The following is a 57,083-nucleotide window of genomic DNA, read 5'->3' as shown; positions in this document are numbered from 1 at the left end:
GGAACGCGGTGCAGGATGCCGTCGATGAGATATTCCGGGGTGATGCCTTGGGCCGACGCCTGGAATTTGAGGATGATGCGGTGCCGGAGAACACGCTTGGCGACGGCCTTGACATCGTCGGGAACCGCGTATGGTCGGCCCTCCAGCAGCGCGTGTGCGCACGCCGCGCGGCAGAGGGCGATGGTGGCGCGCGGGCTGGCGCCGAACTGGATGAGGTCGGCGAGTTGGGGTTCCAGGTAGTTCTTGGGATGCCGGGTCGCGTTCACGATGTAGCTCGCGTACCTGACGATCGAGCGGTCGATGAACACCCGCTTGAACATGGCCTGCAGCCAGAGCACCCGCTGCGTATCGAGCTGACCGTTCCCGGATTCCGGATGCGCGTCGAACACCCCGCCGGCGATCCGGGCGACGACTTCCTCTTCCTCCTCGGGCGTCGGATACGTGAGGATGTCCTTGAGCATGAAGCGGTCCATCTGCGCTTCGGAGAGCTGATAGGTGCCTTCTTGGTCGATCGGGTTCTGCGTCGCGAGCACCAGGAACGGGTTTGGCAGAGGGTAAACCGTTCCACCGATGGTGGTCTGGCGTTCCTCCATCGCCTCCAGCATTGCGCTCTGGGTTTTCGCCGACGACCGGTTGATCTCGTCGAGCAACACGATGTTGGCGTGCACCGGACCGAACGAGACCTTGAACTCACCGTTCTTCTGGTCCCAGATCTGACCGCCGGTGATATCGCTGGGTAGCAGGTCAGGTGTGCATTGGATGCGTTGGAACCGGGCGGCCAGGCTTTCCGCGAGGGTCTTGGCCGCCGTCGTCTTGGCCAGCCCAGGAACGCTTTCCAGCAGGACGTGCCCGGAAGCGATGAGCCCGATCAACAGCGACTGCTGCAGAGTTTTCTGGCCGACGATCTTGGCCGAGAGCGCGTTCTGCAGGTAGTGGACCGTCCCGCCGACGCGTTGGAGATCCTCATGGGACAGCTGAGGTCCGGACAACTGCATGCGTAATCCCCCGTCGAAGCGCGCCGTGTGTCGGATTGAGCGTAGCAACGGTCGGCGCAGCCCAGGTGCACCAATTTTCCGGCCGCGGATGGGGCAGATTAGGCACCGAATGTGCGCTCAGATCGCGTCCGGGAGCGAATTCACGATCTGAGCGCACCCTCGGGTTTCAGGGTCTACCGCCGGAACAGCTTGTTACCCAACCAGACAATCGGGTCGTACTTGCGATCGGCGACCCGTTCCTTCATCGGGATCAGCGCGTTGTCGGTGATCTTGATGTTTTCCGGGCACACCTCGGTGCAGCACTTGGTGATGTTGCAGTAGCCCAGGCCGAACTCGTCTTGGGCCATGTCCTTACGGTCCAGGACGTCGAGCGGGTGCATGTCCAGCTCCGCGATCCGCATATGGAACCGTGGGCCGGCGAACGCCTCCTTGTTCTCCTCGTGGTCACGCACCACGTGGCAGACGTTCTGGCACAGGAAGCACTCGATGCACTTGCGGAACTCCTGGCTGCGTTCGACGTCCTCCTGCTGCATCCGGTACTCGCCGGGCTGCAGATCTTTGGGTGGCGTGAACGACGGTATCTGGCGGGCCTTTTCGTAGTTGAAGGACACGTCGGTGACCAGGTCGCGCATCACCGGGAAAGTCCGCAACGGCGTCACAGTGACGGTTTCGGACGGGTCGAAGGTCGACATCCGGGTCATGCACATCAGCCGCGGACGGCCGTTGATCTCCGCCGAGCAGGACCCGCACTTACCGGCCTTGCAGTTCCAGCGCACCGCCAGGTCCGGTGTCTGGGTGGCCTGCAGCCGGTGGATGATGTCGAGCACCACCTCGCCGTCGTTCACCTCGACGGTGTAGTCCTGCAACCCGCCGCCGGTGTCATCGCCGCGCCAGACGCGCAGGTTCGCGTTGTAGGCACTCATGCTCAGCCCTTCCGATCCGGGTGTTCGGCCAATTCTTGTGCGGTGTAGTACTTTTCGAGTTCGGACAGCTCGAACGTGGCCAGCAGGTCCTCCCGCATGGGTAGCTGCGACTCGGGCGTCACGGTCACGTCCGGCACCACCTGGTCTTCCCCTGTCGCGCGGCACACCAGCAGGGTGTTACGCCAGTTGGGATCCATGTCCGGGTAGTCATCGCGGGTGTGCCCGCCGCGACTTTCGGTGCGGGCCAGTGCGGCTTTGGCCACGCATTCGCTGACCAGCAGCATGTTGCGCATGTCGATGGCCAGGTGCCAGCCAGGGTTGAAGACGCGACCGCCCTCGACGCTGACGTTGTGCACGCGGGTCCGCAGCTCGGCCAGTTTGGTCAGGGCTTCCTGGATCTCCTCTTCCTTGCGGATGATGCCGACCAGGTCGTTCATGCACTGCTGCAACTCAGCGTGCAGCGTGTACGGGTTCTCCGGATGCGCGTGAGATTCGAACGGCGCCAAAGCCAACTCGGTGGCCTCGATGATCGCGGCCTCTGACACCTTCGGCCGCTCCGGGAGCGCGGCCACATAGTCGGCCGCACCGAGCCCGGCGCGCCGGCCGAAGACCAACAGATCCGAAAGGGAGTTCCCGCCAAGACGATTCGAACCGTGCATGCCGCCGGAGCACTCGCCCGCGGCGAACAATCCGGGCGTGGCCGCGCCACCGGTGTCGGGATCGACCTCGATACCGCCCATCACGTAGTGGCAGGTGGGACCCACTTCCATCTCGTCCTTGGTGATGTCGACCTCGGCCAGCTCCATGAACTGGTGGTACATCGACGGCAACCGGCGCTTGATCTCCTCGGTGGGCATGCGCGAGGCGATGTCGAGGTACACGCCGCCGTGCGGTGAGCCGCGGCCGGCCTTCACCTCGGAGTTGATGGCGCGGGCCACCTCGTCGCGGGGGAGCAGGTCAGGGGTGCGCCGGGCCGAGTCGTTGTCCTTGAGCCACTGGTCGGCTTCCTCCTCGGTCTCGGCGTACTGGCCCTTGAACACCGCGGGGATGTAGTCGAACATGAACCGCTTGCCCTCGGAGTTCTTGAGCACCCCGCCGTCGCCGCGGACACCCTCGGTGACCAGGATGCCCTTGACCGAGAGCGGCCAGACCATGCCGGTCGGATGGAACTGGATGAACTCCATGTTGATCAGGCCCGACCCGGCGCGCAGCGCCAGGGCGTGGCCGTCGCCGGTGTACTCCCACGAGTTGGACGACACCTTGAACGACTTGCCGATCCCGCCGGTGGCCAGGACGATCGCCGGTGCCTCGAACAACACGAAGTTGCCGGTCTCGCGGTAGTAGCCGAACGCGCCGGCGATCCGATCCCCGTCCTTGATGAGCTCGGTGATCGAGCACTCGTGGAAGACCTTGATCCGGGCCTCGTAATCGCCGAGTTCGGCCTTGTCCTCCTGCTGCAACGAGACGATTTTCTGCTGCAGCGTGCGGATGATCTCCAGGCCGGTGCGGTCACCGACATGTGCCAGTCGCGGGTAGGTGTGCCCGCCGAAGTTGCGCTGGCTGATCCGGCCGTCCTTGGTCCGGTCGAACAGTGCCCCATAGGTTTCCAGCTCCCAGACCCGGTCCGGAGCTTCCTGCGCGTGCAGTTCGGCCATGCGCCAGTTGTTGAGGAACTTGCCGCCGCGCATGGTGTCACCGAAGTGCACCTGCCAGGAGTCCTTGGTGTTGACGTTGCGCATGGCGGCCGCACAGCCGCCCTCGGCCATCACGGTGTGGGCCTTGCCGAACAACGACTTGGTCACCACCGCAACCCGCAGACCGCGTTCGCGTGCCTCGATCACTGCGCGCAGACCTGCTCCACCGGCACCGATCACGACTACGTCGTAGGAGTGCCGTTCCAGCTCACCCATTGATTCCACTCGCCTTCTCGCGTGTACGTACTTGTCGGCCAAAGAAACTCGGTCTGACCGAGTCAGCCAATGAACCTGAGATCAGAGATGGTGCCGCTGGCCACCAACATGATGTAGAAGTCGGTGAGGACCAGGGTGCCCAGCGTGATCCAGGCGAAAAGCATGTGGCGGGTGTTGAGTTTGCTCACCTGTGTCCACATCCAGTAGCGCACAGGGTGTTTCGAGAAGTGCTTCAGCCGGCCGCCGGTGACGTGGCGGCATGAGTGGCAGGACACCGTGTAGACCCACAGCAGGATGACGTTGCCGACCAGAATGACGTTGCCCAGGCCGAATCCGAAGCCCGATGGCGAATGGAACGCCACGATCGCGTCGTAGGTGTTGAGCAGTGAGATGAGCACCGCGGCGTAGAAGAAGTACCGGTGCAGATTCTGCATGATCAGCGGAAGGCGGGTCTCCCCGGTGTATTTCGCGTGCGGCTCGGCCACCGCACAGGCGGTCGGTGACTGCCAGACCGACCGGTAGTACGCCTTGCGGTAGTAGTAGCAGGTCAGCCGGAAGGCCAGCAGGAACGGCAGTGAGATGAACGCCATCGGGATGAACCAGGGCAGCTCGCCTACCCACTGACCGAGGTGGCTCGATCCGGGCGCGCACGCCGTGCTGATGCACGGTGAATAGAAGGGCGTCAGGTAGTGGTAGTCCTCTACCCAGTACGCGCTTCCCCAGAACGCCCGGACCGTCGCGTAGATGACGAACGCCGCGAGCCCCAGATTGGTCAATAGTGGTGCCTGCCACCACCGGTCGGTCCGTAGGGTGCGTTGAGGGATCTCCGCTCGGGTGGGCGAGAAGACCCCGGTCGCGCGACGGTCAGCGGTGGGTGCGCTCACGGTTCCCTTTCTGAGGTTCAGTTGTTCGTCGGGCGTCAAACGCCCACGAGCTCAGCGGTATCCGCCGAGACCCTCGTCGGCGACGTCCTGCCAGAACTCGCGTCCGTATTGGGTGTCGGGGATGCCGATCTTCTCGCGGGCCGGTTGTTGGCGTGTCACGCCGTGACGCATCTCCAACTCTTCGGCGTCGATGTCCAACCGGTCGATATCGTTGAGGATCCGCTCGGCGTCGTTCATCACGCGGCGCATGGCGGGGGAATCCCCGTACTTCGACGCCAACGTGGTGACACAGCGACGCATGTCGCCGATCAGATTGTGCAGTTCAGAGAACTCGGTGGTGGTGGACAAGTGACCTCCTCGGGCTGAAGGTGTCAGGGCTCACAGTACGACACCCAATGCTAGCCACATCACGATCCCGACGTGATGCGCATCACGTCCGCGGCGGGCCCGTGGACCGCTCGCAGTCGCCGGCCCGGACCCGGGTCGTAGGCTTGCTCTCGCCGGCTTCCCATCTGGCCGAATGACACCTGAGCAGCACATCTGAGCACCCGGAGGATCAATGAGTGAGACCACGTTGCAGCAGCGCGCGGCGGCGTTGCTGGCGTTGCACCAACCCGGCAACCCCGTCGTGTTGCCCACGGTGTGGGATGCCTGGTCAGCTCGGCTGGCGGTCGGCGAGGGCTTCTCCGCACTCTCCGTGGGCAGCCATCCGCTGGCCGATTCCATCGGCAAGGCGGACGGCGAGGTGATGTCGTTCGACGATCTGCTCACCCGGGTGCGGCAAATCACCGACGCGGTCGACGTGCCGGTGTCGGTGGACATCGAGTCCGGTTACGGCGAGCGGCCGGAGCGGCTGATCGAAGGGCTGCTCGGCGTCGGCGCTGTCGGGCTCAACATCGAGGACACGGTGCACCGGGAAGGAAAGCGGCTGCGCAGCTCGGCAGAGCACGCCGAACTGGTGCGGCAGCTGCGGGAGGCAGCGGATGCCGCCGGCGTGCATGTGGTGATCAACGCGCGTACCGACCTGTTCCTGCGTAACGACGGAGACGATGCCGATCGCCTTGATCGGGCGATCGCCCGGCTGTCCGAAGCGGCCGCTGCCGGTGCCGACTCGCTGTTCCCTCCCGGCCTACGCGACCCGGAAGCATTGGCGCGCTTGGCTTCTGAGGTGCCGCTGCCGGTCAGTGTGACCGTTCCTCCGGATACCGCCGACCTCGCCGAGCTGACGGCGGCCGGCGTCGGGCGCATCACCTTCGGCCCGTTCCTGCTGGCCGTGCTGGGCGAGCGGGCCAAAGAGGTGCTCGGCCGCTGGCGGTAGCCGCGGGCGATTTGTGCGAACTGCCGCTTCTCGACCTGCGATTTGTGCCAATAATGACGCACTGATACGTCGAGCAGGGGTGCATGCGATGGACTGGCGCATTAGACGCACGGTGACGTTGGCGGCGGCGGGTGGGGTGGTGCTCGGCGGGGTGGGTGCTCCGCCGGCATCGGCGACGACCATGGTGCCGTTGTCGAATCACATCCGGAACTGCGATTTCGCCGAAGGTCTGTTCCTGGACGGTATGGGCTCGGGCAGCGGTGGCGGATTCGCTCACATCGGCGGCGATGGTTCGCAGGCGAGTGCCCAGGTGACCATGCAGTCGGCGCGGCCGGACACCGACTACCGGGTGCGGCTGATTCAGATGCCGCGATCGGCGGTCGCCACCTGCAGTGCCGGTGATCCCGGGGTGTCCAGCGGCGTCTTGCACACCGATGCCAGCGGCTCGGGCACCGTCACCGTCTCCGGACCGGTGGTCGACGGTGCCGGCCAGGCCTGGGTGGTGGTGGAGGGGCCGCCGGCTCCCGGGCGCATCCGTAGTGACGTGTACAGCTCGGATTTCCTCGCGAGTATCTGATTGGCGCGAAAGCTGTTGGAGTCCAAGGGGTTCTGTCGGCTTTCGGGGTGTCACCGCAGGCGGATGCGGACGGCCAGGGCGGCACAGCCGATAACGACGGCGCCGCCGAGCACCGTGGTCCAGGTGAGTCTCTCGCGCAGTAACAGTGCGGCCCAGGCGATGGTCATCACCGGCTGAACCAACTGGACTTGGCTGACCTGCGTCATCGGTCCGATGGCCAGGCCGCGATACCAGGCGAAAAACCCCAGATACATGCTGACCGCGGCCAGGTAACCGAACGCGGCCCACTGCACCGGCGTGGCGTGCGGCGGTTGCTGTGCCACGTCGAGCACCGTCAGGGCCAGCATCACCGGCGCCGCGATCACCAACGCCCAGGACACCGTCTGCCAGGCGCCCAGCTCCCGGGCCAGTAACCCGCCCTCGGCATATCCGACCGCGGCCGCCAGCACGGCGCCGAACAGCAGTAGGTCAGCCCAGCTCAGATGGCCGAGTCCGGAGCCGTGCAGCATCGCGAAGACCACGGCGGCGAGCGCTCCGGCCGCGGCCATGGCCCAGAAGGCGACCGGAGGGCGCTCGTGGCCGCGAAGCACTGCGCACACCGCGGTGGCGGCCGGCAGCAGTGCGACCACGATGGCGCCGTGGCTGGCGGGAACGACGGTGAGTGCGTAGGAGGTCAGTAGCGGAAAGCCCGCGACGACTCCTGCCGCCACGACGGACAGCCGCGCCCATTGCCGGACCGAGGGCGGGGCTTGCCGGGTGAGCGCCAGCGCGGCCCCTGCGATGGCAGCGGCGACGACGGCCCGTCCGGCGCCGATGAACAGCGGGGACAGTCCGCCGATGGCAACCTTGGTGAACACGATGGTGAACGAGAACGCGGTGACGCCCAGCAGTCCCCACCATAACCCGGAGCCGGATAGCGCAGACGCCTTTCGCTGAGTAGCGCTACTCTCTCTCAACATGGATAACGATAGCACTGAGCGCATCGTGTCCGGTCTGCGGAAGTGGATCACTACGGCACCGCCGGGCGCGCAGTTGCCGTCCAACCGGGCCCTGGTGGCCGAGTATGCGGCCAGCCCGGTGACGGTCGCCAAGGCCATGCGCGCGCTGCGCAACCTGGGGTTGGTGGAGAGCAGGCCCGGGGTCGGCACGTTCGTGCGGGCCGTGCGCAGTGCGCGCTTGCCCGATTACGGCTGGCAGACCGCCGCTCTGGGATCCCCGCAGGCACGCATCCCGGCACTGTCGACGCCGCTGCGCGGTGTCGCGCCGGACATCATCGCGCTGCACTCGGGTTATCCCGTCCGCGAACTTCTGCCGCAGCGACTGGTCCGTACTGCTCTTGCGCGGGCGGCCCGTGGCGACGCGGCGTTGAGTCCGGCTGCCGTGGCCGGACAACCGGACCTGCAGGCCTGGTTTGCTCAGGAGTTGGCGGAGGCGTTCGGAGCCGGCGTGACGCCGCCGACAGCGCGCGAGGTGATCGTGCTGCCGGGCAGCCAGAGTGGTCTCAGCTCTATCTTTCGCGCCCTGGTCGGGTTCGGCCGGCCGATGCTGATCGAGTCGCCCAGCTACTGGGGAGCCATCCTGGCGGCGGCCCAGTGCGGTGTGCGGTTGGTGCCCGTACCGAGTGGGCCGCGGGGCCCCGAACCCGAGGAGTTGTCGCGCGCGTTCGCGCAAACCGGTGCCAGGGTGTTCTACGCCCAGCCCAACTACGCCAACCCGACTGGCGCCCAATGGGATCCAGAGCTGGCAAGCCAGGTGCTCGAGGTGGTGCGCGGCCATGGTGCCTTCCTGGTCGAGGACGATTGGGCGCACGACTTCGGCATCGACAGCACCGCCACGCCGGTCGTGGCCTCCGACGACGCCGGGCACGTGATCTATCTGAGGTCGCTGACCAAAAGTGTGTCGCCGTCGATCCGGGTGGCGGCGATGGTCGCCCGAGGCCCGGCCCGCGACCGGCTGCTGGCCGACCGGGGAGCCGAGGCGATGTATGTCAGCGGGTTGCTGCAGGCCGCCGCCCTCGACGTGGTCACCCAACCAGCCTGGCGAACCCACCTACGGGACCTGCGCCAGCAGTTGCGGGCCCGCCGTGACCAGTTGATCGCCGCGCTGGCCGAGCACGCTCCCGGCGCCCAGTTGCAGCACGTGCCGCGCGGCGGGCTGCATCTGTGGCTGCGGCTGCCCGATGCGGTCAACCTGGCCCGGCTGGTGCGTGAATGCGAAGCTGAGTCGGTACTGGTCGCCGCGGGCAATGAGTGGTTTCCGGCTGAACCGGCGGGACCGTATCTGCGGCTGAACTTTTCCGGCCCGGATCCGCAACGTTTCGCCGAGGCCGCGCACGTCATCGGTCAGGCGCTGGCCCGTCAGCTGGGTTAGCCGGACCTCACGCCTGGGCTTCCTCACATGTGCGCCGCGGGGGCCGTGAGCACACCGTGACGGGCGGTTCACACAGGGCGACAATTCGGCAACTTCGGGTTCCTAACCTCGCCGTATGTCGTCAACACAGAACGTCGTGGTCGTCGGACACGGCATGGTGGGCCACCGCTTCGTCGAGGCGTTGCGGTCGCGTGACGCCGCAGGCACCTGGCGGGTGACCGTCCTGTCCGAGGAAGCTGACGCCGCTTACGACCGGGTCGGCCTGACCGGGTACACCGAGCACTGGGACCGGGCCAAACTGGCGCTGCCCGGCAACGACTATGCCGGTGACGACCGGGTGGACCTGCGCCTGGGATGTGCGGTCGACGAGATCGACCGCGAAGCCCGCACGGTGCGCACCGTCGCCGGCGAGACCTTCGCCTACGACGCGCTGGTGCTGGCCACCGGGTCGTACGCGTTCGTGCCGCCGGTACCGGGGCGGGACCTGCCGGGCGTGCACGTCTACCGCACGCTGGACGACCTCGACGCGATCCGTGCCAGCGCCCAGAGTGCGTTGGCGTCCAAGTCGCCGGTCGGCGTGGTGATCGGCGGTGGCCTACTGGGCCTGGAAGCGGCCAACGCGCTGCGACAGTTCGGCCTGCGCACGCATGTGCTGGAGATGTCGCCGCACCTGATGTCGGCCCAGCTCGACGAAGCCGGGGGCACGCTGCTGAACCGGATGATGCGGGGCCTGGGTATCGAGGTGCACACCGCGGTAGGTACGGACAGTATCCAGCCGGTGCAGCGGCACAAGCCGCTGCGCAAGTCCGACATCGACGATTCGATGCGGATCTCACTGAACGACGGCAGCACGATCGATGCCGGCCTGGTCGTCTTCGCCGCCGGTGTGCGCCCGCGCGACGAGTTGGCCCGGGCCGCGGGCCTGGACATGGCGCAGCGGGGTGGCGTTCTCACCGATCTGTCTTGTGTCACAAGTGATCCCAGCATCTATGCGATCGGTGAGGTGGCCGCCATCGAAGGGCGTTGCTACGGCCTGGTCGCGCCGGGTTACACGACCGCTGAGGTGGTAGCCGACCGACTGCTCGGCGGTGAGGCCGAATTCCCGGGCGCGGACATGTCGACCAAGCTCAAGCTGCTCGGCGTCGACGTCGCCAGTTTCGGTGATGCCAAAGGTGTTACGCCGAACTGCCTGGAGGTCGTGGTCAACGACCCGGTCAAGCAGACCTACGCCAAGCTGGTGCTCTCCGATGACGCCAAGACGCTGCTCGGCGGCATCCTGGTCGGTGACGCTTCCGCGTACGGGGTGTTGCGGCCCATGGTCGCCAGCGAGCTCCCGGGCGATCCGCTGGCGTTGATCGCTCCCGTTGGTGACAGCGACGCGCCCGCACTGGGCGTTGCCGCGTTGCCGGACATCGCACAGATCTGCTCGTGCAACAACGTCACCAAGGGTGATCTGAAGGAAGCCATCTGCGGCGGCTGCGACGACGTGCCCAGCCTGAAGAAATGCACGCTGGCCGGTACCTCGTGCGGCTCCTGCGTGCCGCTGCTCAAGCAGCTCCTCGAGGCCGAAGGCGTCGAGCAGTCCAAGGCCCTGTGTGAGCACTTCAGCCAGTCGCGTGCCGAGCTCTTCGAGATCATCAGCGCCACCGAGATCCGCACCTTCTCCGGCTTGATCGAGAAGTTCGGCACCGGAAAAGGTTGCGACATCTGTAAACCCACCGTCGCATCGATCCTGGCTTCGACCAGTTCCGACCACGTGCTCGACGGTGAGCAGGCCTCGCTGCAGGACTCCAACGACCACTTCCTGGCCAATATCCAGAAGAACGGCAGCTACTCGGTGGTGCCGCGGTCGCCCGGCGGTGAGATCACTCCGGAACAGTTGATCCTGATCGGTGAGATCGCAAGGGATTTCGACCTGTACACCAAGATCACCGGAGGACAGCGCATCGACATGTTCGGCGCGCGGGTTGAGCAGTTGCCGCAGATCTGGGCGCGCCTGGTCGAGGGCGGCATGGAATCCGGGCACGCCTACGGCAAGTCGCTGCGAACCGTCAAGAGTTGTGTCGGTAGCACGTGGTGCCGTTACGGCCAACAGGATTCGGTCAACATGGCCGTGGAGATCGAGAAGCGGTACCGAGGGCTGCGCTCACCGCACAAGATCAAGATGGCGGTCTCGGGATGCGCCCGGGAATGCGCGGAGGCGCAGAGCAAGGACGTCGGCGTCATCGCCACCGAGCAGGGCTGGAACCTGTATGTGTGCGGCAACGGCGGCATGTCTCCACGGCACGCCCAGTTGCTGGCCGGCGATCTCGATGACGAGACCCTGATCCGCTACATCGATCGGTTCCTGATGTTCTACATCCGCACCGCCGACCGTCTGCAGCGCACGGCACCGTGGCTGGAGGCCCTCGACGGTGGGCTCGATCACCTCCGCGAGGTCGTGTGCAACGACTCCCTCGGCCTGGCGGCCGAATTCGAGGCGGCCATGGAACGCCACGTCGCCGGCTACGCCTGTGAGTGGAAGGGCGTGCTGGACGACCCGGAGAAGCTGTCGCGTTTCGTGTCGTTCGTCAATGCGCCCGACGTCGACGACCCGACCATCACCTTCACCGAGCGCGCCGGCCGCAAGGTGCCGACCAGTTTGGGCATGCCGTCGATCATCCAGGAGGCGAAATGACACTGCTCGACGATCACAAGGACATTCACGCCTCGACGCCGTGGGAATGGACGACGGCGTGCCGCTATGACTTCCTGATGCCGTGCCGCGGCGTGGCGGTGCTGCTGCCCGATGGCTCGCAGGCGGCTCTGTTCCGCCTCGATGACGGCTCGTTGCATGCGGTGGGCAACATCGACCCGTTCTCCGGCGCGGCGGTGATCTCCCGCGGCATCGTCGGTGACCGGGCCGGCCGGGCGACTGTGCAGTCGCCGATCAAGAAGCAGGCTTTCGCGCTCGACGACGGCAGTTGCCTCGATGACGACGCGGTGTCGATCCCGGTCTACCGGACCCGCGTCACACCGGGCGGGTTCGTTCAGATCTCCGCCTGATCCGCCGTCCGGCTCCAGTGGGCGTCGCGTCCCTGGAGCTTGCGGCGCTGCACGGCGCCGCGGCGTTCGAGCACCGTGAGATTGCGGTACACGGACTCGATCACGACCGGTGCGCGGAAGTGCTGGTGCATGTCGTCACGTAGCTGGGCAGTGGTCATCGGCCCGGACGTGCGTTCCAGAGTGTTCAGCAGGTGTTCACGCAGACGTTCGGCCGGGACCCGGTTACCGGGCCGCACTGCCGAGCGCGTCGTCTCGACGGGCTGCGCCCGTCGGTGTGGTCACCTGCACGTTTGTCTCTACTCCCGCCGAATCGTCCGATGGTCGCGATAACGATAGCTGAGTTTTTGGGTCCGATCTGACGCCACGGCCCGCCGGCAAACAGTCGTCGGCTGGTTACTTCGGCAAATACCTGGCCAACGCCGGTTTCGCGGCGAAATTTGCCAGAATTGCACGGTCGGGAACCTTCTCAAAGCTGTGGCGGGCGTCTCTCTGGCTAACTAGAATAGTTCGCTGGAGTGTGTTTAGACTCCCTCTCAAGGAAGCGTCGTCAGAGGGGCTGACAAGGGATGTTTGCGCGTTCGGTAGTGAATTTGGTGGGGGCGGCAGCGATGCTGGGCGCACTCGGGGCAATGTTGATGCCCCTGGCCTTGAACGCCGTGGATCGCAGCGGTCAACCCATCCCATGCGGTAGCGGAGCGCGGCCGGATTACAGCGTCGCCGCTCAGCAGGACCAGCTCAACCTGGACCAGCACACGTTGGCCGGTCCGGGATTCATGGCCAGCGATTACGTCGAGCAATGTTCGGCGATGGTCGATACCCGGCGTTCGGCGTTCTTCTCGGTGGCCGGCGCCGGTGGTGTGCTTCTGTTGGCGGGTTCTGCCGGGCCGCTGATCGCCCGGTCAATCCGATCACGCCGCAGCCGGCAGGCTCAGCACTCCGGCCCGGCGGAACCGGTTCGCAATCAGCCGCACCATGCCGGGGTGGGTGCCCAGGGGTTCACTCACGATGTCGGCGCCGGATTCACGCAACCGGTCCTGGAAAAGCCCGTCGGCGAGCAGGTAGGACGCCACAGCTATGCGGCCATGGCCGCGGCTGCGCTGCGCGGCGACGGCTTCGGCAACGCTGGGCGCACCGGTCGCGGCGAAGGCCATTTCTACGCGATCGCCGGTCACCGCTGACAGCAGTGCCGCAGTGCGGCGAAGGTCGGACTGAGCGCCTCTGTCGGACGTTCCGGCTGCCGCCAGGATCACCGAATCACCCGGGCGCCAGCCCGATTCGGTGAGCCGATCCGCGAGGACCCGGACCGTTCCCGGGCAGGGGCCCAGTGGCTGTGTGACTGTGACGGCGGGATGCCCACTGGCCGCCACATGGTGGGGCACGTCGACGCGGACGTGATACCCGGCGGCCAGGAAGGCCGGCACCACCACCGCCGGACAGTCGGTGGGCAACGATGCGAGCACCTCGCTCGGAGTCGGTCCCACCACGTCGACGAAGGAGACGTGCACGGGCCGGCCCAGCAGGTCGGACACCCGCGCGGCGAGCTCGCCGATCATCGCCACGCCGCCGGGCTTGCGGGTTCCGTGGGCGGCCAGGACGAGGCTCATTGCGCCGTGACCATCTCGCTGTCGTCGACGGCGAGCCGGTAGCCGCGCTTGACGACCGTCGACACGATGTTCTTGTCCCCCAATGCGGTACGAAGCCTCAGCACCGCGGTCTCCACGGCATGGGTGTCGGTGCCGGTACCGGGCAGCGCGCTCAGCAGGTCGAACCGGGAAACCACCGCGCCCGGACGGTGCGCCAGCGCGCGGATGGTGGCCATCCCGGCCGGGGACAGAGACTTGACCACGCCGTCGACCAGAACGCACGTGCCCCGGATCTCGAGCGTGTGCCCGGCGACCCGAACGGTCCGCGCCTGCAGCAGTGGCAGTTCGTCGGTGATGTGACGGGCCAAGGCGCCCAACCGCATCCGCTCGGGGGCCGAGGTCGGTACCCCGAGCCGGACCAGCGGCCGCGCGGTGACCGGGCCGACGCACATGGCGTGGACATCGGTACGCAGGGCCGCCAGCACGCGGTCGGCGATGTCCATTTCGGTGGCACGCATCAACACCGAGGCCACTGCCATGGCCGAAGTGAAACTGACTGCGTCGAACCGTCGTTCGGCGATTCCGGCGACCATCTGGTCGAACTCGCCGTCCCGCGGCGCCGGGTGCCAGCGGTACACCCGGATCGGCACCACCTCGGCTCCCGCGGCGCGCAGCTCGTCGAGAAACTCGGGGAACGGATCCCACTCGTCGGTCGCCCCGTGCAGCTGCACCGCGATGCGTTGCCCCGCGACGCCCTGCTCGATGAGGTAGCGCAACACTTCCCGGGAGGATTCCGATTCCGGTGACCATTCCTCGGGTAGGCCCGCGGCCCGCAACGCTCCCGTGGCCTTCGGGCCACGGGAGACGATGCGGGCGTTGCTCAGGGCGTCGGTGAGCTCGGCGGCCAGGCCCCAGCCGTCCGCTGCGGCGAACCAGCCGCGAAAGCCGATCCCGGTGGTCGCCACCACGATGTCCGGTGGGACGTCGATCAGCGACGCGGTGTGGGTCCGCAGCTGGTCGTCGTCGGGCAGCGGAACCATCGTGATGGCGGCCGCACTGGTCACCGTGGCGCCGCGTCTGGTCAGCAGCGCGCTGAGCTCATCAGCACGTCGGGCGGAGGTCACCGCCACACGAAAACCGGTGAGCGGTGCCCAGTCGGGCTCGTTCATAGGTCCAGTAGAGGCATCGCGTGTTTCCAAGTGATTACCCGGCCATTGCCGAGGCGTGTCGGTCTACCGGGGTCGATGTGACCGCCGTCGCAGCCGGGCGCCGGACGTAACGGAACCAGGTGCATGCCGAGGCCAGCACGTAGAAGGCGAGGAAGATGCAGAACGCCGCGGTGGCCGATCCGCTGGACAGGTAGGACTGGCGCAGCGCCATGTTGATGCCGAATCCGCCCAACGCGCCGATGGCGCCGGCGAAGCCGATCAGTGCGCCGGCCATCGACCGCGACCAGTGCTGGCGGTCTTCCTCGCTCATGTCCAGAGAGTGGCTGCGGGCCTCGAAGATGGACGGGATCATCTTGTAGACCGAGCCGTTGCCGAGACCGCTGAGCAGGAACAGGGCGACGAATCCGATGACGTAGCCGCCCATCATCAGGCTGTTGGCGGCAGCGGCGGTGTGATCGTCGATCATGCTGATCGCCACCAGTTGGCCGGCCGCGAGGATCATGCCGCCGAACACCGCGAGGGTGACGCGGCCGCCGCCGATCCGGTCGGCGAGCTTTCCGCCGTACACGCGGGACACCGAGCCCAGCAGCGGACCGATGAACGCGATCTGCGCGGCGTGCAGCGAGGCCTGTGCCGCGGTCTGGCCGCCTGCGGCGAAGTTGATCTGCAGAACTTGGCCGAAGGCGAACGAGAACCCGATGAACGACCCGAACGTGCCGATGTAGAGCAGTGAGATCACCCAGGTATCGCGTTCTGCCAGAATCGATTTCATCGCGCCCAGGTCGATCTTGTGTTGTTCGAGATTGTCCATGTACAGCGCGGCGCCGATGCCGGCCACCGCCAAGGCCACGAGGTAGACGGCGCACACCCAATACGGGGCACGGTTACCCGCGGTGGCGATCACCAGCAGGCCGACCAGCTGGATCATCGGAACACCGATGTTGCCGCCGCCGGCGTTGAGGCCGAGCGCCCAGCCTTTGAGTCGTTGCGGGTAGAAGGCGTTGATGTTGGTCATCGACGAGGCGAAGTTGCCACCGCCGAAGCCGGCCAGCGCCGCACAGATCAGGTACGGCCACAGTGGCAGGCCCGGATTGGCGAGCAGCACCATCGTTCCCACCGTCGGGATCAACAGCACGAAGGCGGAGAACACCGTCCAGTTGCGCCCGCCGAACGTGGCGGTGGCCAGGGTGTAGGGGATGCGCAGGCAGGCACCCACCAGGGTGGCGGTGGCGCCCAGCAGGAACTTGTCGCCGGCGGAGAAGCCGTACACGGCCTCGGGCATGAACAGCACCATGACCGACCAGATCGACCAGACGGAGAAGCCGACATGCTCGGCGAACACCGACCAGATCAGGTTCCGTCGCGCGATGTACTTGTTTCCGGCCTCCCAGGCCACGGTGTCCTCGGGATCCCAATTGGTGATGCGATTGGACTTCAGCAGAGTGGGCATGGCGCAAAAGTAGGAAGCGTTTGTTGCAGAGGTGCTCCTGGCGATGACCCGGCCGTGAAATTCCGCTCACCCGCTCACACACTCGGGTGTGAGCCTGTGCTTTCTGGTGGTTTACCAGACGTCTCCGTCGCGCCAGTCGCAGGTGATCGGCGCGGTGGCGTCGAGATCCATGCCGGCGGGCAGGGCGACCGGCAGCACGAACACCGAATCGTCGTCCTCTGGTGTGCGGCTGACGCCGGTGGGGGACAGCGCCGAGGTCGGGCCCTGCCAGGGCACCCACCCTCGGGAGAGGTACATCTGCCGGGCCGGGTCGCCGCCCGAACTCAGCGCACCGAGTTGGTAGGCGCCGCGCAGCACCTGCTCGACGGCGTCCATCACGGCAGTGGCCAGGCCTTGGCCACGCCAATCCTCGCGCACCGCCACGGCTTCCACGTAACCGCAGCGCAGCGCGGTGTCGCGGTAGAGGATCCGCCGCTGGACCACGGCCGCGTGGGCGATCAGGGCGCCGTGATGGCAGATGTAGGCGTGCATACCCCCGAGGGCGTGCTCCCAGTCTGCTGCGGTGAAGTCACCGTCGAACGCCTCGGTGACCATGCGGCGCGCGCCCTCGCGGGTCTCGTGGTCGAGATCGGAGGTGTGGACCAGACGCGCGGTGTGCAGGATCCCGCCTCGGACTGGCGGCGCGCTGACATCCTGGAAGGGCACACCCTTGTTCTACCAGCGGTGTGCGCCGGTGTCTCTACGTTTGTGGGCTCGTCCGGGCGTCAACCCTGGAACGGCCGGCGAGGGTGCGCCCAGTGCAGTCGGACGGTCTGACCCGGCCGGACCTGGCCCAGCTTGTCGATGTCCTCGTCGGTCACCACGCCGATCACCGGGTAGCCGCCCGTGACCGGGTGGTCGGGCCCGAGGATCACCGGAAAACCGTTGGGCGGTATCTGAATTGCCCCGCGGGTGGCGCCTTCACTGGGCAGCTGTCGGTCGGGCCAGCGGTAGTCCAGCGGCATGCCGACCAGACGCATCCCGACCCGGTCGCTGTGGGTGGTCACCAGCCAGTTGGTGCGGATCAGCACGTCGGGGTCGACGAACCAGTCGTCGCGCGGGCCGGGCACCACGTTGAGTTCCAGCACGTCATCGCTGATCGAGGCGACCGGTGCCTGGTCCGTCTCGGGCAGGTCCGCGGTGTGCTCACCGACAGGCAGGACGTCGCCGGGGCGCAGCGGGGCCGGGCCGATGGCTGACATCACGTCGTAGCTCCGTGAACCCAGGACGGGTTCGACGGCGATGCCGCCACGTACCGCGAGATAGCTGCGCAACCCTGAGTGCGGCGCTCCGAGCGAAATCACCTCGCCGTCACGCACGTGGTGAATACTGTTGGTGCCGAAGGGAATTCCATTGACCGACGGGTCGGTGTCAGCGCCGGTGACCGCGACGGTGACGTCACCGCCGACCACCCGCGCCGAGAATCCGCCGAACATCACCTCGACGGTGGCATGCTCGCCGGGGTTGGCGACCAGTCGGTTGGCCAGCGTGTGGGACCGCCGGTCGGCGGCGCCCGATCGGGTGACGCCGAGGTGGGCCATGCCGGGGCGGCCGAGATCCTCGACCAGGGCCAGCGGCCCGGTGCGCAGCACTTCCAATGTGGTCATGGTGTCCTCCTCGCCGTCTAGCCGATGGCCCGGAACTGCACCCAGGTACCCGGGGTGAGCAGCGCGGGTTTGTCACGATGAACGTCGAATAGCACCGCGTCGGTGCGCCCGATCAGCTGCCAGCCGCCGGGCGACTGCCGCGGGTAGATGCCGCTGAACTCGCCGGCCAGTGCCACTGCCCCGGGCGGGACGGTGGTGCGGGGCTCGGCCCGGCGTGGCACCCGGAGCCGTTCGTCACCGCCGACGAGGTAGGCGAACCCGGGAGCGAAGCCCATGAATCCGACCTGCCACGGGGTGCCGGTGTGCGCCGCGATCACCTGTTCGGGGGTCAGCCCGGTGAGGGTCGCGACGTCGTCCAGGTCGGCGCCGTCGTAGACCACGTCGATGGTCACGTCCGGCTGGCCTGTCGGACGGACCGGTGCGGACCCGGGCTGCAGCCGCAGCTTGCTGAGCCGCTGCCGGGTGGGCGCCTGGTAGCGCGGGTCGGCCAGCTTGATCAGGATCGTGCGCGACGCGGGGACGATATCGAGCACACCTAGCAATTGGGCCGCCGTGAGCGTAGCGGTCCACGCCAAAACATCGGCAGTGCTGTCGAACTCGAGCAGCAGAGCCTGATCGCCATAGTCGCGGGCGGTGCCTGGGCTCAGGCTCGGTCCCGCGTCCATCACCTCTGATGTCACACTCATGACCTGAAGCTACCCGTCGGTAGCTAAGAAAGCTCCGGCTCTATGAACCTTGCCAGAGGTGCCTTATCGAAGCCTCACACGGCGAGCTGATACGTGGGCTCGCGGCGCTTGATCGAAGCGATCACGCGGTAGGTGACCGGCAGCATGATCACCTCGACCGCGGTCTTGTAGACCCAGCCCAGCGCGGTGTAGGTGACGAAGTCGCCGAAGGTGCTGATGCCGATCGCGCCGGCCGCGATGGCGCAGAAGACCAGCGTGTCCCCGAGTTGGCCGGCGAACGTGGAGCCAATGAGCCGGGCCCACAGGTGCTTTTCCTTGGTCCGTTCTTTGATGGCGACCACGACCCAGGCGTTGATGGTCTGCCCGACGATGAAGCCGGCCAGGCCCGCCACGATCAACTGGGTGTAGGCACCGACGACGTTCTCGAAGTGCTCCTGGTTGGTGTAGAAGTCCGCTGCGGGCAGGTAGATCGTGACCCAGAATGCCAGTGCGGCAAGGGCATTCATCGAGAATCCGAGGAAGATGGCGCGCCGGGCGGCCTTGAATCCGTACACCTCGGAGAGCACGTCGCCGATCACATAGGTGAGCGGGAAGACGATGAAGCCGCCGTCGGTGATGATCGGCCCGAACGCGACCCCCTTGGTGGCGGTGACATTGGAGATGATCACCAGTGCGGTGAAGATCGCGACGAGCACCGGATAGTAGGCCGAGCCCACGATGGCGGTGCCGCGGTGCTCGGGGTTCTGCTGGGTGCTTGTCACCCGGTCATCTTGTCAGGTCAGTGCCTGGTCGAGCAGGGGCGGCAGCTGGTCGGCCACCACGGGGTAGGACAGTGGCGACGCGAAGGCGATGGCGCCGGCCAGGTCTTTGGGGGTGAAGACGTGCCGCTTGCGGGTGGTCGCCCGCAGCTCGGCGATCGCCGGGTCGGCCAGCAGGGCGTCGCGCTCCTGGTCGCTTTCGGTGGTCCAGATCAGGACATCGGCGGCGTCGAGTACTGAGGCGATGTCCGCGCGCGGGATCAGTGCGGGTGTCTGCGGTACGGCGAAGCCCATCTGGGTGAGGAACTCGGTGCGCCACCCGGTCTGTGCCTGCACACTGTCGCGGAACAACGTGCCGCTCAGCAGCATGGCCTTCTTGCCGGCGAAACGCGGGTTGTTGGTGGCCACTGCCTTGAACTTGTCGTCCACCCCGGTGATCAACCCTGCCATCGCGTCCTTCTGGAACAGGGCCTGGCCGATCAGGGTGGCCTGGTCGCGCCACGGTTCGAAGAACGCGTCGGGCCCGGACTGTGCGATGGTCGGGGCGATCTCGGAGAGCTTGGCGTAGGTGTCGGCGTCGAGCCCGGCGTTGGCGGCCACGATCAGGTCCGGCGTGAGCTCCTTGATCTGGTCGACCTGGATGCCGTCGGTCAGGTTGAGCACGGTGGGCTGGGCGCCGCCGAGTCTCGGTTGCGCCCAGGGCCACACCGCGTACGGCTCGCCCCCGAACCACTCCGTGGTGGCGACCGGAACGACACCGAGGGCCAGCAGGTCGTCCTGTTCGGTGAACCCGGCGCTGACCACCCTCTTCGGCGGACCCGGAATGTTGGTGTCGCCGAAGAGGTGGCGGACGGTCACCGAACCGTCTTTCCTGACTTCGCCAGGCTTTTGCGTGCTACATGCGGCGACCAGGGCCATCGTTGCGGTGACCGTGAAAAACCCTCGCCGTGACCAGGTTGTCGGCACTTAGCCAGGGTAACGGCTAGCTCCCGCCGAAGCTGCCGAACAAACCGCCGAACAACAGCGAGGCCAACCCCAAGGCCACCACGATGTTGACGACGGTCGCGGCCGCGAACAGCACGATGGGCCGCCAACCGGCTTCCTTGAGACCGCGAAGGGAGAACTCCAGCCCGATGGCCACGAACGCAAAGATCAGGAACCAGGTCCGTAGGTCGTTGACGGTGGCGATCGCGGTTTTGCCGTCGGCCGCGAACTGGAGATACAGCGTGCCGATCACCGACGCGGCGAGGAAGCCGAGCACGAATTTGGGGAAGCGGTCCCAGAATTCGCGCAGGGACGGGCGTGCCACCGCCGGGTCGGGTGTGTCGGACTGGCGCTCGACCTTCAGGGCGAAGTACGCGGTGAGGGCGATGGCGACGATGCCGATCAGCGCGTTCTGCGTGGTTTTGACGATCGTGGCGATCTGCAGGGCGTTCTCCCCGGCGATCGTGCCCGCGGCGGCCACGGCCGCGGTGGTGTCGATGTTGCCTCCGATCCACGCGCCGGCGACCGCATCGGACAGCCCGAACACGTCGGCCAGCCACGGCAGCAGGAAGATCGAGGGCAGGGCGAACACGATGACCAGCGACGCGGCATAGGCCAGTTGCTCCTTGCGGGCCTGGACCGCGCCCGCCGCCGCGATGGCCGCACTCACCCCGCAGATGGAGACTGCCGAAGCCAGCAGTGCACGAAGCTTGTCGTCGAGGCCGAGCCGCCCGCCCAGCCACCAGGTGAACCCGAATACGACCGAAATCAGCAGCAGGGCTTGGATGATCGCCGGTCCTGCAGCGGTGGCGAGCACCTTCAGGTTGATCGATGCCCCCAGTAGGACCAAACCGGTCTTGATGAAGAATTCGGTGCGAAACCCCTGGGACAGCGCGTCTCGCAACGCGAACCGGGCCAGTATCGCGTTGCCGATCAGCCCGAGAGCGATTGCGTAGACCGGGAATTCGACCGATTTCGCGACCTTGGCCAACGCGGTTCCAGCGGCCCAGTGGGGAACCTGGGTCTCCAGGAAGCGGGTTGCCGCACCCAGCGCGATGACCACGAGTACACCGGCGACGGCATAACCGATCTTGGCCGAGCGCTGCTCGGAGCGTTCTTCGGTGCTGGTCATGGAATCACGCTGCCGGGGATCGCACCGACGAGCACGAGGGTGAGTAGGGTGAGGCCGACGATCACGGCCAGCCAGTCTTCGTTCACGCGCGTGAGGCTAGGCCGGGCCGAATCCGGCGGGGAGCCTTGCGATCTATGCGAATGCAACCGGTTACGAACGACGTGCGTTCTGGAAGAGGACCGGTTATTGTCGATCCCGCATATAGGGCGTCCTCGGGATTTATTCTCGGCTCACGGGGACCTACTGAGGAGTGGTCATGCGGAGCATGTGGCGTCCAGCATTACTCGGCCTGGCCGGATTGACCGTGCCGATCGCCATCGCCGTTGCACCGCCCGCCGCCGCTGATTGCGTCGACGCCGGTGGTTCCACGGTGTGTGCGCAGGGCAACGTGCGCGGTGGCGGGCCGACGCCCCCGAAGGCGGGTCCCTACTATCCGTATCCCTGTGCCAACGACTGGTACTGCGGCGATTGGGGCTTGGAGATCAATCTCGATCCCGGTCGCCCCGACAACGGCGGCGGTGGTGGCGGTGGTGGTTGGCGCCCCGGGCGTCCGTGAGCCGTAGTGCAGTTATCCGAGTCGACTTAGGAGCCACGATGTTCTCCCGTGTGATCGCCGCAAGTGCAATCAGCTTGTCGCTCTTGGCTATTGGTGCACCTGTCGCTGCGGCAGAAGAGCCGAACTGCACTGCTGCCGACCTGGCCGGCGTGATGGCCGGCGTCCGCGCGTCCACCTCGGCCTATCTGTTCACTCATCCCGACGTCAACGCGTTCTTCACCAGTCTCAAGGGACAGTCGAACGAGCAGATGGCCGATTCGGTGCGGGTCTATCTTGAGGACAAACCCCAGATCAAAGCCGAGCTGACGGGCATTCGTCAGCCGGCGATCGATTTCCGTAACCGCTGCGGCGGTTAGCCGGCTACGGCTGAGCCAGCCCGCGTAGCAGCACCGCCAGTCCGTACTCGAACGCATCGTCGGCTCGCGCAGGCCGGGGTGCGCCGGTGGCGAGCGCGGCGGTCAGCTCGGGGCCGACGGCGGCGCCGGATTCCCATGGTTGGTCCGGTGCGGTGAGGTCGAGGGCCGATCCCAGCACGTAGTTGTCGACCAAGGTGATGATCCGCAGCGTGTCGGTGGGGCTGAACCCGGCCCGGTGCAGGGTCACCGCCAGCGCGTTGTACATCGTGAGGGCCTGGCTGCTGTTGACGGCATGGGCGGTGAGCAGCGGAATCAGCCGCGGGTAGCGGGCGAAGCTATTGCGGTAGGAGCGCATGATGTCGGCCAGGATGTCGGCCCATGGCCGGTCGGCGTCGAGGTCGGGCAGTGCCACCTCCGACATCGCCCGTTCGCGGAGCAGTTCGACGATCTGCTCGCGCCCGGACACGTGGTTGTACAGCGATGACGGGCTGACCTTGAGTCTGCGGGCGAGTTCCGGGATGGTGAATCCACCCGTCGTGTTGACGAGATCCATTGCCGCACTGGCAATCCGGTCCATTGACAGGATCGGTATCGATGGACGCCCCATGACTGTCTCCCCCTAAATTTCGTCTCACCGCTTTACAACTGGTGGCCTGCATCACACAATAAACGAATTCCATTCGCTTTAGGAGCCGCATGACCACTCTCTTCCACGGCGGCGTCGTCTGGACGCCGACGACGACCACCGATGCGCTGCTGATCGCCGATGGGGTTGTGCAGGCCGTGGGCGCCGAAGCGTTGGCATCGGCGGCCGACCGGAAGGTCGACCTCGAAGGCGGATTCCTGATGCCGTCATTCGGTGACGGCCATGCCCACCCGCTGTTCGGCGGTTTGGAAGCCACCGGCCCCCAGGTTCGGCCCTGCCGATCGGTTGACGAGATCGTGTCGGCGGTGAAGGAGTACGCCGACGCGAACCCCGACCAGGAGTGGATCGTCGGTGCCTCGTACGACGGCAGCCTCGCGCCGGACGGTTTGTTCGACGCCCGCTGGCTCGACGCCGCGGTCCCGGACCGGCCCGTGGTGTTGCGCGCCTGGGACTATCACACGCTCTGGGTCAACTCGGTGGCGCTGCAACGCGCCGGGATCACCGCGGACACCCCGGAACCCGTGCTCGGTGAGATTCCGCGTCGGGCGGATGGCTCACCGCTGGGCACGCTGCGGGAATGGGGTGCGACCGATCTGATGACCGCGGTCATGCCGGCGCGTGACGAGGCGGTCCGCGTCGCGGCGCTGGGCACGGCTGCCGATTACTACCTGGCCCGCGGTGTGACCTGGGTTCAGGACGCGTGGGTCGAGCCGACCGAGCTGGACACCTACCTTGCGGCCGCTCGGCAAGGCGCCCTGCGGATGCGGTTCAACCTGGCGTTCTATGCCGATCCGCGCCACTTCGACACACAGGTAACCCAATACGCCGCCGCCCGGGATCGCGTGCACGCCGCGGGTTCGCCGCTGCTGACCGCGAACACGGTGAAGTTCTTCGCCGACGGCGTGGTCGAGAACGAGACCGGGGCGCTGCTGGAGCCCTACTGCTCGGGTCTGCACTCACACGGTATGCAGCTGTGGCAGGGCAACGCGCTGGCCGAGGCGGCCAAACAAGTCGACGACCTGGGCCTGCAGATCCACATCCACGCCATCGGTGACGCCGCGGTCCGCCAGGCCCTGGACGCCATCGAATACGTTGTGCGGCACAATGGTCCGCGGGATCGCCGGCCTGTGATCGCGCACGCACAGTTGGTGGACGACGCCGATCTGGGCCGGTTCGCCGAACTCGGGGTCATCCCGAACATGCAGCCGCTGTGGGCGCAGCTGGACGCCTTGATGACGGTGCTCACGATCCCCCGGCTCGGAGCGCAGCGGGCCGATCGGCAGTACCGGATGCGCACACTGGAGAGCTCCGGTGCGGCACTGGCGTTCGGTTCGGACTGGCCCGTGTCCTCGGGTGCGCCACTGGACGGTATCGCCGTGGCCGTCTCGCGATGCACGTCTGAAGGACAGCCTGCGGGTGGCTGGACGCCGCACGAGGTCCTTCCGATCGAGCACGCCCTGTCGTCCTACACCACGGCCGTGGCGTATCAGGCGTTCGCGGAAGACAATTGGGGCAGCTTCGCGCCCGGCGTGAGTGCTGATCTGGTGTGGCTGGACCGGGACCCACGGTATGTCGCAGCGTCGGAGCTTCCGGCGGTGACGGTGCGCGCCACCTATCTACAGGGCACGCAGGTCTATTCGGCCGCGGAATGAGAGGAACTGGCATGTCCGATGTGGCTGAAGTGACCGAGGGGCGGCTGCGCCGTGCCCTGGGGCTGCCATCGTTGGTGCTGTTCGGTCTGGTCTACATGGTGCCGCTCACGGTGTTCACCACCTACGGCATCGTCACCCAGACCACCGGTGGCCGATTGTCGGTCGCGTATCTGGTGACGCTGGCCGCGATGGTGTTCACCGCCCGGTCCTATGCCGCGATGGCGGTTGCTTTTCCGGTCGCGGGCTCGGCGTACACGTACACCCAGAAGTCGTTCGGTGCCCCGGTCGGATTCCTGGCCGGATGGTCCTTGCTGCTGGATTACCTGTTCCTGCCGATGATCAACTATTTGGTGATCGGGATCTACCTGAACGCCGCGCTGCCGGCGATCCCGGCCTGGGTCTTCATCGTCGTGTCCATCGCCGCGGTGACGGTGCTCAATGTCGTCGGCATCGTGTCGGTGGCCAGGGCGAACTTCGTCATCATCGCGGTACAGGCGATCTTCATCGTCACGTTCCTGGTGTTGGCTTGCTCCAAGGTTTTCAGCCTGGGCAACCTCGACCTGATGGCGCCGATCCACGGGGACGGCAGTGAGACCGGGTTCAGCCCGGTGCTGGCCGGTGCGGCCATCCTGTGCCTGTCGTTTTTGGGGTTCGACGCGGTGTCGACGTTGTCCGAGGAGGCCAAGGATCCCAAACGGTCTGTGCCGCAGGCAATCATGATCGCCACACTGGTGTCGGGTGCGATCTTTGTCGTGCTGTCCTATCTCGGCCAGTTGGTGTTTCCGTCCAATCAGTTCGCCGACGTCGAGTCCGGGTCCCTGGACCTGATGCTGACCGCGGGCGGGCAATTCCTGCAGACCTTCTTCACCGCGGCCTATGTGGCCGGCGCGCTCGGCTCGGCTATCACTTCGCAGGCCTCGGTGGCCCGAATCCTGTATGCGATGGGCCGCGACGGGGTCTTACCCCGGCAGTTCTTCGGCCACGTCGCGGCGCGGTTCGCCACTCCGGTGTATGCGATCCTGGCGGTGTCGGTGGTGTCGCTGCTGGCCATCGTGATCTCGCTGACCACGCTGGCTTCACTCATCAGTTTCGGTGCGCTGGTGGCGTTCTCGGTCGTCAACCTCTCGGTGATCAAGCACTACTTCGTCGACCAGGGGAAGCGGCAAGGCATCGAGGTGATCCGCAACCTGGTGCTGCCGCTGATCGGCTTCCTGCTGACCGTGTGGTTGTGGACGAGTTTGTCCGGGTTCACCTTGATCGTCGGGTTGTGTTGGCTGGCAGTGGGATTCGTGTGGCTGGCCGGGGTTACCCGCGGTTTCCAGCAGCCGACACCGGTGCTGGACATGAAGGAGTAAACCCGGCCGGCCTCTACGGGTCAGGCCACGCTGATGGTGACGTCGATGTTGCCGCGGGTTGCCTTCGAGTACGGGCAGACCTGGTGTGCGTCATCGGCGATGGCTTGGGCGGTCTCGCGATCGACCCCGGGGATGGTGACGTTGAGCCGGACCCGCAGGGAGAACGCGCCGTCGGTGTTGAGCAGGTCTACTTCTGCATCCACCGCGGTCTCGGCGGGCAGCTTCACATTGTGCTTGCCCGCGGTCAGTCCCATGGCGCTCAGGAAGCACGCCGACCAACCGGCCGCGAACAGCTGCTCGGGGTTGGTGCCGGTGCCGTTGCCTCCGGGCGGGGTGAGCTGGATGTCCAGGTTGCCGTCGGAGCTGTAGGACTCGCCCTGCCGGCCGCCGGTGGTGTGGGTCTGTGCGGTGTAGAGGACGTTGTCGGTCTGGCTGGTGGTCACTGCGGTTCTCCTTCGGGTGGATGGTCCTGTGCAATTGGACGCGTTAGAGGTGAACGTCGGATGCCCGGCTTTTCATCCCATCCGATTGAATCGGATCCGATATAATTTGGTATGGCACCTCGTCGCCCACAGCTCGCGGACTTCCTGTGCTTTGCCGTCTACTCGGCCAACTTGGCGTACGGCAAGGCTTACAAGCCGATCCTGGATGCCAAAGGCATCACGTACACGCAGTACATCGCGATCGTCGCACTCTCGGAGCAGGACCAACAGACCGTGGGCAGCTTGGGGGAAAAGCTGTTCCTGGAGTCCAACACGCTGACCCCGATCCTGAAGAAGCTCGAGGCGCTCGGATACGTGACGCGGCATCGTGATCCGAGCGACGAGCGTCAGGTGATCGTCAGCCTCACCGACGCCGGCCGGGAGCTGCGCGAGCTGGCCTTCGAGATGGACCTCGTCGCGGCGACCGGCCTGTCACCGGACGAGCTCAAGACCATGCAGCGTGGTGTTTCCACGCTGCGCGACAACCTGCGTAACTACTCGCGATCCCCTGTTGATCCTGCGGACACGGCGTGAGAGTTCGACTGGGCCGCGCCTTCTGCGCAGGATGAACGTCGGCATTTCTCCGGGATGACCAGGACCGGCGTCGTGGCGTGCGCGACGACAGCGGCCGCCACACTGCCCTCCAAATGGCCCAGCAATCCGTTGCGCCGGTGCGGGCCCACCACGATGAGGCTTGCGTTGTGCTCGCGCGCAGTCTCGACGATGCCCTTCCAAATCGGTGCCGCTTCGACGGCTATCGCCTCCGCCGAGAATCCGGCCCGGGTGGCCAGCGACGCGCCGTGTGCCGCCGTCTGCTGGGCGACCCGGCGTACTTCGGTGGCCTGATCGGCGTCGAAGTGCGTGGCCTCGGCCGGCGTGAAGCCGACGTCGACGGGTTGCCAGACGCACACCACCAGAGCGTCGCGCTGACCTGAGAGCTCGGTCGCGGCCTGTTCGATCGCGGAGGCGGCGCGGGCCGTTCCGTCGTAGGCGAGCAGTACCGGTCCCGGAGAGGTGGGCTCGACGACCGGTGCGATCGGCGTATCCCGATGGGCAGCGCCGGCGGGGGTGTGCGGCGCGGACAGGCCGGGACGGAGCCGGGCGAGCAGCGGCGGCGAATACCAGGCCGGCGATTCACCATCGAGGAACTGGTCGAGGTCCGGCTTCTGGGGGCGCGCGCCGCTGAGCGCGTAGACGGCCACCCCGAAGAGGGCACCTCCGATCGACAGCCCGAATCCGACCCACAGGGCATCGCCCGCGCCCGCGGTCAGACCGCCCGCTGCGGTGGCCGCGAAGTGGGCGAAGATCGGCGCCACCATGAAGGCCGCGACGGCTCGCAGCAGCTCGATGATCGCGAACACGCGCTGAAGGCTGTTCGACTGCAGGGAGAAGCCGGCGACGAACAATGCGGGAGCCACCGTGGCGCCCAACGCCAGCCCGGTCAGCGCCGAGGCGATGAGAGCGAGCGGTTGGTTCGCCGGTATCGCGAGCCGGAACATCACGATGCCCGCGGCCAGCAGTCCCATGCCGACCAGCGGAAGGTAGTGCATCGAGCGCTTGGAGATGACGGACCCGAACACGAAGGCCATCACGATGGCGCCACCGAGTTCCGGCAGGTAGAGCAGCCCGACCTGAACGGGACTGTAGGTCTGCATGAAGACCTCGGCCGTCAGCGCGGTAGCCGCCACCGACGCGGCCGCCGCGAACAACGCGACACCGACCCCGGCGACGGGAATCGAACTGGTCAGCATGGTGCGGACGGTCAGCAGCGGGCGAGGGGCCTTGAACTGGTACACGATCAGCACCACGATCAGTGCCAGGCCGCCGAGCATCGGCACGATCACCGCCGGGTCGGTGAACGCATGGCTGGTGAGTTGGGAGGCGCCGATGAAGGCGGCAGCGCAGCCGACCGAGGCCAGACCGATGGCGCGGAGGTCACGCGGCGCATCGAGGTCGGCAGGCGGTGCATCTTCGAACGTCAGGGCCGCCATGACCAAGGCCAAGAAGGCGATTCCGGCGACGATCCAGAACAGTGGACGCCAGGCGTCGGTCTCAGCTTGGACACCGCCGATGAACGGGCCCAGCGCGACGGCCCCGAACACGCACATGTTCATGATCACGGCGGTGTTGCGCAGCTTGTCTCGAGGAAAGCCGATGGTCAGGGGCGGTGCGGCGGCGATCAGCAGCATGCTGGTGGCCAGCCCTTGCAGGATGTGACCGCAGATGAACATCGTCCCGTTGACCGCCGATGCGGCCAGCACCGAGCCCACGACCAGGACCACCGCATACGCCAGCAGCATCCGGCGCTGAGGCAGGTGCTGGGCGAATTGGACCGCGAGAACGGTGCCGACGGCGTAGGCAGCGTTGCCCAGCCCCGAGCCCAGGCTCATCGTCTGGGTCGACATGTTCAGTTGAGCCGAGATGATCGGTACCAGCGGATCGACCGCGGCGGACAGCGCCAGGTAAGGGATCAAGGCCAGGGTGACCATGGCGGCCACCGCGGGGTACCGGCCGGCGAGTGGACCTTGACGCATCAGCGCCGCCCGCTGCGGGCTGTAGGCATTGCCTGGCGCTGCGGCGCCGCGTTCGGACAGTCGGCTATCGAGTTCGGTTGGCGCACGTGTCCGTTTAACCGCCCACCCGGCCGCGGTTATTCCGTTGTCTGCGAATTAATTCCGGATTGTGAAGCGACTCACCTAAATTTGCATAGAACAACGATGTGTTGTATGTCGAGCCAATTGTGCTGGGATGGTGAGGCTTTCAAGAAACTCACAGCAAATTGACAGTGGGTTCGAGCTTGACTACGGCTTGAGCTGAACTTTGAGATCCGCGCCCGAGCGAGAGAACGCTCTGGCATAGCCGTCTGCGGCCTCGTCCAGCGCCATCGTGGTGGTGAAGATTCCGTCGACGTCGAGACGGCCGGCCTGCAGTAGCGGAATCAGTTCCGGCCAGGTCTGCTGCACCGGTGCGGTGGTGAACCGGATGGTCAGGCTGCGCAGCAGGCAGCCCAGGGCGGGCATCGGGTAGGGCTGCAGGTCATGCACGCCGACGATCGACACCGTGCCGCCGGCGCGGGCGGCGTCGATGGCGTCGTTGATCGAGGCGTCCATGCCGACCGCGTCGATGACGGAGTCCACCCCGAGTCCGCCGGTGGCCTCCCGGATCGCCTGTGCCGATGGTGGAGCGAAGGTGATGGCGCCCGAGGCTTCCGCCCGTTCGCGCCGAGCCTCCACCGGGTCGACGGCGAAAACCTTTGCCGCACCGAGGGTGATGGCACTGCGCAGGGCACACATCCCGACCGCGCCCAGGCCGATCACGGCGACGGAGCCGCCGACGGGAATGTCGGCGCGTTTGGCCGCCGCCCAGCCGGTGGCCAGGTTGTCGGTGAGCAGGAGGGCTTGCTCGGTGCTGATGCCCTCCGGCATCTTCAGCAGTTGAAAATTGGCGGCCGGCACGGCAAGGAGTTCGGCCTGGGCGCCGCCGAGGAATCCGGTGCCGAAGATCTGTGGGCCCTGCACGCAGCGGATAGGGTCGTGGGTCGCGCAGCCGCCGCAACGGCCGCAGCCAGCCACCGAAGAGACCAGAACCCGGTCACCGACGTCGAATCCGGTTACCTCCGTGCCGATTTCGACGATCGTGCCGACGGCCTCATGCCCTACCGACACCGGATCCACGATCGGGTAGTGCCCCTCAAGGAAGTGCAGGTCCGATCCGCAGATCGAGGCGGCCTCGACCTTGACGATGGCACCGTCGGGTCCGGGGAGGACGGGGTCCGGGCGAGACTCGACGTGGATCTTTCCGGCACTGTCGACGACGACCGCGCGCATGCTCATGCCTCCTGCACTGTGAAGTCTGACCAGACGGGTTCATTGATGGCTGAACGGTATTCGCTCAGCCGCCACGGGCTGACGGTGTGGATCTCGCCGTCGGCATTCTTGAAATACGAGTGTTTGATCGACGGTTGCGCCCACACGGTGAGGCGGATCGCCTCCTGCGATCGCTGGTGCCACGCCTTGGTCGGCTCGGGCAGCGGCTCCATGGTCCGCAGACCCTCGGTGATGAGATGTTCGAGGCACTGATTGATGTAGCGCATCTGCAGCTCGGAGTTGAGGATCAGGCTGCCGCCGTGGGCCAGATGAGTACCCGGGCCGTAGGTCATGAAGAAGTTGGGGAAACCCGGCACCGTGATGCCGCGATAGGCGTACGGGCGCTGCCCCCATGCGTCGCGCAGGTCGATGCCGTCGCGTCCGGTGATGGTCATCGGGAACAGCACGTCCGTGGCGCGAAAACCTGTGGCGTACACGATGATATCGGCGTCGTATGTCTGGCCGTCGGCCGTGACGATCCCGGTCGGCGTGATGCGTTCGATCGGGGTGCGGATCAGCTCCACGTTGTCGCGTTTGAGGGTGCTCAGCCAGCTGCCATTGTCCTGCAGGGTCCGCTTGCCGGTCGCCGGATAGTCCGGCATAACCTTGGCCAGCAGTTCGGGGTCGTCACCGACCTGGGTGGTGATCCAGTCGGTGAACATGATGCGGGCGATGGCGTTGATCTCGCTGACCGCATTGCCCTGGTCGTCATAGTCGGGGTCGACCCGTGCGGCGTCCAAGCCCTTGTCAGCTCCGGGCCACAGCAGCAGGAAGCGGTACCAGCGGCCGTAGTACGGCAGGTGTTCCATTGCCCAGCGGACACCATCGGCGACGGGCTCGTGGTACATCGGGTTGGGGAACATCCACTGCGCGGTGCGCTGAAAGACGGTGAGGTGCTCGACCTTGTCGGCGATGGCCGGCGCGATCTGGAAGCCGCTGGCGCCGGCCCCGATCAGCGCGACCCGCTTGCCGGTGACGTCGACGTCGTGGTCCCATGCGGCGGAGTGAAAGGCCGGTCCCGCAAAGGTTTCCGCGCCGGGGAAGTCTGGGATCTGGGGTCGGTTGAGCTGTCCGACGGCGGTGATGACGGCGTTGGCCCGCAGGATCTCCGTGCCGGCCGCCGAACGCACCGTGACGTTCCACATCTCGCCGTCCCACGCCGCGGAGACCACCTCGGTGTTCCACCGGATGTTCGGTTCCAGCTCGTGGCGGTCCACCACGTCACGGAAGTACTGGCGCAGCTCGGGTTGCTCGGCGAAGAAGTGATCCCAGTGGTTGCTGGGTTCGAAGCTGTAGCAATAGAAGTGGTTGGCCACGTCCACGCGGGCCCCGGGATAGCTGTTCTCCCACCAGGTTCCGCCCGGTCCGGCGTTCTTCTCGATGATCGTGAAGTCGATGCCGGCCTGCTTGAGGCGCACCCCGGCCAGCACTCCGGACTCGCCACAGCCGATCACGATGACACGGAAATCGCGCGTGTCCTCCAGTGTCGCCGGCCGGCGCGGATCAACCCCCTCCAGGTCGAGTTCTTCGAGCATCAGCGGCACGTTGTCGTCATCGACCGGCTCGCAGGCCGCCCAGTCCATCATCTCCCGAACCAGCTCGGCGGGCAGCGGCTCGGGCACCGGGCACCCGCGGTCGCGGTAGTCGGCGATCACCGGCAACGCGACCTCGCGGACCCGTGCCTTGTCCTCCTCGCTCATGAAGCCCTGGACCTCGTTGAGGAACAGCCCGGCCTGCTTGAACTCGCGGATGTAGCGCGCATCGCCGGTGATGTGCACGAGTGAGAGCAGCAGGGTCGGGATGCTGACCTGCTCCAATGCCGTCGCGATCTCGGCATCGGGCGTGGTGAACGGCTGGCCGACGTGGAAACTCCGGGTCACGCGGCGTTACGCTACTGCCCGTAGCGTTATGTGACAAGGGGTGGACGGAGACGCGTCGTAGCTGTGGCATTGGCCAAGCGGTCTGAGAACCGATACCGGCGGCGCCGCAAAGTACCGTCGTACGCTTGCATGCGAATGAGCAGACCTGGCGTCGACCGAGGAGCGGCAATGAGTTCGTCCGCCAACGCGGCCCTACAAGCGCTCCGAAGTGCCGTTCTCGACAAAGAACATGACACGTCGAACATGAACGTCCTGCTACCGGGGGTATCCGTGCATCGGCACAACGGTGATGCCGTCCAGATGCCCAGCATCCAGAGCCCCTTCTTGTACCTAGTTCTTGATGGATCGCTCACGCTGCACCAACACGACGGAATCCGGCAGATCGGGCCCGGGCACTTCGTAGTGTCAGAGATCGACACCCCGGCTCACGGGTACATCGCCGAGCGACCGTTGGTGGCACTGTTGGTCGAGTTCACTCTCGACGAAGTCGCCTCGGTGCTCCTGGAATTCGACGACGGACTCCCCGGCACCGTATTCATCGGCAACGGCGACCCGGGCCAGGGTCTCGGGATTGACGAGCGACTGTTGGACAGCGTCGGCCGCCTGGTCGGACTGCACGAGAATCCGGACGACGTCGATTTCATGGCGCGCCATTTGAAGCGTGAGGTCATCTACCGGTTGGTCACCGGTGCGCAGGGGCGGGCGATCGTCAGCGCAGTGACGAATCTCCAGGATGCTGCTGAGATGTACTACGTCAACGCCTGGATAAAACGCAACTACAAGCGAGCATTCACCGTCGAGGCACTGGCACGGCAAAGCGATATGAGCCCGTCGGCCTTCCACCGCAAGTTCAAGAATGCCGTGCAGATGGGCCCGCTGCAGTGCCAGAAACAGTTGCGGTTGACCGAGGCTCGTCGGTTGTTGCTCGTCGGGACGATGAGCGTCACGGATGTCGCGGTGCACGTCGGGTACGAAAGCGCCTCGCAGTTCAGCCGTGAGTACCGTCGCGAGTTCGGAAAGCCGCCGCGTCAAGACATCGCGAGCCTCCAGGAACGCCTGCATCACTTGGCAGATAAGCCTGGGCGTCAAAACAACTGACGATTGCTGCTATTTCACGGGGCGGTCGCGAGCAGAATCGTGCATTCCCCGGCCAGGAACAGGCAACCCTGCACGGCTTGCGGAGTGAGAACGTCGAACGGTCGACGAGACAGACCGTGTCGTGACGCGCGCCGCGCGGACGTGAGAGAACAAGGAATAGCGACGATGACAACAATGATGGCCGTCCAGGTTCCCGCCGAGGGGAAGCCGTTGGAACTCAACGAGCTTCCGGTGCCGGAGCCCATGGCCGGGCAGGTGCGCATCAAGGTTGAGGCGTGCGGCGTCTGTCATGGTGAGGCGAAGATTGTGGACGGGTGGGCTTCGGCCTACCCACGCATCCCCGGACATGAGGTTGTCGGCATCATCGACACGCTCGGCGAGCAGGTCGAAGGCTGGGAGGTCGGCCAGCGGGTCGGTATCGGTTGGCATGGCGGCCAAGACAATACGACGGGCATGACGATGGACGGCGGCTATGCCGAGTACATGGTCGCGTTCCCTGAGGGTCTCGTCGAGATCCCGGACGGCATCTCCCCGGAGGAAGCAGCTCCCATCCTGTGCGCCGGCGAGACCGTGTTCAGCGCGCTGAAGAACAGCAAGGCCCAGATGGGCGACCTGGTTGCCGTGTCCGGTATCGGCGGATTGGGTCACCTCGCCGTGCAGTACGCGCGCAAGGCCGGTTATGAGGTGGCCGCCATCTCCCGCGGTGCCGACAAGGCAGAGCTTGCCCGTCAACTCGGTGCACACCACTACATCGACGCGGCGGCCGGTGATGTCGCCGAGCAGTTGACTGCCCTCGGTGGTGCGACGGTCATCGTGGCCACCGCACCGAACCCTGATGCCATCGCAGCGTTGATCGGCGGTCTGGCTCCCAACGGTGAGCTCGTCCTCGCCGCGGTGTCCGACGAGCCCATCGGCTGGTCGGCCCTGGACTTCCTTCGTGGGCAGGCCACTGTCAAGGGCACATTCACCGACGTCGATGCGATGGCCGAAGCGATCAAATACAGCGTCTTGACCGAAGCGCGGCCCATGATCGAGGTCTTTCCACTCGAGAAGGCGCGTGAGGCCTACGACAAGATGATGAACGCGACGGTCCGTTTCCGGGCCGTCCTCTCGATGCGCTGAGGCATGTACCCCACTGCGGGATGACGCCTTCATCACGTCGAGATGAGGCCCCCGGACGTGGTCGGGTTACCCGTGACGGTCACGGTGACAACGGTTGCGCCTGGATCTGATGCGATGACCAGGCGAGGGTCGTTCGGGGACGAGATGACGTGACCACCGGTGACGACGACCTCATAGCCATTCGGATATTGGACGGCAGGCGTCGAGATGGTGGTCTGCGATCCCGCGGCGAAGGCGCCGGTGCCGTCGACCCGCTCGGTGGAGTAGGAAAATGTGAACGTGCCGTCTTCGCTGACTGTCCAGCCCTGTGGGGTTCCGGAGACGACTTGTGGGTAGGGCTTGGAGAGCGCCTGCAGGTTGCTCGTGTTGACGTTGTCGCCGACGGGCGGCAAAGACGGGTCGTAGACCAGGGATTGGTCGCTGGGGCTGGCGCTGCTGGTGATTTCACCGATGCCGGAGTATGCCCAGTCCGCCCAGCTGATCTGCTTCGCGTCGGCGGCCTGCGTTTCGGCCGCGAGTGCGTCGGGGTCGCTGGTGGCCCCGAATTCACCCATGAAGGCCGGCATTTCATTATTCGCGGCGTAGGCGGCGGCCCGTCTCGCCAGGATCGGCCCGACAATGGAACTCAGGTTGATGCCGGCGACGTTTCCGTAGCCGTGGTACTCAAGCACGGTGTTCGGATCGGAGATTTTACCCAGTGCCACGGGCTGGCCGAACAGTATGGCACTGATCTCGTCGACCGCTGGGCTCGCGGGTGAGATGAACACCGGCGTGTTCGGGTCGACCGACCGGATGGCGGCGATGGTCTGGTTGTACAGCGGGGTCAGTTGCTGGGTGCCGAAGAACGAGCCGTTGAGAATCGTTGCGAGCCAGCCGGATCCAACCCAGGGTTCGTTGATGATGTTGTAGCCGATGACATCGGGGTTGTCGCCGAAGTAGCTGGCGACGGCTTGCCAGCTCTGCGCATAGTGGTTCTGTAGCCCGGCGCCATCGGGGGCGTCGGCATTGGCCCAGAACGCGTCCCAGGCGTGGTTCTGGGCGGGGCTCAGATAGTAGTTGACGACGAATTGGCCCAGCAGTGCACCCAGGTCCGGGTTGGGCAGTCCACCGGTCTGCGTTGCCCAACCCGGGGCGCCCTCGCCGTGGAGTTCGGTGCTGTAGAGATCCTGGTGCATGTCGATGAAGGTGTAGATGCCGTGGTCGCTGAGCGTCTGCACGGTCTGCTCGATCCCGGCCAAGTAGGCCGTGTCGATCACACCCGGCTCGGGTTCGACTGCTGCCCAATTGATTCCCAGTCGCACCACGTTGAACCCGTTGTCGGCCAGGAATTGCGCGTCATCGTCACTGAACCCCATTGCTGACGGGTCATACGGAGGTAATTTGTAGACCACGTTCACCCCGTGCATCAGGACGACTTGTCCGTCACTGTTGGTGAACCAGGTGCCGGTGGTCGTGAGCTTGCCGGTGCCCGGCATGCTCGGCGGAGCCCCAGCGATGGTGCCGAATCTGCCTACGTCGCCGTGGGTGCCGAAGATGCCCGCGATGCCGCCCGCGCCGCCGAGGGCGACCAAGCCGCTCGCCTGGCCGCCCACTGCGCTGTCGCCGGCATCACCACCGTTGCCCCCGATCCCGAACAGCTTGGAGCCATTGCCTCCGTCACCGCCGATACCGCCGACCGCGCCGTCGCCGCCATCGCCGCCACCGCCACCGAGTCCGAAGAACAGTCCGCGTCCGTCGCCACCGAAACCTCCGGCGCCTCCGCGCGCTCCAGAAGTGGCCGAACCGCCGTCACCACCGAGGCCGCCGACGCCCATCAGCAGTCCGCCCACCCCTCCCCGGCCACCGGCGGCGCCGCTACCTCCCAAGCCGCCGGCACCGCCGTTGCCGAGCAACCCGGCGGCACCTCCCGCTCCACCGGCCTGGCCCGCGGTGGTGCTGTGCCAGCCCGCGCCACCGTCGCCCAACAGCCAACCCCCGGCACCTCCGTCCGGGTGTTCTGCAGTGCCCGCCGCACCGTTGCCGATGGCGTAGGACCCGGTTGCGGTGTTGATGAACCCGTCGACGGCTTGACCGACCGGACTGGTGATCCACCCTTGTACAGCGTCGTGGATCGGGTCGTACAGGACGACCCCAACCATGGCAGCAGGTGACTGTGACAGCTGCGTGGTCACAATTGACTGCGGGCCGACAATTTTCGACTGGGCCACGTCCGTCCGGCGGCTGGCCACACCCAGGGCTGCCCAGGTCAGCAAATTTGAATCCTGCGGTGTCGTCGGGTGTTTGGTCGGTGCCGTTGGTTGACGTCTCGTAATGGCCGGCTTCGCCGATCTGACCGGCGAGGAGTCGTCGGCGATTGTGGTCGTGACCCTGGCGGGCCTGGAGTCGGGCTTCTTGACCGGACCTTTTCGAGCTGGGACCTCACCGTGCTTGCGGTTGGCATGGCGGGGAGAAACGGACATCGGCTTGTTCGACTTCATGGGCCCGGCGTGTCCGGACGACGGCCGCACGCTCGACTCACTCTTGGCGGGCCCGCTGGTGGGACTGCCGGTGGATTCCCCGGTATCCGCAGACGCCACCCAGCTGCCAGAAGCGAGCACGGCCCCGATCCCCAGTGCAACTGCCAGCCCGCCCACCCGACCCACATACGCAGATGCGTTCATGCGCTCATCACTACACGACCTGAGTTGCCTGCATGGCCGAATTACCGGCAGCCGGTGTGCAGTTCGTGGTGAAGCTACGTCTTGTGCCGCGGTGATCGCAGGTTGAGTGTGCGCCGGGTCGCCGTGACGAGTTCATCGACAAGCTCGCGGTCGTCGATACCGTCGAAGTCCACCCCGACCGCCGCCGAGATGCCGGCCATGACGAGGGCGGCTCGGACTTGGCCGGAGACGCCGGGTTCCGCGCCGGCGAGCAGATCGGCTTGCCGTTTCACCAGAGTGGCCGACTGCGGTTGCCGGCGCAGGAGTTCGGCGACACCGGGGTCGCCGGTGAAGATGGGAAACAGATCGCGGTGTGCGACGGCGAGGGAGATGTACCCGGTGAGCATCGACTCGGCTTGCGCTCGACTCCCACGCTGCGCCTCGGCGGTCTCGACCAGTTCCGCCAGCTCACTGATGACGGGTTCCATGATGGCACTGAGCAGCTCGTCACGCGTGCGGAAGTGGTGGTAGATAGCCGATTTCGTCAGGCCAAGTTCGTCGGAGATCATCTGCAGGGAGGTGCCCGCGACACTGTGCCGCCGGAACAGCTCGATGGCGGCGTCGATCAACTTCTGCCGGGTGGTGCCGCTGGCGTCAGGTGCGGGACCGCTCATCGAGGCGCCCTAAATGTAGCGTTACTAACAATTTCGCTCGTCCTGACCATTCGTACAGTATATGCCTGTACGATTGGTCAGTAACGAGCTGTACGTTCGGTCAGTAATTGGCCACGGATTATCCGGCTCACCGCCACTTTGTCGAGGAGCGCGCCGTGACGCTTAACGCCACGCATCAGACTGTTTCTGTCGATACGTCCCCGCTTGAGGGCGTCGACTTCTTCCACGACCCGACTCCGGTCGCGGACCCTTACCCGCTACTGGAGCGGATGCGGAACGCGAACCCCGTGCTGCGCGAGCCCACGAAGAACGTCGTGGTCGTCACCGGATACGACGAAGTGTTGGCGGTGGTCAGCGATCATGACTCGTTCTCGTCGTGCAACACCGTCACCGGTCCTACGCCCGGTTTTCCGGTGCCGCTGGAGGGACTCGACGAATCGGAGGTCCGCAGACTGATCGAGGCGCACCGCGACGAGTTACCGTTCAGCGACCAGCTCCCGTCGTTCGACCCGCCGGCGCACACCGCGCACCGTTCGCTGCTGAGCCGCCTGATCACTCCCAAGCGCTTGAAAGAAAACGAGGAGTTCATGTGGCGGCTCGCCGATCAGGTGCTGCAGCCTTATCTGGCCGATGGTGGCGGCGAGTTCCTCGGCGCCGTCGCCAATCCCTTTGCGCTGCTGGTCATTGCGGATCTTCTCGGTGTCCCCCAGGGGGATCGTCCTGAACTCACCGAACGGCTGATCGGGGACAACTCGCTGGGTAGTACCGCCGACGCCGTCATGACGCACAGTCCGCTGGAGTTCCTCTATGCCCGCTTCGGCGACTACATCGAGGACCGGCGCCGCAACCCCCGACGTGACGTGATGACCGAGATGGCGCAGGCCTCCTTTCCGGACGGATCGACCCCGGAGGTCATCGACGTGGTGCGGGTGGCGGCCAATCTGTTCTCGGCCGGTCAGGAGACCACGGTCCGACTGTTGTCTTCGGCGTTGAAGATCCTGGCCGAGGATGACCGACTCCAGCAACAGTTGCGGCGTAACCCCGACCAAGTGCCCAACTTCGTCGAGGAGGCACTGCGCTTCGAAAGCCCGATTCGAGGAGACTTCCGGCTCGCCCGTGCCACCACCACCGTCGGCGATGTCGAGATTCCCGCGGGCGCGGTGGTGATGGTGCATTACGGTGCGGCCAACCGTGACCCGCGCCAGTTCGACAATCCTGACGTCTTCGACCTCGACCGGCACAATGCCCGGCGCCACATCGCTTTCGGCCGTGGCATCCACAGCTGCGTCGGCGCGCCGCTGGCCCGCGCCGAGGCGAAAGTCGTCATCCAGAGACTGCTGGCGACCACCAGTGCCATCGAGATCGACGAATCCGAGCACGGAGCCGCCGACGCCCGGCGCTACGACTACGTGCCGACCTACATCCTGCGCGGTCTGACCGATCTGCATCTCAAGTTGACTCCGGCCACCGCACCCGAGGAGGAGCGGTGATGAGGGTCGTCGTCGACGACGACCTCTGCCGTGGCCACGGAGTGTGTGCGGCGCTGTGTCCGCAGGTGTTCACCCTGACCGACGGCGGTTACGCAGAGGCCTTCAGCACTGACCTTCCGTCAGAACTTCAAAGCACCGTCGCACAAGCAGTCGACGGTTGTCCCGAACGAGCCATCCGATTCACGGATTAGACAAAGGAAAGAGCACTATGGCAATCGATTTCGAACGTCGCGAGCGTTCCTCATTCGACCTGTCCGGCAAGGTGGTGGTCGTCGTGGGTGGCGGCCAGATGCCCGGACCCAAGATCGGCAACGGCCGGGCCACGGCCATCGTGGCGGCCCGCCACGGTGCCGAGGTGGTCGTCGCCGACCGTAACCTGGCCGCCGCGCAGGAGACGGTGGACATGATCGCCGCGGAGAACGGCAAGGCCTACGCCGTGCAGGCCGATGTGGCCGAAAAGGATGACTGTCAGCGCATTTTCGACACCGCCATGCAGCAAAGCGGTCACGTCGACGGGATGGTCTACAGCGTGGCGATCAACCCGCCGTTCGACCGAGTCAACAATGCGATGACCGTGGAGGACTTCAACCACGGCATCAACGTGAACATGTTGGGCTGCTACTACTGCAATCTCTTTGCCGCGCAATGCATGGAGAAGAACGAAGGTGGTTCGACCGGCAGCATCGTCAACTTCTCTTCGATCGCGAGCATCAAGAACGAGGTGGGTCTCAACATCGGGATCATGCCGTACGCCCTCGGTAAGTGCGGGTTGAACTACATCACCGAACTCACTGCGACCCAATACGCCGACGCGGGCATCCGCGCGAATACGTTGATGCTCGGCCCGATCGACTCCACATTGGGCAACACCGATTCCCAGTCGCTGTTCGGTTTCGAGCCCGAGGAGGTCGACGAGGCCTATCGGGAAGTGGTGATGCTGAAGATGGGTCGCGCCAGCGCATGGGAGACCGGCTATACGGCCCTGTTCCTGCTGGCCGACGAGTCCCGGTTCATGACCGGGCAGCAGATCCGACTCGACGGTGGGGCCACTTTGGTGCGGTAGCCGGTATCACTCCGAGTGCGCGGTCGGGCTCTGGGGGGATTCCGACTTGGCCTCCAAGGACCGCGTAACCGGTGTGCCGGCGGCCAGCTCACGCTGAGATGTGGCACCGTCGTCACCCTCGAAGGTGATCACGAAGCCCGATCCGGTGGATTCCTTGTGGACCACCTTGCAGGCCGGTTCGCCGCTACCGACGGTGATGATGTCGCCGGGGGCGACGTCGTCGATGCGGCTGTCAGCGATGGGTTCAGACATGCTTTATCGGTAGCCATTTCGTGCTGCCGTCAAACGGTGTGCCTTGTCTCTGGTAGCAGGAACGGCATCGGCGATCGTTGCCATACTGGCGAGGTGGATGCGTTGGCGACCATCACGCCGAAACCCGGCGTGACCATCACCCTCCGGCGCGCCTGTCGTGCCGACGTCGCCGAGCTCGTCGCGCTGATCACCTCAGACCCGGTTGCGCAGACCCGTGGCGATCTCCCGGACCAGGACATCGCGCCGTATCTGGACGCGTTCGACGCCATCGATGCCGACCCGAGCGAACTGCTGGTGACTGCTGACCGTAACGGAGCGGTCGTGGGCACTTTCCAGCTGAGCTTTCTACCTGGCCTCGCGCGCCGCGGGGCGACACGTGCGCAGATCGAAGCAGTCCGCGTCCGAGAAGATCATCGAGGGATGGGGATCGGGGAGGCCATGCTGCGCTGGGCGATAGCCGAAGCGCAGCATCGTGGCTGTGCACTCGTCCAATTGACCAGCGACCAGCGACGTGTCGATGCCCATCGCTTCTATGAACGTCTGGGCTTCGTCGCTACGCACGTCGGATACAAGCTCGAGCTCGACCCCGCGCAGCGACCACGCTAGCGCTCGCCGATCCACTCCTCATAGAACGGCGGCATCTCGGACGCCCGCGCGGTGAACTCCGGTGCGCGCTTGTCGAGGAAGGCCCGCACGCCGTCGTGGCCGTCGCCGATGCTGGTGTAGAACATCGCCAGCGAGTCGACGCGGTGGGCGTCGACCGGGTGCGGCTCGGCAGCATTCCGGTAGAGCATCTGCCGCATGAGCGCGACCGATACCGGTGAGCGGTCACGGGTCCACGCATCGGCCAGCGCCCGCGCCTCGCCGATCAGTGCGTCCGGTTCGTGGAGGGCCTGTGCCAGCCCGACTTCGCGGGCGGCGTCCGCGGTGAGGATGTCAGAGCGGTACACCAGGTCCAAAGCCGTTGGCATACCGACGATCCGAGGCAGGAACCAGGTGGAACAGGCTTCCGGGGTGATCCCCAGCTTTCCGAAGACCAGTCCGAAGCGGGCCTTCGTCGACATGAGCCGGGCGTCCATGGCCAGCGTCATCGTCGCGCCGATGCCGACCGCGGCCCCGTTGATGGCCGCGATGACGGGCTTGCGGCAGGCGTAAATGGCCAGCGTCACCCGGCCGCCGGTGTCGCGGACCCGGCGCAGCTCGGGGTCGTCGAGGTCGGCCATATCAGCCAGGCTCGGCGACTTCGACTCGTCGAGGCCGAACACATTGCCCTCGCTGGACAGGTCCATGCCGGCGCAGAACGCCCGGCCTTCGCCGGTCACGATGACGGCACGTACCGCGTCGTCATCGTTGACCGCCACGAAGGTGCGCTCCAGCTCGTCGGCCATCTCGACGGTGAAGGCATTGAGGTTGTCCGGGCGATCGAGGACGACGGTGAGGATCCCGTCGTCGAGTTCGTGCCGGATCGTCGTGAAGTCCACGGATGCTCCTCCTCGCGGGTTCGGTTGCTCCTCAGATACTGCCGGTAGGTCACCGCGAGACGTCGACGCGGTCTAGGTTCTTGGGATGGACTTCGACGAGTACCGGACACACGATGCCACCTCTTTGGCGAAACTGGTTGCTGACAAGCAGGTTTCGGCGGCGGAGCTGCTCGCTACCGCCCAGGAGCGGGCTGCGGCGGTCAACCCGAAGATCAACGCCATCGTCCGTGACGTCCCGGCGTCGCCGTCGGATGATCTGACCGGCCCGTTCGGCGGGGTCCCGTTCCTGATCAAGGACCTGGCGCAGGACTACGCGGGTCTACCGACCTCCGCCGGTTCCCGGGCGTTGAAGTCGTTGATCGCCCCCGAGCACGCCACCGTCGTCCAGCGCTGGATCGACGCGGGCCTGGTCATCTTCGGCAAAACCAACACGCCCGAGTTCGGGGCGAAGGGAATCACCGAGCCCGACGTCTGGGGGCCGACGCGCAACCCCTGGGATCTGACCCGGTCGCCGGGCGGCAGTTCGGGAGGATCGGCGGCAGCCGTTGCCGCGGGCATCGTGCCGTGCGCCGGCGCCAACGACGGTGGCGGATCGATCCGCATTCCGGCAGCGAGCTGTGGCCTGGTCGGGCTGAAACCGGGCCGCGGGCTGACACCGTCGGGTCCGGTGGTCGGCGAATCCATGCACGGCGCGGCCGTGCAAGGGGTGGTCTCGCGGACGGTGCGCGACACGGCGGCGATGCTCGACGTCCTCAGCGGCGGCGAGCCCTTTGGGCCGTACGTGCCGGGCCTGCCGGCCGAGTCGTTCGCGTCCTGCGTGGACGCCGACCCGGGGAAGCTGCGGATCGGGCTGCGGGTGCCGACGGCGATCAACCCGGCACCACACCGCGAGGCGTTCGCCGCCGTCGAGGCAACGGCGGCCGCGCTGACCGAGCTCGGCCACCATGTCGAGGAACTGCCCCAAGCACCGTTCGACGACGCCGCTCTGGCCCGCGACTTCCTGCTGACCTGGTTCGTCTACAGCGCATGGGAACTCGCCGAGGCCAAACGGCTGACCGGTGCGGGTGACGACGGTTTCGAACGTGACACCCTCATCATGGCGGCGATCGGACGCGCCACGAGCAGTGTCGACTATCTCGACGCAGTGCAGCGGCGCCAGGAGCACACGCGGCGGCTGAGTACGTTCTTCGAGTCCTACGACCTGCTGATGACGCCTTCCTTGGCGACCTTGCCGCCACGCATCGGCGAGTTCGATCTACCGGTCGCGTTGCAACATGGCGCGGATGTCCTGATCAAGACGCGCACGGCAAGCCTGTTGCGCTACACCAAGATCGTCGATGACATGGTGGACAAGAACCTCGGCTGGGTGCCCTACACGCAATTGGCGAATATCACTGGCCGCCCGGCGATCTCGCTACCGCTGCACTGGACGGCAGAGGGTCTCCCGCTCGGCGTCCAGTTCGTCGCCCCGCTGGCCGGTGAGGCATTGCTGCTCAAGCTGGCCGCCCAGCTCGAGCAGGCGATGCCCTGGGCCGATCGCTGCGCCCCGGTCTGAGTGGGTGCGCCAGCCGACCACTCGCGATACCGGCGGCAGTACCTGGCTACTCGGTCAGCCGGCTCGGTGCGGCCTGCCGCCAGGAGTCGAGCAGAATGTCGCAGAGCTCTCGCCGATCCTCCAGTTCGGCCAACCGGACCCGCACCCAGGCCGAGGCGGCCTCGTGTTGCGGGACCCAGAACTTGTGCGGTTCGGCGGCGATCAGTTCTTCACGGTCAAACCTGGGGCAGCGCACCGCAAATGAGGTCTCGTCGTCGGGCACGGTGACGAACATCTTGCCCGCCACGTCGAAGGTCGGGTGGCCCCAGCGTTCCTTCTCGGAGGTCTCCGGGAAAGAGAGTGCGATGCTGCGTACATCGTCAGCGTCGAACACGGGCACCGGACCTCCGATCGCGCATGGTTATCCGCTCCGGCAGCCTACCGGGCGATGCAGCGTCGTCAGTGCGAAGCTCTTTCTACCGGCTCGGGAAAGAAGACGTCGGTGACGTCGACGGACTTCTTCCGGACCAGCAGCACCGACGCGGCGGCGATCAGGCTGGCGGCGGCCAGCGCGTACAGACCCCACGTGACAGCGCCGGTGGCTTGTTTGATCAGGCCGAAACCGAACGGTGCGACGAATCCGCCCAGGTTGCCCAGGGAGTTGATGATCGCGATCGCCGGCGCCAAAACCATTGGGTGCATCGAGGATTGGGGGATGGACCAGAACAGGGGGCTGGCGCTCTTGAAGCCCATCGCCGCGATGCACAGGAACAACAGCGCCAGTAGTGGCGAGGTGATAGCCGCCAGGTAGGTGCCGACGGCAGCGGTGAGTAGGGCGAAAATCAGCAAGGGGCGACGTAGGTCAGGTCTGCTGTCGCCGAGGCGCGAGGACAGGTACATCGCGACGACAGCGCTGATCCACGGCAGGCTCGACAGCAGGCCGACGGTGATGTCGTTGAGGCCGTGGATGCGGCGCACGATCGAGGGCAGCCAGAACGTGTTGGCGTAGATCGACAGCTGGATGGCGAAGTAGATCCAGCAGAACAACAGCAGTTTGGGGTCCGCCAGCATCTTCCAGCGGTTGCCCCTGCCCTCGACGCCCGATGTCCTGGTCTTCTCGGCCTCCTCGACATCGATCGCCTCGATGAGGGCGTCCTGTTCGGCGCGGGTCAGCCACCTGGCGTCCCGGATTTTCGAGTTGAGCATGAAGTAGGCGACGACACCGACGAGTACCGACACCATGCCTTCGATCAGGAACAGCCACTGCCACCCACGCAGACCCGCCTGGCCGTGCAACGAGAGAAGGGGACCCGACAGCGGGCCAGAGATCGCGGCGGCGATCGAGGAGCCCGCGATGAACAGGGCCGTGGCCCGCCCGCGGTGGCTGTCGGGCAACCACTTGGCCATGTAGTAGATGACGGCAGGGAAGAAGCCGGCCTCGGCCATGCCGAGCAGGAATCGCAGAACGTAGAACATTTCCGCGCTCCGGACGAACATCATGGCGGCGGAGACCAAGCCCCAGCTGATCATGATGCGGGTCAGCCAGATTCGGGCGCCGAACTTCTCCATCAGAATGTTGCTCGGAAGTTCGAAAAGCGCGTAGGCGACGAAGAACACGCCTGCTCCGAAGCCATAAGCGGCAGCCCCGATACCGACGTCCGCCTCGAGATATTCCTGGGCATACCCGATGTTGGCGCGGTTGAGCTGATTGCAGATCAACATGATGATCAGCAGTGGGACGACGCGGCGGAAGAATTTCGACACCGCCGACTGCAGGTCGGCGGACGCGGGTTGCGTGATCGACACGTCCGCTCCTTCGGTCAGCCCACCGAGGCCCGGTGGTCGGGGATACAACGGCGAGTGACCCGCCTCACAATGAAATGTAAGGCAGGGAATTGATGCACGTCCAAGACCAATCAGGCATGAGTTGATCCAGCCTCGGCATCAGTTGGTTCCATGTGCCTGACCAGGCCCGAATCGGCGTCGTCATCTCCGCTGCAGATGACTTTGATCAAAAATGATCGTTGGACTTGATTGCAAGAGATTGGTCAGATTGGCCTATGACGTTCAGCGCGTCGTGAACGAGTTCCTGTGTAACCCAGTTGATTCGAAGGAGTATCGCATGCCCGTCGTCCGCTTCCAGATGACTTCAGCGCTTGATCCCGCCGCTGTCATGGGCGTGCTCACCGACTTCGGGCCTACGCGTCCGCAGCGGTGGCCGACGATCGACGCGGACCATTTCCGGGTGCACGCGCTCGGCGATAACTGGGCGGAAGTGACCGAGGGCACCGCGGCGGCATGGGAGCGGGCCCGCTACGACTGGGATGCCCAGCGTCGGCGCGTGACCGTGGCCACCCACGATTCAAAGGTATTCGGCCCGGGCGGCGGCTGGACCTTCCAACTGACCCCGGAGGCGGGCGGCACCCGCGTCGACGTCGAATTGATCCGCAACCCAACCGGACTCAAGCGCAAGCTGCTCGCCGCGCTGTTGCCCGTCGCGGCCCCGCGCGCGTTGAAGAAGTCCTTCGCGGGACCGCTGCGGGCTAAGTGATCGACCAGAACTCCAGCAGGGTGCGGATGGTGGCCACCAGGGGCAGTGGCTGATCCAGCATGGGGTGGTGGCCGGCCTCGGCAAGGTCGACGAACGGGCCGCGCAACTGCAGGATCGACCGGATCTGCTCGGCCATCCGGGGCGGAACCACGCCGTGCTCACAGTGCAAATAGCCGATCCGGCAAGGGATTCGGGCGAAAGCGTTCTCGAGGATCTCCTCGTCGTCGGGGGTTTCGTCCATCAATTGGCCGCCGAAGATGTCCGGGTCGAACTTCCACACCCACCCGTCGTCGGTCTTGCGCACCGATTGCACGGCGATGTGGTGACCGATGTAGGGCAGCGTCACCTCTTGTTTGGGTACCGCCCGGAATCGGGCCAGGATTTCCTCTTCGGTCGGGTATCCGGCGGTGTCCCGGCGGCGGTTACGCAGCCGGACTTCTTCTGGTGCGCGGTCCCGCAGCGGTGAATCGATGACCAGGATGCTGTCGATCTGCTCGCCGTAATGGGTGGCCGCGGACGCCCCGACCCAGCCGCCCATACTGTGTCCGATGATCGTGGGCCGCGCCGATGATCCGGACGCTGCTGCCGCGGCGAGAACTTCGCGCGCCCAGATCGACAGGGCGTACTCGGTGCGAATGCCGCTGTCGCCGTGGCCGCTCAGATCGGGTGCGAGGACTCGGTGGGTGCGGGCGAAGAAGGGGGCGATGTGGTCCCACCATCCCGAGTGCGCGCCGCCGCCATGGACGAACACCAGCGGGGGTTTGTCCGGGTCACCCCAGCTGCGCACATGAATCGGGCAGCCGTCGACGTCGATCGTGGAGTGCTCTGGGGTTTGTTCCAGGGCAGAGGTGAACCAAGCTGGAGCGTCCGCCATCGGATGCGGCGGCGGGGACGGTTCACGGCGGAACAGCGGACTCACCTGCTGATTCTGTCTCATGCCCGAAATCTGACCGACACTTGCCTGGCGAATCCCTGTTCGCGCGGTTGGCGCCGGCAGAGGCTCAGGACACCGCGAGGCTGACGCCGAGCGCCACCATCATCACCGCGATGACGCCGTCGAGGATGCGCCAGGTCATCGGGGTGGCGAACAGTCCGGCCAGTCGGCGCGCACCCAGACCGAGGCCGGTGAACCACAGCGCACTCGCGGCCACCGCGCCGGCGCCGAAGAGCCACCGCTGCTCCCGGTGTTCGTTGGCCAGTGAGCCGAGCAGCACCACGGTGTCCAGGTACACGTGCGGGTTGAGCCAGGTCAGGGCCAGGCAGGTGACCAGCACCTCGGCCAGCCGGGCCGGCGTGCGCTCGGACGGGTTGAGCGTCGAGGGTCGGAATGCGCGCCGCGCGGCCAGGACGCCATAGCCGATCAGAAAGGCCGCCCCGCCGAACTTCGCCACCGTCATCGCGTCGGGATGGGCGGTGATCACAGCGCCGACCCCGGCGATACCCGCGGCGATCAGAATCAGATCGGAGACCGTGCACAGCGCGATGACGGCGACGATGTGCTCCCCACGGATGCCCTGACGCAACACGAACGCGTTCTGCGCACCGATGGCGGCGATCAACGCCATGGTGGTGAGGAATCCGACGAGCACGGGTGAAGCCATGTCGTCGAGGCTATGGACGTGCAGTGATCAAGTACAGCTAATGATTCTTCATGTGGATTAGCTAGTCTCATGCAGTTCGCCAACGTGCGGAATCCTCGCCGTCTTGTTGTTGCTGCCGCCGTTATCGGTTGTCATTCTCGATGGCGCGTTGCCATTTGAAATGGCGCGACTTGGGCGTGCGCCTTCTGGATGGCAGTGGACATGGCGCCGTGGGGTGTTTGAAGGTGGTGGTGAGCGGCGCCGGCGTCAACGATCTCGGGTCAGGCGCCACGAACGCCGGCGCGTGGGATTGTGCGAGGGCAGGTCGGTAGCCGGCCGCGGCGGTCCATTTTCAACGGCGAGCTCTGCGATGGGAGGAGTGTCGCCGAACACCGCCGCGCGGATGGCGTTGAAGTCGCGGCGGCGCCAGGCATCGTAGAGCGCTGTGGCCGTAATGACCGGGATCGTCAGAGATACACGAACTCCGGTCTTGTGTAGGCCTGGTCGGTGCGGTCAGCAGAATAAGTTTTGATCTGATGGTTGATGATGAGCGAGACCCGGCTCATTTGGGAGCCTCACCATCGACATGAGCAGTATCGATCGTGATATTCGCGCGTACAACGAGCCTGACGAGCAGGGACGCCCAACCTCCGTCGTATCGCAGCATGTTCGACGTCCATCCGCTCCGCCAGTGCGCCCACAAGATGAGGTGACCAGCATTCAGTCCGTCGCTCTCGGCAGGTGGCGTCGAGTGTTCTCTTCAGGCTTGCGCGCGGAAGGCATCAGCGACGCGCTCGAAGGCTAGTTTGGGTTCCCAAGGGGGCGTCTGCCGAGAACGCGGATCTTCATCGGGAAAGGTCTTGACGAGCGAATAGCTCATCATATCGAGATCTTTGGCTCCTTCTCCGTATCGGTACAGCGGGAAGGAGAACACGTACACGAATGCAGCGTCGACGTCCTCGCTGGCGAACACCTCGAGTTGTTGAGTCACATATTCAGCCTGTTCGGATTCGCTGCGGACGGGCACCCTACCGCCGTCGAAGACGCCGCTGCCATCGTCGTTGACCCCTTTGAGGACCATGAACCCTCCACCGCCGAGCGGCGCGGCGCCTTCGTAGGCGCAGCAGCCAAACTCCATCACGGCCAGCGGCTTACCCTCATGCTTGAGCCGTCTGAGGCCGACCCTGTAGTCCTCGTCAGATTCGCCTTGACGGTAATAGTCCACCCCGACGACATCGAAAACACTCCAATCGACGTCCTCCCACGCGCCAGCCGAATAGGTAACGGGGCCCGTGAAGGAGACGCGCACTGTTTCGGCGAAAGACCGCAACGCTCTATTGAGTTCGATCGCCGTGGGCGCCAGTCTCTGCTTGCCCTGCTGTAGCGAGTTTTCGCTCGTCGGGTCGATCTGGCCGGCCATCCAGCCGATACGCTCCTGCACGTTTGATCCCGGATAGATGCCGTCCCCGAAGATCGAGAACTCACACGTGGTGACAAAAGTGATTCGGACACCTTCACGCCGCAGCTGCTCGGCTGCGATCGCCGCTTCGGCAACGTGGCGCCGCGTCTCCTCCACACCGGCATTCATCTTCCACGGATTGAAATAGACGGCGAGTCCGGCGCTGTGTGCGCATCGCGCTGCTGTGACCAAACGATCAATGTTCTCGCCCTCGATGCGAACTGCGTTGGCATGCAACTGTTCTGCGATCACCTGCATATCATGTGCGACCAGGGACGGATCAAACGGTTCTACCGAGAGTTCTTCGGGGGTGAATCGCAGACCTACGTCGTAAACGACACCGTAATCACGCATTTCAGCTATCCTCTCTAGGGTGTTTAGTCCAGCTAAGTGAAGTCTAGTGGCCGGGCAGCTCGCCCAAGCGCTACGACGGCGCCCGCGGCCTCTTAGCGGAAGGATTCGGCAGCTACAGGAGAAGAAGGCGCTGTCAGCAGATACGGATCCGAAGATACTCAGTGCATTGGTGGTTGCAGTACCGGATGGCCTGCAGACCCTGTGGATGTATGACAACAGCATCAACATGGCTGAGCACGTGGCGGGCGTCTTCGAGATCTTGGGTTTGCCGCCTAGCGGATCGGTACTTGTCATGACGACCGGCTTGGTACGTAATCCGGCAATATCAGAAATTACCGGCACCGCGCCGGTACCGATCACGACGTGGGCAGCGTGCACGACGGCGGTGTGTCCGCCGTCGGTGTCGACGGCGATGGTGTGGGCGTCGGTGAAGTGGGCGCGGCCGGTGAGAACCGTGACCGTGTTCAGGCCAGTGAGCATGGCGAGGTTCGCTGCGCGCATTCCGGTGGTCAGTTCCTTGGTCACCCGGGCTGCTTCGGTGTACTCATCAGGATGGCTTCCGTCTCCTGGGGGCAGCATCTCGCCTTGATGGACAAAGGATTTGGTCGGGACGCAGCCGATGTTGATGCAGGTGCCGCCGTACATGTCGGCGGACTGCTCGATCATCGCGACACGCCAGCCGCGGCGGCCAAGCGTCGCAGCAAGGGTTTTTCCGGCTTTTCCATATCCGATGACGGCGAGGTCGACGTCGAGGGTGTCGTGTTGCAGCGCAGACATGACAGATGTTCCTTTCCTGGAGGCACGCGTTGCTGGCCGCTGCCGGTGGCCGGCCCGGGTCGGGGCCGGCCACCGAGGGCGCGGCGTGGTGGTGGCCTGTAGGGGTCAGCGGCGGTAGGCCGGATCGTTGTTCGGCTGAATTCGCTGGGCGGCAAGCCATCCCAGGACGTAGTCGGCGATTTCCTGCCAGCCTTCGTCGATGACCAGGGAGTGGCCCCGATCCGGGAACTGCTTGAGGTTCGTGACTGCGGTGGAATCGCCGTAGAGCTTGTAGGCCGCCCGAGTGACCACGTCGGGCACAGTGTGATCCTTCTGTCCGGAGATCAGCAGCAGTGGTCCGCGCTGGGTGTTGGAAGTGTCCACCTTGGCGGGGGAATCCTTGTGGAAGTTGGCGAACGCGGCCTCGAACAGAGGACGGCCAGGCGAGGGGATCGTCCAGCGCTCATAGAGCGCATCGGAGGTTTCCTTGTCGATGGCGTTGCCAAACCCGTAACGGAACTGCTTGGCAGTCAACGACACCGCGCGCTTCTTGTTGGCCGGGTTACTCAAGACCGGGGAGCCCGAGCGAAGCTGCGCGAACGGCAGCGGCTTGACGCCCTTGATCTGGGCGGGGTCGATGGCCACGGCCGCGCGGCCGTAACCCAGGCCGGCCAGCTTCTGTGCGATCAGACCGCCGAAAGAGTGGCCGATGATTACCGGCGCCTGCGGCTGGGCGGCGATCACGCGGGCATAGTGCTCGGTGACCTGATCGATGCCGACTCCCGCCACCGCGTCGGCGTTGGCGCGGGCGGCCTGAATGGTGTTGGGTTCGCCGGGCCACCCCGGGGCGATGGGGGCGTAACCCTTCTGGCTGAACAGATCCATCCAGGGCTGCCACGAGCTGGCATGCAGCCAGAGGCCGTGGATGAAGATGACGGGGGTGCGGGTGTCGGTCATGCGAGTTCTCCTTGGTCAAGACGCCCGCTCCGATCTGTTTCGGGGCGGTGCTGTCACGACCAAGATTCGTCGCCGCCAGATCTCCTGGGATCAGACGTTTGACCTAATCGCCGAAGACTTACCTAAGCGGTGTCGAGGGCGTCGAGGGCCTGACGCAGTCCCGAACGCCTGGTGATGCCGAGTTTGGGAAATACCCGGTAGAGGTGAGCGCCGACGGTTCGTGGTGACAGGTAGAGCTGTTCAGCAATCTCCTTGTTGCTGAGCCCTTCAGCGGCCATCTCGGCGATCCGTCGTTCCTGCCCGCTGAGTGTGACCTCGGTGGTGTAGCCACGGTGCGGTGTGGAACCGGCAGCGCGCAGTTCGGCGGCGGTGCGCGCGGCCCAGGGTTGGGCACCGAGCGTTTCAAAGGCGTCGGCGGCTGCGGTGAGCGCGGTCTGGGCCTGTCGGTAGCGGCGTTGGCGGCGCAGCCACATCCCGTGCGCCAGCCGGATGCGGGCGTGCTCGAACGGAAAGGCCGACGCCGCGGGGTGGGCGATCGCAGCGTCGAACAAGGCGTCGGCGTCGTCCTCGTCGGCGACCAGCGCTGTCGCCCCGGCCACGGTCAGATCCAGCCGTGGGGAGATGGCACCCAGATTGAGTCGTTGGGCGGCAGCGACGTGTTGGCGTGCGGCATCGAGGCGGCCGGAACGCACGGCCGCCTCAGCGAGGTCGAAGATCGCCCGCAGTGCCTGATGGGAGTAGTGCGGGATATCCCCGGCAGCGCTGATCGCGGTCGCCGCCGTCCAGGCGGCCTCGTAATCGCCCTCGGTGAGGGCACACAGCAGAGCGATGCGTTTGGTGTAGCCGAGGTGCAGGCCCAGACGCCGGGGCCGGGCCCAGGCGTCCACCGCGGTACCCAGTTCGCGGGCACGCTGAATTTCACCTTTGGAAGCGGCCAGCAATCCTTCGAACGCGAGGAACTGATGCTCGAACATTTCGTGGCCGTGCTCGCGGGTCAAAGCCAGACCACGCTGCGCGGTACGTTCGGCGTCACTCCACTGGCCACAATTGATCTGGTCCAGCAGCCTCAGCTGCTCCATCGTCATCGCGTTGGTCAAGGCTCCATCGGCGCTTTCGCGGGCCGTGTGGTCGTTCATCGCGACGCGAAAAGACTCCAGTGAGTCGACGTAGTAGGCGCTGACCCCCAACCGCATCAGATCCCACGGTTCGAGCATGTCGAGGTGGTGCTGAATATCGTGTAGCCGCGCGACCACGGTGGCCGCGCGGTAGCCCACATCACCCCAGGCGTCGCGATACACAAGACATTTCGGATCTACGCGATCGGCAACGGCGTCGATCGCGAGATCGGTGAGGGCCCATTTGTCCGGGTCGGCGCAGTACTGGCTGACCGCCAGCAGAGTGTTGACCAGCCGGGTCACCGTGGCGTCGTCGAGGTCATCGGCGGCGGCCAGCGCATCGATCATCCGGCGATGGGTGGAGATGACATCTCCGTCGCGGTAGAGCGCCAGGTAGGACTGCGTGAGTGCGGCAGCGGCACGCTCGGCTGGGCTTCCGGTGGAGGCAGGTCCGGTGTAATCGGCCAGCAGGGAAGCCGCGTCATCGAGACGTGCGGCTTGGGCGGCCACAAACGCGGCTTCGCCCGACAGTTGCGCTCGCCGGCCGGGTTTCTTGCTCAACTCGGCGGCGCGGCGTAGCAAGCTGACCGCTGTGCGAGATCCGCCGCGCCGGATCGAGGCATTGGCGGCATCTTCCAGGACGGCCGAGACGTTGTCGTCGGGGTCGATAGTGGCCGCCGACAGGTGTGCGGCGCGACGCACGATGTCGTGGGTGTAGAGCCCGGCGAGTTCGGCGTGCGCGGCGCGACGTTCGTTGGCCGTGGACATCTGGATGACCGCGGCACGCACCAACGGGTGCCGAAACACCAGTTCGCCGTCCTCATCGACGCGGAGCAACCCGTATTCGATGCCAGCCTCGGCGCCGCGCATCCGGTATCGAGATTGGCCACCTGTCACCCCGGTCGGCGAGGCGGCTGACCCGTCTAGTGCGGCGCGCAGCAATTCCGCGCGGGCTTGCGGATCCAGCTGGACCAGCCGGCCGCCGAAGACACCCTGCAGTCGCTCGGTCAACGTGATCGCGGGGCCGCTGGCATTGGAGATCGCGGCGTGGCGCGGCAGCTCGTCGAGGGCCAGCGGGTTGCCGGCGGCCTCCTGCAGGATCAGTGCGCGCATCTCATCGGGCAATTCGGGAAACTGCATCCGCAGGTAGCTGGCGGCGGTGTCGGTGTCGAGGGCGCCGATCACAATGCGCGGCCATGGGCCATCACCGATCACCGAATGCACCTCGGCGCGGCAGACGGCAAGGATCCGCACCTGCGGGTTGTGAAGGCGCTGTCCGGCAATCGTCACGACGGCCGCGGTGACCTCGTCGAGCCAATGGGCATCATCGATCACGACCAGCAGCGGTTTGTCGCGTGCCACCACCGAGAGCAGTTCCAGCCAGGCCAGGGCCATCACCAGCGGTGAAGCCGGGCCGGCGGTGTCGCGCCCGGTCGCCGGCGCCAGTGCCGCCGCCGTCTGTGGGTCGAGCTCGCCGAGCCGGTCCCGCCAGGGCAACACCAACTGGCTGAGGCCGGCGAGAGCGAACTGCGCTTCGAATTCCACCGCCATGATGGCCAGCACCTGCCACCCGTCGCTGGCCGCCGCGTCGGCCACATCGGCGATCAGAGCGGTCTTTCCGACCCCGGCGTCGCCGCGCACCACCGCAGCACCGCGCCCCGTCGGCGTCGCCAGAAACGTCGCTACCTCAGCCAACTCGCGCGATCGTCCCACCAGCGGCTTGCGCAGATCGGTCACCGCCGGGCCTGCTCAGTCATCCGCCGGCTATCGCTTTGAGTCATTTGACCGATCCCGCGCGGACTCGCGCTGACGACAGTGAGATGCACACCCTCCCACAACACCAGATCGGAGCCAGACATGCCGCACTACCGGAGCATCACTGTCAACGGCCAGGACATCTTCTACCGCGAAGCCGGTGACCCGAACCTTCCGACCCTGCTTCTCCTGCACGGATTCCCGACCAGCTCGCACATGTTTCGCGACCTCATCCCGCTGCTCAGTGACCGCTATCACGTCGTGGCACCAGACCATCTCGGCTTCGGCTACAGTTCGATGCCCTCGACGAAGGAATTCATCTACACGTTCGCCGCTCTGGCCGAGCTGACCGAAGCGTTCACCGACGCGCTCGGACTGACCCGGTTCGCGGTCTATGTCCAGGACTACGGCGCGCCGATCGCCTGGCGGCTGGCACTGCGCCGCCCCGACAGCATCACCGCCGTCATCACCCAGAACGGCAACGCCTACACCGCCGGCCTCATCGACGACTTCTGGCGCGCGGTGCTCGAATACGCCCAAGACCCCACGCCCGAACACGAAGTCCCGGTCCGGGCGGCGCTGAATGTCGACTCGACCAAATGGCAGTACCTGCACGGTGTCGCCGATCCCACCCTGGTGTCCCCAGACGCCTGGCGTCATGCCCAGGATCGGCTGGACCGGCCCGGCAACGACGACATCCAGCTGACCCTGTTCCGGGACTATCCGACCAACATCGCCCTCTACCCCCAGGTGCATGCGTGGCTGCGTGACTACGGCATCCCTGTCCTGGCCGTCTGGGGCGAAAACGACCCGATCTTCGGCCCCGACGGCGCCCGTGGGTTCGCCGCCGACACCGCCGACTGCGAAGTACACCTGCTACCCACCGGCCACTTCGCCCTGGAAACCCATCACGAGGTGATCGCCGGTCTGATCGGGACGTTCCTCGACGAGCGCAAGCACCGGTGGTCGTGAGGCGGGCACCTGCTCGTCCCAGGCCAGCAACTTAGGTCGTTCGACCGATCCCGTCGGAATCCCCGCCGTCGAGCATGAGTACTGCAACCCATCCCGCACTTGAAAGGACTTCACGCGACATGTCTTCTCCCGCACCCGTTGTCGTCATCACCGGCGCCTCCCAAGGCATCGGCGCCGCACTGGTCTCGGCCTACCGTGCCCGCGGCCACCGCGTCATCGCCAACTCCCGTACCATCGCCGAGAGCACGGACGCTGACCTGGTGACCGTCGCCGGCGACGTCGCCGACCCAGCCACCGCCGAGGCCATCGTCACCGCCGCATTGGAGCGCTTCGGCCGCATCGACACCCTGGTCAACAACGCCGGCATCTTCGTCGCCAAACCGTTCACCGACTACACCGCAACCGATTTCGCCAGCATGGTCGCGGTGAATCTGGCCGGCTTCTTCCACGTCACCCAGCGGGCGATCGGGGCCATGGCCGAACAGGGCAGCGGTCACGTCGTGAGCATCACGACCAGCCTGGTCGATCAACCCCTGGCCGCGGTCCCCTCGGCGCTGGCCTCCCTCACCAAGGGAGGGATCGACGCCGCCACACGTTCCCTGGCGATCGAGTACGCCAGCCGAGGCATCCGCATCAATGCGGTCGCCCCGGGCATCATCAAGACGCCCGTGCACCCGGTCGAGACCCACGCACAGCTGGACACCCTGCACCCGGTCGGCCACATGGGCGAGATCGCAGACGTCGTCGATGCGGTGCTCTACCTCGACACCGCCGGGTTCATCACCGGTGAAACCCTGCACACCGACGGGGGCCAGCATGCCGGCCGCTGGTGAGCCTTTCGCCGCTACGCCCCCGGAATGATCGTGGGCTGTTTGTCTGTTGACCTCCATGCCGGCGTCCTCACGCCGACCCAATTGACCGTCGTGCTGGTGCTGGTTGAGAAGCCGATCCGATGGCGTATCAACCAGCACCGCCTCTGCCTTATCCCCTAAAAGCCGTCCGCCAACACCAGATACAGAGACCACTATGCCGACCCCAGCCACCACCACCGGCCCGGCGATCCTCGTCATCGGGACCGGAGAACTCGGCGCCAGCGTGCTCGCCGCGCTGTCCCACCACGTGAGCACCCACCCCGGCGCGGCCAGCATCACCGTGCTGCTGCGCCCGCCAGCCCCTGGAACCAATCCTGTCCGCGACAGTCGCAGTGCAGAACTGGCCAAGATGGGCGTCGCGATCGAGCACGCCGACATCGCCGGTGCATCGGCGAGCGACCTCACGGCGATCATGAAGCGCTATCACACTGTCATCAGTTGCATCGGATTCGCCGCCGGAGCCGGAACCCAGCTCAAGCTGGCCCAGGCCGCCCTCGCTGCCGGCGTGTCCCGGTACTTCCCGTGGCAGTTCGGTGTCGATTACGACGAAATCGGCCGTGGCAGCGCCCAACCCCTGTTCGACGAGCAACTCGACGTGCGTGATCTGCTGCGCCGCCAACGGGCCACAGAATGGGTCATCGTGTCCACCGGGATGTTCACCAGCTTCCTGTTCGAACCGGCCTTCGGCGTTGTCGACCTGGCCGCCAACACCGTGCACGCGCTGGGTAGCTGGGACAACCAGCTCACCCTCACCACTCCCGAAGACATCGGCGTGCTGTCCGCCGACATCGTGTTCGCTACACCGCGAATCCGTGACACCGTCGTCTACCTCGCCGGTGACACCATCAGCTACCGCGAGCTTGCCGACATCGTCGACCGGGTCCGCCACACCACGGTGACCCGTCAGGAATGGAGCACCGAGTTCCTGCTCGACCAACTCGCCGCCGAGCCGACCGACACAATGCGCAAGTACCGCGCGGTGTTCGCCCGTCCCACCGGCGTTGCGTGGCCGAAAGAGCAGTCCTACAACGCAGTTCATGACATCGCGACGACTAGTGTCGAGGACTGGGCGAAGAAAAACCTAGTGTGAGATGACTCGTCCACCGCAGGGGCGTGCTGCGCTGATTTGAGATGAA

The 57,083-nt window shown here is 65.8% G+C and carries 53 protein-coding genes (1 of these 53 cut by a window edge); 21 read left to right on the top strand and 32 right to left on the bottom strand.

The features are described from left to right. From K6L26_RS29765 to K6L26_RS29745, 5 genes are all read right to left on the bottom strand, one after another. Positions 1-995 carry the 5' portion of an AAA family ATPase gene (locus K6L26_RS29765; protein ID WP_064896167.1) on the bottom strand. 10 nt of this gene lie to the left of the window's left edge, so the window shows 995 of its 1,005 coding nt (coding positions 1-995); it begins with the start codon at positions 993-995; its stop codon lies beyond the left edge, outside the window. A gap of 173 nt (positions 996-1,168) precedes the next feature. Continuing rightward, positions 1,169-1,918: a succinate dehydrogenase/fumarate reductase iron-sulfur subunit gene (locus tag K6L26_RS29760; RefSeq protein ID WP_019343756.1), complete on the bottom strand. Its 750-nt coding sequence runs from the start codon at positions 1,916-1,918 to the stop codon at positions 1,169-1,171. 2 nt (positions 1,919-1,920) lie between these two features. Next, positions 1,921-3,828 (bottom strand): fumarate reductase/succinate dehydrogenase flavoprotein subunit, encoded by a 1,908-nt coding sequence (locus K6L26_RS29755; protein WP_064896165.1) that lies wholly within the window; start codon positions 3,826-3,828, stop codon positions 1,921-1,923. A gap of 62 nt (positions 3,829-3,890) precedes the next feature. Further along, on the bottom strand, positions 3,891-4,712 hold the full coding sequence (locus tag K6L26_RS29750) for a succinate dehydrogenase subunit SdhC (protein ID WP_019343758.1): 822 nt from the start codon (positions 4,710-4,712) through the stop codon (positions 3,891-3,893). A gap of 51 nt (positions 4,713-4,763) precedes the next feature. After that, complete coding sequence (locus K6L26_RS29745; RefSeq protein WP_019343759.1) at positions 4,764-5,060, bottom strand: Rv0250c family protein; 297 nt, start codon at positions 5,058-5,060, stop codon at positions 4,764-4,766. A gap of 211 nt (positions 5,061-5,271) precedes the next feature. On the opposite strand from K6L26_RS29745, the gene K6L26_RS29740 reads away from it, so the two are divergent. Both K6L26_RS29740 and K6L26_RS29735 read left to right on the top strand, forming a co-directional pair. Next, positions 5,272-6,030: an isocitrate lyase/PEP mutase family protein gene (locus tag K6L26_RS29740; RefSeq protein ID WP_064896163.1), complete on the top strand. Its 759-nt coding sequence runs from the start codon at positions 5,272-5,274 to the stop codon at positions 6,028-6,030. Between the two features lie 88 nt (positions 6,031-6,118). Continuing rightward, positions 6,119-6,607 (top strand): hypothetical protein, encoded by a 489-nt coding sequence (locus K6L26_RS29735; RefSeq protein WP_064896161.1) that lies wholly within the window; start codon positions 6,119-6,121, stop codon positions 6,605-6,607. A gap of 50 nt (positions 6,608-6,657) precedes the next feature. Here the strand turns inward: K6L26_RS29735 and K6L26_RS29730 are convergent, their stop codons facing one another. Continuing rightward, positions 6,658-7,566, bottom strand: a complete 909-nt coding sequence (locus K6L26_RS29730) for a DMT family transporter (protein ID WP_064896159.1) — start codon at positions 7,564-7,566, stop codon at positions 6,658-6,660. Here K6L26_RS29730 and K6L26_RS29725 point away from each other — a divergent pair. From K6L26_RS29725 to nirD, 3 genes are all read left to right on the top strand, one after another. Then, a complete protein-coding gene (locus K6L26_RS29725) occupies positions 7,565-8,977 on the top strand; it encodes an aminotransferase-like domain-containing protein (protein WP_081281806.1) in 1,413 nt (470 codons plus the stop codon). The two genes, K6L26_RS29730 and K6L26_RS29725, sit on opposite strands and share 2 nt — an antisense overlap. Positions 8,978-9,092: 115 nt before the next feature. Then, a complete protein-coding gene (gene nirB, locus K6L26_RS29720; RefSeq protein WP_064896157.1) occupies positions 9,093-11,654 on the top strand; it encodes a nitrite reductase large subunit NirB in 2,562 nt (853 codons plus the stop codon). Then, on the top strand, positions 11,651-12,022 hold the full coding sequence (nirD, locus tag K6L26_RS29715) for a nitrite reductase small subunit NirD (protein WP_019347974.1): 372 nt from the start codon (positions 11,651-11,653) through the stop codon (positions 12,020-12,022). Before nirB ends, nirD begins: the two co-directional genes overlap by 4 nt. On the opposite strand, the gene K6L26_RS29710 is transcribed toward nirD, so the two are convergent. The 10 genes from K6L26_RS29710 to K6L26_RS29665 all read right to left on the bottom strand — a co-directional run bounded on the left by K6L26_RS29710 (position 12,007) and on the right by K6L26_RS29665 (position 21,430). Further along, positions 12,007-12,258: a transcriptional repressor gene (locus K6L26_RS29710; protein WP_019347975.1), complete on the bottom strand. Its 252-nt coding sequence runs from the start codon at positions 12,256-12,258 to the stop codon at positions 12,007-12,009. The genes nirD and K6L26_RS29710 overlap by 16 nt on opposite strands. 672 nt (positions 12,259-12,930) lie before the next feature. After that, positions 12,931-13,626 (bottom strand): sirohydrochlorin chelatase, encoded by a 696-nt coding sequence (locus K6L26_RS29705; RefSeq protein WP_064896154.1) that lies wholly within the window; start codon positions 13,624-13,626, stop codon positions 12,931-12,933. Next, on the bottom strand, positions 13,623-14,774 hold the full coding sequence (locus K6L26_RS29700; protein ID WP_064896152.1) for a uroporphyrinogen-III synthase: 1,152 nt from the start codon (positions 14,772-14,774) through the stop codon (positions 13,623-13,625). Before K6L26_RS29700 ends, K6L26_RS29705 begins: the two co-directional genes overlap by 4 nt. A gap of 34 nt (positions 14,775-14,808) precedes the next feature. Next, on the bottom strand, positions 14,809-16,224 hold the full coding sequence (locus K6L26_RS29695; protein ID WP_064896150.1) for a nitrate/nitrite transporter: 1,416 nt from the start codon (positions 16,222-16,224) through the stop codon (positions 14,809-14,811). A 111-nt stretch (positions 16,225-16,335) separates the two neighbouring features. Next, the gene (gene aac(2')-Ib / locus K6L26_RS29690; protein ID WP_064896148.1) at positions 16,336-16,929 is read right to left on the bottom strand and encodes an aminoglycoside N-acetyltransferase AAC(2')-Ib; all 594 of its coding nucleotides are present in this window, start codon (positions 16,927-16,929) and stop codon (positions 16,336-16,338) included. A 59-nt stretch (positions 16,930-16,988) separates the two neighbouring features. Further along, entirely contained in the window at positions 16,989-17,870 is an 882-nt protein-coding gene (locus K6L26_RS29685; RefSeq protein ID WP_019347980.1) for a 5-oxoprolinase/urea amidolyase family protein, read from the bottom strand. Positions 17,871-17,887: 17 nt separating this feature from the next. Further along, positions 17,888-18,556 (bottom strand): 5-oxoprolinase subunit B family protein, encoded by a 669-nt coding sequence (locus K6L26_RS29680; RefSeq protein WP_064896145.1) that lies wholly within the window; start codon positions 18,554-18,556, stop codon positions 17,888-17,890. A gap of 74 nt (positions 18,557-18,630) precedes the next feature. Continuing rightward, complete coding sequence (locus K6L26_RS29675) at positions 18,631-19,317, bottom strand: queuosine precursor transporter (protein ID WP_019347982.1); 687 nt, start codon at positions 19,315-19,317, stop codon at positions 18,631-18,633. Between the two features lie 12 nt (positions 19,318-19,329). Next, the gene (locus K6L26_RS29670; protein WP_043370344.1) at positions 19,330-20,280 is read right to left on the bottom strand and encodes an ABC transporter substrate-binding protein; all 951 of its coding nucleotides are present in this window, start codon (positions 20,278-20,280) and stop codon (positions 19,330-19,332) included. A 16-nt stretch (positions 20,281-20,296) separates the two neighbouring features. Beyond that, a complete protein-coding gene (locus K6L26_RS29665; protein ID WP_019347984.1) occupies positions 20,297-21,430 on the bottom strand; it encodes a YeiH family protein in 1,134 nt (377 codons plus the stop codon). A 265-nt stretch (positions 21,431-21,695) separates the two neighbouring features. Between K6L26_RS29665 and K6L26_RS29660 the strand changes: the two genes are divergently transcribed. Together K6L26_RS29660 and K6L26_RS29655 are read left to right on the top strand one after the other, a co-directional pair. Next, positions 21,696-21,986: a hypothetical protein gene (locus K6L26_RS29660; protein WP_043370346.1), complete on the top strand. Its 291-nt coding sequence runs from the start codon at positions 21,696-21,698 to the stop codon at positions 21,984-21,986. Between the two features lie 38 nt (positions 21,987-22,024). Further along, positions 22,025-22,342: a heme-binding protein gene (locus K6L26_RS29655; protein WP_064896143.1), complete on the top strand. Its 318-nt coding sequence runs from the start codon at positions 22,025-22,027 to the stop codon at positions 22,340-22,342. A 4-nt stretch (positions 22,343-22,346) separates the two neighbouring features. On the opposite strand, the gene K6L26_RS29650 is transcribed toward K6L26_RS29655, so the two are convergent. Beyond that, complete coding sequence (locus K6L26_RS29650; RefSeq protein ID WP_043368973.1) at positions 22,347-22,949, bottom strand: TetR/AcrR family transcriptional regulator; 603 nt, start codon at positions 22,947-22,949, stop codon at positions 22,347-22,349. 89 nt (positions 22,950-23,038) lie between these two features. Here K6L26_RS29650 and K6L26_RS29645 point away from each other — a divergent pair, with 89 nt between their 5' ends. Both K6L26_RS29645 and K6L26_RS29640 read left to right on the top strand, forming a co-directional pair. After that, a complete protein-coding gene (locus tag K6L26_RS29645) occupies positions 23,039-24,640 on the top strand; it encodes an amidohydrolase (protein ID WP_064896141.1) in 1,602 nt (533 codons plus the stop codon). Between the two features lie 11 nt (positions 24,641-24,651). Next, positions 24,652-25,995 (top strand): APC family permease, encoded by a 1,344-nt coding sequence (locus K6L26_RS29640; RefSeq protein ID WP_019346025.1) that lies wholly within the window; start codon positions 24,652-24,654, stop codon positions 25,993-25,995. A 20-nt stretch (positions 25,996-26,015) separates the two neighbouring features. On the opposite strand, the gene K6L26_RS29635 is transcribed toward K6L26_RS29640, so the two are convergent. Beyond that, positions 26,016-26,438: an organic hydroperoxide resistance protein gene (locus K6L26_RS29635; RefSeq protein ID WP_036390403.1), complete on the bottom strand. Its 423-nt coding sequence runs from the start codon at positions 26,436-26,438 to the stop codon at positions 26,016-26,018. A gap of 111 nt (positions 26,439-26,549) precedes the next feature. Between K6L26_RS29635 and K6L26_RS29630 the strand changes: the two genes are divergently transcribed. Beyond that, entirely contained in the window at positions 26,550-27,011 is a 462-nt protein-coding gene (locus K6L26_RS29630; protein ID WP_064896140.1) for a MarR family winged helix-turn-helix transcriptional regulator, read from the top strand. On the opposite strand, the gene K6L26_RS29625 is transcribed toward K6L26_RS29630, so the two are convergent. The 3 genes from K6L26_RS29625 to K6L26_RS29615 form a co-directional block, all read right to left on the bottom strand. Next, positions 26,972-29,011 carry an MFS transporter gene (locus K6L26_RS29625; RefSeq protein ID WP_081281807.1) on the bottom strand — a complete coding sequence of 680 codons (2,040 nt, stop codon included), beginning with the start codon at positions 29,009-29,011 and terminating at the stop codon, positions 26,972-26,974. The two genes, K6L26_RS29630 and K6L26_RS29625, sit on opposite strands and share 40 nt — an antisense overlap. Positions 29,012-29,278: 267 nt before the next feature. Next, positions 29,279-30,304 carry an alcohol dehydrogenase catalytic domain-containing protein gene (locus tag K6L26_RS29620; protein ID WP_221853495.1) on the bottom strand — a complete coding sequence of 342 codons (1,026 nt, stop codon included), beginning with the start codon at positions 30,302-30,304 and terminating at the stop codon, positions 29,279-29,281. Between the two features lie 2 nt (positions 30,305-30,306). Beyond that, positions 30,307-32,223 carry a flavin-containing monooxygenase gene (locus tag K6L26_RS29615; RefSeq protein ID WP_221852314.1) on the bottom strand — a complete coding sequence of 639 codons (1,917 nt, stop codon included), beginning with the start codon at positions 32,221-32,223 and terminating at the stop codon, positions 30,307-30,309. A gap of 168 nt (positions 32,224-32,391) precedes the next feature. Here K6L26_RS29615 and K6L26_RS29610 point away from each other — a divergent pair, with 168 nt between their 5' ends. Next, complete coding sequence (locus tag K6L26_RS29610; protein ID WP_221852312.1) at positions 32,392-33,321, top strand: helix-turn-helix transcriptional regulator; 930 nt, start codon at positions 32,392-32,394, stop codon at positions 33,319-33,321. Between the two features lie 165 nt (positions 33,322-33,486). Beyond that, complete coding sequence (locus K6L26_RS29605) at positions 33,487-34,443, top strand: zinc-binding dehydrogenase (RefSeq protein ID WP_085142863.1); 957 nt, start codon at positions 33,487-33,489, stop codon at positions 34,441-34,443. Positions 34,444-34,475: 32 nt separating this feature from the next. Here K6L26_RS29605 and K6L26_RS31925 read toward each other — a convergent pair whose 3' ends face one another. Beyond that, on the bottom strand, positions 34,476-36,581 hold the full coding sequence (locus K6L26_RS31925; RefSeq protein ID WP_264017305.1) for a cellulase family glycosylhydrolase: 2,106 nt from the start codon (positions 36,579-36,581) through the stop codon (positions 34,476-34,478). Between the two features lie 596 nt (positions 36,582-37,177). Continuing rightward, on the bottom strand, positions 37,178-37,756 hold the full coding sequence (locus K6L26_RS29595; protein ID WP_085142861.1) for a TetR/AcrR family transcriptional regulator: 579 nt from the start codon (positions 37,754-37,756) through the stop codon (positions 37,178-37,180). A 155-nt stretch (positions 37,757-37,911) separates the two neighbouring features. On the opposite strand from K6L26_RS29595, the gene K6L26_RS29590 reads away from it, so the two are divergent. Genes K6L26_RS29590 through K6L26_RS29580 form a run of 3 tightly spaced genes read left to right on the top strand, consistent with a single transcriptional unit; the run spans position 37,912 to position 40,309 of the window. Next, positions 37,912-39,246 (top strand): cytochrome P450, encoded by a 1,335-nt coding sequence (locus tag K6L26_RS29590; protein ID WP_435405354.1) that lies wholly within the window; start codon positions 37,912-37,914, stop codon positions 39,244-39,246. After that, entirely contained in the window at positions 39,246-39,437 is a 192-nt protein-coding gene (locus K6L26_RS29585) for a ferredoxin (protein ID WP_221852311.1), read from the top strand. Before K6L26_RS29590 ends, K6L26_RS29585 begins: the two co-directional genes overlap by 1 nt. 17 nt (positions 39,438-39,454) lie before the next feature. Further along, entirely contained in the window at positions 39,455-40,309 is an 855-nt protein-coding gene (locus tag K6L26_RS29580; RefSeq protein WP_221852309.1) for an SDR family NAD(P)-dependent oxidoreductase, read from the top strand. 6 nt (positions 40,310-40,315) lie between these two features. On the opposite strand, the gene K6L26_RS29575 is transcribed toward K6L26_RS29580, so the two are convergent. Further along, positions 40,316-40,561, bottom strand: a complete 246-nt coding sequence (locus K6L26_RS29575; RefSeq protein WP_221852308.1) for a hypothetical protein — start codon at positions 40,559-40,561, stop codon at positions 40,316-40,318. Between the two features lie 93 nt (positions 40,562-40,654). On the opposite strand from K6L26_RS29575, the gene K6L26_RS29570 reads away from it, so the two are divergent. After that, positions 40,655-41,167, top strand: coding sequence for a GNAT family N-acetyltransferase (locus tag K6L26_RS29570; protein WP_245008660.1), 513 nt, complete (start codon positions 40,655-40,657; stop codon positions 41,165-41,167). Here K6L26_RS29570 and K6L26_RS29565 read toward each other — a convergent pair. After that, complete coding sequence (locus tag K6L26_RS29565) at positions 41,164-42,042, bottom strand: crotonase/enoyl-CoA hydratase family protein (RefSeq protein WP_221852306.1); 879 nt, start codon at positions 42,040-42,042, stop codon at positions 41,164-41,166. The two genes, K6L26_RS29570 and K6L26_RS29565, sit on opposite strands and share 4 nt — an antisense overlap. A gap of 85 nt (positions 42,043-42,127) precedes the next feature. Here K6L26_RS29565 and K6L26_RS29560 point away from each other — a divergent pair, with 85 nt between their 5' ends. Further along, positions 42,128-43,597, top strand: a complete 1,470-nt coding sequence (locus K6L26_RS29560; protein ID WP_221852305.1) for an amidase — start codon at positions 42,128-42,130, stop codon at positions 43,595-43,597. A 46-nt stretch (positions 43,598-43,643) separates the two neighbouring features. Here K6L26_RS29560 and K6L26_RS29555 read toward each other — a convergent pair whose 3' ends face one another. Next, entirely contained in the window at positions 43,644-43,976 is a 333-nt protein-coding gene (locus K6L26_RS29555; RefSeq protein WP_308214008.1) for an MmcQ/YjbR family DNA-binding protein, read from the bottom strand. A gap of 59 nt (positions 43,977-44,035) precedes the next feature. After that, the gene (locus K6L26_RS29550; RefSeq protein ID WP_085142849.1) at positions 44,036-45,382 is read right to left on the bottom strand and encodes an MFS transporter; all 1,347 of its coding nucleotides are present in this window, start codon (positions 45,380-45,382) and stop codon (positions 44,036-44,038) included. A gap of 316 nt (positions 45,383-45,698) precedes the next feature. Here K6L26_RS29550 and K6L26_RS29545 point away from each other — a divergent pair, with 316 nt between their 5' ends. Continuing rightward, positions 45,699-46,127 (top strand): SRPBCC family protein, encoded by a 429-nt coding sequence (locus K6L26_RS29545; protein ID WP_085142847.1) that lies wholly within the window; start codon positions 45,699-45,701, stop codon positions 46,125-46,127. Here the strand turns inward: K6L26_RS29545 and K6L26_RS29540 are convergent. From K6L26_RS29540 to K6L26_RS29520, 5 genes are all read right to left on the bottom strand, one after another. After that, a complete protein-coding gene (locus K6L26_RS29540; RefSeq protein ID WP_036390391.1) occupies positions 46,120-47,064 on the bottom strand; it encodes an alpha/beta fold hydrolase in 945 nt (314 codons plus the stop codon). The genes K6L26_RS29545 and K6L26_RS29540 overlap by 8 nt on opposite strands. Positions 47,065-47,128: 64 nt before the next feature. Beyond that, positions 47,129-47,728, bottom strand: a complete 600-nt coding sequence (gene lysE / locus K6L26_RS29535; RefSeq protein ID WP_085142846.1) for an L-lysine exporter — start codon at positions 47,726-47,728, stop codon at positions 47,129-47,131. A gap of 739 nt (positions 47,729-48,467) precedes the next feature. Further along, positions 48,468-50,297, bottom strand: a complete 1,830-nt coding sequence (locus K6L26_RS29530; RefSeq protein ID WP_081394998.1) for an FAD-dependent oxidoreductase — start codon at positions 50,295-50,297, stop codon at positions 48,468-48,470. 105 nt (positions 50,298-50,402) lie between these two features. Then, positions 50,403-51,233, bottom strand: coding sequence for an alpha/beta hydrolase (locus tag K6L26_RS29525; protein WP_076213369.1), 831 nt, complete (start codon positions 51,231-51,233; stop codon positions 50,403-50,405). Between the two features lie 122 nt (positions 51,234-51,355). Further along, positions 51,356-54,085: an AAA family ATPase gene (locus K6L26_RS29520; protein WP_076213371.1), complete on the bottom strand. Its 2,730-nt coding sequence runs from the start codon at positions 54,083-54,085 to the stop codon at positions 51,356-51,358. 120 nt (positions 54,086-54,205) lie between these two features. Between K6L26_RS29520 and K6L26_RS29515 the strand changes: the two genes are divergently transcribed. The 3 genes from K6L26_RS29515 (at position 54,206) to K6L26_RS29505 (ending at position 57,037) form a co-directional block, all read left to right on the top strand. After that, positions 54,206-55,075, top strand: a complete 870-nt coding sequence (locus tag K6L26_RS29515; protein ID WP_076213373.1) for an alpha/beta fold hydrolase — start codon at positions 54,206-54,208, stop codon at positions 55,073-55,075. A 119-nt stretch (positions 55,076-55,194) separates the two neighbouring features. Beyond that, positions 55,195-55,908, top strand: a complete 714-nt coding sequence (locus K6L26_RS29510; RefSeq protein WP_085142845.1) for an SDR family NAD(P)-dependent oxidoreductase — start codon at positions 55,195-55,197, stop codon at positions 55,906-55,908. Positions 55,909-56,101: 193 nt separating this feature from the next. After that, positions 56,102-57,037: an aromatic alcohol reductase gene (locus tag K6L26_RS29505; protein ID WP_076213377.1), complete on the top strand. Its 936-nt coding sequence runs from the start codon at positions 56,102-56,104 to the stop codon at positions 57,035-57,037. The last annotated feature ends 46 nt before the right edge of the window (positions 57,038-57,083 follow it).

The organism is Mycobacterium farcinogenes, from assembly GCF_019739075.1.
Taxonomy (GTDB): Bacteria; Actinomycetota; Actinomycetes; order Mycobacteriales; family Mycobacteriaceae; genus Mycobacterium; species Mycobacterium senegalense.
This window is presented reverse-complemented; position numbering and strand designations above follow the sequence as displayed.

Bases quoted from the DNA above. Each gene is read 5' to 3' on its own strand.
- K6L26_RS29700 (WP_064896152.1), bottom strand. From the start codon at position 14,774: ATGAACGAGCCCGACTGGGCACCGCTCACCGGTTTTCGTGTGGCGGTG.
- K6L26_RS29515 (WP_076213373.1), top strand. From the start codon at position 54,206: ATGCCGCACTACCGGAGCATCACTGTCAACGGCCAGGACATCTTCTAC.
- K6L26_RS29650 (WP_043368973.1), bottom strand. From the start codon at position 22,949: ATGGGGCGTCCATCGATACCGATCCTGTCAATGGACCGGATTGCCAGT.
- K6L26_RS29505 (WP_076213377.1), top strand. From the start codon at position 56,102: ATGCCGACCCCAGCCACCACCACCGGCCCGGCGATCCTCGTCATCGGG.
- K6L26_RS29610 (WP_221852312.1), top strand. From the start codon at position 32,392: ATGAGTTCGTCCGCCAACGCGGCCCTACAAGCGCTCCGAAGTGCCGTT.
- K6L26_RS29730 (WP_064896159.1), bottom strand. From the start codon at position 7,566: ATGTTGAGAGAGAGTAGCGCTACTCAGCGAAAGGCGTCTGCGCTATCC.
- K6L26_RS29695 (WP_064896150.1), bottom strand. From the start codon at position 16,224: ATGCCCACTCTGCTGAAGTCCAATCGCATCACCAATTGGGATCCCGAG.
- K6L26_RS29625 (WP_081281807.1), bottom strand. From the start codon at position 29,011: ATGCGTCAAGGTCCACTCGCCGGCCGGTACCCCGCGGTGGCCGCCATG.
- K6L26_RS29605 (WP_085142863.1), top strand. From the start codon at position 33,487: ATGACAACAATGATGGCCGTCCAGGTTCCCGCCGAGGGGAAGCCGTTG.
- K6L26_RS29640 (WP_019346025.1), top strand. From the start codon at position 24,652: ATGTCCGATGTGGCTGAAGTGACCGAGGGGCGGCTGCGCCGTGCCCTG.
- K6L26_RS29630 (WP_064896140.1), top strand. From the start codon at position 26,550: ATGGCACCTCGTCGCCCACAGCTCGCGGACTTCCTGTGCTTTGCCGTC.
- K6L26_RS29580 (WP_221852309.1), top strand. From the start codon at position 39,455: ATGGCAATCGATTTCGAACGTCGCGAGCGTTCCTCATTCGACCTGTCC.
- K6L26_RS31925 (WP_264017305.1), bottom strand. From the start codon at position 36,581: ATGGTTGGGGTCGTCCTGTACGACCCGATCCACGACGCTGTACAAGGG.
- K6L26_RS29655 (WP_064896143.1), top strand. From the start codon at position 22,025: ATGTTCTCCCGTGTGATCGCCGCAAGTGCAATCAGCTTGTCGCTCTTG.
- K6L26_RS29725 (WP_081281806.1), top strand. From the start codon at position 7,565: ATGGATAACGATAGCACTGAGCGCATCGTGTCCGGTCTGCGGAAGTGG.
- nirD (WP_019347974.1), top strand. From the start codon at position 11,651: ATGACACTGCTCGACGATCACAAGGACATTCACGCCTCGACGCCGTGG.
- K6L26_RS29560 (WP_221852305.1), top strand. From the start codon at position 42,128: ATGGACTTCGACGAGTACCGGACACACGATGCCACCTCTTTGGCGAAA.
- K6L26_RS29595 (WP_085142861.1), bottom strand. From the start codon at position 37,756: ATGAGCGGTCCCGCACCTGACGCCAGCGGCACCACCCGGCAGAAGTTG.
- lysE (WP_085142846.1), bottom strand. From the start codon at position 47,728: ATGGCTTCACCCGTGCTCGTCGGATTCCTCACCACCATGGCGTTGATC.
- K6L26_RS29705 (WP_064896154.1), bottom strand. From the start codon at position 13,626: ATGAGCCTCGTCCTGGCCGCCCACGGAACCCGCAAGCCCGGCGGCGTG.
- K6L26_RS29680 (WP_064896145.1), bottom strand. From the start codon at position 18,556: ATGAGTGTGACATCAGAGGTGATGGACGCGGGACCGAGCCTGAGCCCA.
- K6L26_RS29645 (WP_064896141.1), top strand. From the start codon at position 23,039: ATGACCACTCTCTTCCACGGCGGCGTCGTCTGGACGCCGACGACGACC.
- K6L26_RS29740 (WP_064896163.1), top strand. From the start codon at position 5,272: ATGAGTGAGACCACGTTGCAGCAGCGCGCGGCGGCGTTGCTGGCGTTG.
- K6L26_RS29665 (WP_019347984.1), bottom strand. From the start codon at position 21,430: ATGACCAGCACCGAAGAACGCTCCGAGCAGCGCTCGGCCAAGATCGGT.
- K6L26_RS29735 (WP_064896161.1), top strand. From the start codon at position 6,119: ATGGACTGGCGCATTAGACGCACGGTGACGTTGGCGGCGGCGGGTGGG.
- K6L26_RS29540 (WP_036390391.1), bottom strand. From the start codon at position 47,064: ATGAGACAGAATCAGCAGGTGAGTCCGCTGTTCCGCCGTGAACCGTCC.
- K6L26_RS29525 (WP_076213369.1), bottom strand. From the start codon at position 51,233: ATGACCGACACCCGCACCCCCGTCATCTTCATCCACGGCCTCTGGCTG.
- K6L26_RS29620 (WP_221853495.1), bottom strand. From the start codon at position 30,304: ATGCGCGCGGTCGTCGTCGACAGTGCCGGAAAGATCCACGTCGAGTCT.
- K6L26_RS29685 (WP_019347980.1), bottom strand. From the start codon at position 17,870: ATGACCACATTGGAAGTGCTGCGCACCGGGCCGCTGGCCCTGGTCGAG.
- K6L26_RS29510 (WP_085142845.1), top strand. From the start codon at position 55,195: ATGTCTTCTCCCGCACCCGTTGTCGTCATCACCGGCGCCTCCCAAGGC.
- K6L26_RS29585 (WP_221852311.1), top strand. From the start codon at position 39,246: ATGAGGGTCGTCGTCGACGACGACCTCTGCCGTGGCCACGGAGTGTGT.
- nirB (WP_064896157.1), top strand. From the start codon at position 9,093: ATGTCGTCAACACAGAACGTCGTGGTCGTCGGACACGGCATGGTGGGC.
- K6L26_RS29660 (WP_043370346.1), top strand. From the start codon at position 21,696: ATGTGGCGTCCAGCATTACTCGGCCTGGCCGGATTGACCGTGCCGATC.
- K6L26_RS29760 (WP_019343756.1), bottom strand. From the start codon at position 1,918: ATGAGTGCCTACAACGCGAACCTGCGCGTCTGGCGCGGCGATGACACC.
- K6L26_RS29545 (WP_085142847.1), top strand. From the start codon at position 45,699: ATGCCCGTCGTCCGCTTCCAGATGACTTCAGCGCTTGATCCCGCCGCT.
- K6L26_RS29530 (WP_081394998.1), bottom strand. From the start codon at position 50,297: ATGTCTGCGCTGCAACACGACACCCTCGACGTCGACCTCGCCGTCATC.
- K6L26_RS29575 (WP_221852308.1), bottom strand. From the start codon at position 40,561: ATGTCTGAACCCATCGCTGACAGCCGCATCGACGACGTCGCCCCCGGC.
- K6L26_RS29755 (WP_064896165.1), bottom strand. From the start codon at position 3,828: ATGGGTGAGCTGGAACGGCACTCCTACGACGTAGTCGTGATCGGTGCC.